The sequence below is a fragment of the Rhodococcus sp. NCIMB 12038 genome, from assembly GCF_002165735.1.
In the GTDB taxonomy this organism is placed as follows: Bacteria; Actinomycetota; Actinomycetes; order Mycobacteriales; family Mycobacteriaceae; genus Rhodococcus_F.
The window spans coordinates 115,343-171,475 of record NZ_NHML01000010.1 but is presented as its reverse complement, the minus strand read 5'-3'; the positions used below and the strand labels follow the sequence as shown (position 1 = coordinate 171,475).

54 protein-coding genes and 1 pseudogene (1 of these 55 running past the window's edge) are annotated in these 56,133 nt (G+C 66.0%); 31 read left to right on the top strand and 24 right to left on the bottom strand.

Annotated features, from left to right (window positions below):
• Positions 1 to 1,047, top strand: the 3' portion of a protein-coding gene (locus tag CA951_RS17175; protein WP_087557982.1) for a CdaR family transcriptional regulator. The gene continues 135 nt to the left of window position 1, outside the view; only the last 1,047 of its 1,182 coding nucleotides appear in the window; its start codon lies off the left edge, out of view; it ends in the stop codon at positions 1,045 to 1,047.
• A 28-nt stretch (positions 1,048 to 1,075) separates the two neighbouring features.
• On the opposite strand, the gene CA951_RS17170 is transcribed toward CA951_RS17175, so the two are convergent.
• Entirely contained in the window at positions 1,076 to 1,873 is a 798-nt protein-coding gene (locus CA951_RS17170) for a carbon-nitrogen hydrolase family protein (protein WP_087557981.1), read from the bottom strand.
• Positions 1,874 to 1,916: 43 nt separating this feature from the next.
• Between CA951_RS17170 and CA951_RS17165 the strand changes: the two genes are divergently transcribed.
• Positions 1,917 to 2,588 (top strand): GntR family transcriptional regulator, encoded by a 672-nt coding sequence (locus CA951_RS17165; RefSeq protein ID WP_087557980.1) that lies wholly within the window; start codon positions 1,917 to 1,919, stop codon positions 2,586 to 2,588.
• Here the strand turns inward: CA951_RS17165 and CA951_RS17160 are convergent.
• A complete protein-coding gene (locus CA951_RS17160) occupies positions 2,560 to 3,930 on the bottom strand; it encodes an MFS transporter (protein ID WP_087557979.1) in 1,371 nt (456 codons plus the stop codon). The two genes, CA951_RS17165 and CA951_RS17160, sit on opposite strands and share 29 nt — an antisense overlap.
• A gap of 201 nt (positions 3,931 to 4,131) precedes the next feature.
• Between CA951_RS17160 and CA951_RS17155 the strand changes: the two genes are divergently transcribed.
• Positions 4,132 to 4,821 carry a DUF2848 domain-containing protein gene (locus CA951_RS17155; RefSeq protein ID WP_087557978.1) on the top strand — a complete coding sequence of 230 codons (690 nt, stop codon included), beginning with the start codon at positions 4,132 to 4,134 and terminating at the stop codon, positions 4,819 to 4,821.
• Between the two features lie 80 nt (positions 4,822 to 4,901).
• Positions 4,902 to 6,206, top strand: a complete 1,305-nt coding sequence (locus CA951_RS17150; protein WP_087557977.1) for a glutamine synthetase family protein — start codon at positions 4,902 to 4,904, stop codon at positions 6,204 to 6,206.
• A gap of 8 nt (positions 6,207 to 6,214) precedes the next feature.
• On the opposite strand, the gene CA951_RS17145 is transcribed toward CA951_RS17150, so the two are convergent.
• From CA951_RS17145 to CA951_RS17130, 4 genes are all read right to left on the bottom strand, one after another.
• Entirely contained in the window at positions 6,215 to 7,645 is a 1,431-nt protein-coding gene (locus CA951_RS17145; protein WP_087557976.1) for an NAD(P)(+) transhydrogenase (Re/Si-specific) subunit beta, read from the bottom strand.
• Positions 7,645 to 7,968, bottom strand: coding sequence for an NAD(P) transhydrogenase subunit alpha (locus CA951_RS17140; RefSeq protein WP_087557975.1), 324 nt, complete (start codon positions 7,966 to 7,968; stop codon positions 7,645 to 7,647). The genes CA951_RS17145 and CA951_RS17140 overlap by 1 nt, the downstream gene beginning before the upstream one ends.
• Positions 7,968 to 9,086: a Re/Si-specific NAD(P)(+) transhydrogenase subunit alpha gene (locus CA951_RS17135; RefSeq protein WP_087557974.1), complete on the bottom strand. Its 1,119-nt coding sequence runs from the start codon at positions 9,084 to 9,086 to the stop codon at positions 7,968 to 7,970. The genes CA951_RS17140 and CA951_RS17135 overlap by 1 nt, the downstream gene beginning before the upstream one ends.
• A 68-nt stretch (positions 9,087 to 9,154) precedes the next feature.
• Complete coding sequence (locus CA951_RS17130; RefSeq protein ID WP_087557973.1) at positions 9,155 to 9,985, bottom strand: SDR family NAD(P)-dependent oxidoreductase; 831 nt, start codon at positions 9,983 to 9,985, stop codon at positions 9,155 to 9,157.
• A 377-nt stretch (positions 9,986 to 10,362) separates the two neighbouring features.
• Here CA951_RS17130 and CA951_RS17125 point away from each other — a divergent pair, with 377 nt between their 5' ends.
• Complete coding sequence (locus tag CA951_RS17125) at positions 10,363 to 11,514, top strand: ABC transporter substrate-binding protein (RefSeq protein ID WP_087557972.1); 1,152 nt, start codon at positions 10,363 to 10,365, stop codon at positions 11,512 to 11,514.
• 24 nt (positions 11,515 to 11,538) lie between these two features.
• On the top strand, positions 11,539 to 12,303 hold the full coding sequence (locus tag CA951_RS17120) for an SDR family NAD(P)-dependent oxidoreductase (protein WP_087557971.1): 765 nt from the start codon (positions 11,539 to 11,541) through the stop codon (positions 12,301 to 12,303).
• Between the two features lie 66 nt (positions 12,304 to 12,369).
• Here the strand turns inward: CA951_RS17120 and CA951_RS17115 are convergent, their stop codons facing one another.
• Both CA951_RS17115 and CA951_RS17110 read right to left on the bottom strand, forming a co-directional pair.
• Entirely contained in the window at positions 12,370 to 13,176 is an 807-nt protein-coding gene (locus tag CA951_RS17115) for a PDR/VanB family oxidoreductase (protein ID WP_256973900.1), read from the bottom strand.
• A 198-nt stretch (positions 13,177 to 13,374) separates the two neighbouring features.
• On the bottom strand, positions 13,375 to 13,542 hold the full coding sequence (locus CA951_RS17110) for a ferredoxin (RefSeq protein ID WP_256973899.1): 168 nt from the start codon (positions 13,540 to 13,542) through the stop codon (positions 13,375 to 13,377).
• Here CA951_RS17110 and CA951_RS44295 point away from each other — a divergent pair.
• Positions 13,465 to 13,638, top strand: coding sequence for a hypothetical protein (locus CA951_RS44295; protein WP_236581566.1), 174 nt, complete (start codon positions 13,465 to 13,467; stop codon positions 13,636 to 13,638). The two genes, CA951_RS17110 and CA951_RS44295, sit on opposite strands and share 78 nt — an antisense overlap.
• A 21-nt stretch (positions 13,639 to 13,659) precedes the next feature.
• On the opposite strand, the gene CA951_RS17105 is transcribed toward CA951_RS44295, so the two are convergent.
• Positions 13,660 to 14,508: a cytochrome P450 gene (locus CA951_RS17105; protein ID WP_218780502.1), complete on the bottom strand. Its 849-nt coding sequence runs from the start codon at positions 14,506 to 14,508 to the stop codon at positions 13,660 to 13,662.
• Between the two features lie 564 nt (positions 14,509 to 15,072).
• Positions 15,073 to 16,293 (bottom strand): fatty acid desaturase, encoded by a 1,221-nt coding sequence (locus CA951_RS17100; RefSeq protein ID WP_087557968.1) that lies wholly within the window; start codon positions 16,291 to 16,293, stop codon positions 15,073 to 15,075.
• A gap of 193 nt (positions 16,294 to 16,486) precedes the next feature.
• On the opposite strand from CA951_RS17100, the gene CA951_RS17095 reads away from it, so the two are divergent.
• The gene (locus CA951_RS17095) at positions 16,487 to 16,891 is read left to right on the top strand and encodes a hypothetical protein (protein WP_087557967.1); all 405 of its coding nucleotides are present in this window, start codon (positions 16,487 to 16,489) and stop codon (positions 16,889 to 16,891) included.
• Here the strand turns inward: CA951_RS17095 and CA951_RS44290 are convergent.
• Positions 16,834 to 17,541 (bottom strand): hypothetical protein, encoded by a 708-nt coding sequence (locus CA951_RS44290; protein ID WP_256973860.1) that lies wholly within the window; start codon positions 17,539 to 17,541, stop codon positions 16,834 to 16,836. The genes CA951_RS17095 and CA951_RS44290 overlap by 58 nt on opposite strands.
• Here CA951_RS44290 and CA951_RS17090 point away from each other — a divergent pair, their 5' ends adjacent.
• The 4 genes from CA951_RS17090 (at position 17,542) to CA951_RS17075 (ending at position 20,991) form a co-directional block, all read left to right on the top strand.
• Positions 17,542 to 19,236: a hypothetical protein gene (locus tag CA951_RS17090; RefSeq protein ID WP_256973859.1), complete on the top strand. Its 1,695-nt coding sequence runs from the start codon at positions 17,542 to 17,544 to the stop codon at positions 19,234 to 19,236.
• Positions 19,237 to 19,244: 8 nt separating this feature from the next.
• Entirely contained in the window at positions 19,245 to 19,994 is a 750-nt protein-coding gene (locus CA951_RS17085; RefSeq protein ID WP_306300850.1) for a hypothetical protein, read from the top strand.
• Positions 19,995 to 20,090: 96 nt separating this feature from the next.
• The gene (locus tag CA951_RS17080) at positions 20,091 to 20,570 is read left to right on the top strand and encodes a MaoC/PaaZ C-terminal domain-containing protein (protein WP_087557964.1); all 480 of its coding nucleotides are present in this window, start codon (positions 20,091 to 20,093) and stop codon (positions 20,568 to 20,570) included.
• Positions 20,571 to 20,667: 97 nt separating this feature from the next.
• Positions 20,668 to 20,991 carry a hypothetical protein gene (locus tag CA951_RS17075; protein ID WP_087558093.1) on the top strand — a complete coding sequence of 108 codons (324 nt, stop codon included), beginning with the start codon at positions 20,668 to 20,670 and terminating at the stop codon, positions 20,989 to 20,991.
• 221 nt (positions 20,992 to 21,212) lie between these two features.
• Here the strand turns inward: CA951_RS17075 and CA951_RS17070 are convergent, their stop codons facing one another.
• Positions 21,213 to 21,575, bottom strand: a complete 363-nt coding sequence (locus tag CA951_RS17070; protein ID WP_087557963.1) for a VOC family protein — start codon at positions 21,573 to 21,575, stop codon at positions 21,213 to 21,215.
• A gap of 120 nt (positions 21,576 to 21,695) precedes the next feature.
• On the opposite strand from CA951_RS17070, the gene CA951_RS17065 reads away from it, so the two are divergent.
• The 3 genes from CA951_RS17065 (at position 21,696) to CA951_RS17050 (ending at position 24,232) form a co-directional block, all read left to right on the top strand.
• The gene (locus CA951_RS17065) at positions 21,696 to 22,652 is read left to right on the top strand and encodes an ADP-ribosylglycohydrolase family protein (RefSeq protein WP_087557962.1); all 957 of its coding nucleotides are present in this window, start codon (positions 21,696 to 21,698) and stop codon (positions 22,650 to 22,652) included.
• Between the two features lie 356 nt (positions 22,653 to 23,008).
• Positions 23,009 to 23,710 carry an alpha/beta fold hydrolase gene (locus tag CA951_RS17055; RefSeq protein ID WP_087557960.1) on the top strand — a complete coding sequence of 234 codons (702 nt, stop codon included), beginning with the start codon at positions 23,009 to 23,011 and terminating at the stop codon, positions 23,708 to 23,710.
• A gap of 81 nt (positions 23,711 to 23,791) precedes the next feature.
• Positions 23,792 to 24,232, top strand: a complete 441-nt coding sequence (locus tag CA951_RS17050) for an SRPBCC family protein (protein ID WP_087557959.1) — start codon at positions 23,792 to 23,794, stop codon at positions 24,230 to 24,232.
• A gap of 44 nt (positions 24,233 to 24,276) precedes the next feature.
• Here CA951_RS17050 and CA951_RS17045 read toward each other — a convergent pair whose 3' ends face one another.
• Complete coding sequence (locus tag CA951_RS17045) at positions 24,277 to 25,947, bottom strand: plasmid pRiA4b ORF-3 family protein (protein WP_256973857.1); 1,671 nt, start codon at positions 25,945 to 25,947, stop codon at positions 24,277 to 24,279.
• Between the two features lie 195 nt (positions 25,948 to 26,142).
• Here CA951_RS17045 and nhaA point away from each other — a divergent pair, with 195 nt between their 5' ends.
• Positions 26,143 to 28,011 (top strand): Na+/H+ antiporter NhaA, encoded by a 1,869-nt coding sequence (gene nhaA / locus CA951_RS17040; protein WP_087558092.1) that lies wholly within the window; start codon positions 26,143 to 26,145, stop codon positions 28,009 to 28,011.
• Here nhaA and CA951_RS17035 read toward each other — a convergent pair whose 3' ends face one another.
• Complete coding sequence (locus CA951_RS17035) at positions 28,012 to 28,359, bottom strand: GNAT family N-acetyltransferase (protein WP_087558091.1); 348 nt, start codon at positions 28,357 to 28,359, stop codon at positions 28,012 to 28,014.
• 95 nt (positions 28,360 to 28,454) lie between these two features.
• Between CA951_RS17035 and CA951_RS17030 the strand changes: the two genes are divergently transcribed.
• A complete protein-coding gene (locus CA951_RS17030; protein WP_087558090.1) occupies positions 28,455 to 29,351 on the top strand; it encodes an LLM class flavin-dependent oxidoreductase in 897 nt (298 codons plus the stop codon).
• A gap of 41 nt (positions 29,352 to 29,392) precedes the next feature.
• Here the strand turns inward: CA951_RS17030 and CA951_RS17025 are convergent, their stop codons facing one another.
• On the bottom strand, positions 29,393 to 30,562 hold the full coding sequence (locus CA951_RS17025; protein ID WP_087557957.1) for a serine/threonine-protein kinase: 1,170 nt from the start codon (positions 30,560 to 30,562) through the stop codon (positions 29,393 to 29,395).
• 61 nt (positions 30,563 to 30,623) lie between these two features.
• Between CA951_RS17025 and CA951_RS17020 the strand changes: the two genes are divergently transcribed.
• The 4 genes from CA951_RS17020 to CA951_RS17005 all read left to right on the top strand — a co-directional run bounded on the left by CA951_RS17020 (position 30,624) and on the right by CA951_RS17005 (position 34,034).
• A complete protein-coding gene (locus CA951_RS17020; RefSeq protein WP_087557956.1) occupies positions 30,624 to 32,021 on the top strand; it encodes a plasmid pRiA4b ORF-3 family protein in 1,398 nt (465 codons plus the stop codon).
• A gap of 221 nt (positions 32,022 to 32,242) precedes the next feature.
• Positions 32,243 to 32,695, top strand: coding sequence for a hypothetical protein (locus tag CA951_RS17015; protein WP_087558089.1), 453 nt, complete (start codon positions 32,243 to 32,245; stop codon positions 32,693 to 32,695).
• Positions 32,696 to 32,732: 37 nt separating this feature from the next.
• The gene (locus CA951_RS17010; RefSeq protein WP_087557955.1) at positions 32,733 to 32,921 is read left to right on the top strand and encodes a hypothetical protein; all 189 of its coding nucleotides are present in this window, start codon (positions 32,733 to 32,735) and stop codon (positions 32,919 to 32,921) included.
• A gap of 69 nt (positions 32,922 to 32,990) precedes the next feature.
• A complete protein-coding gene (locus CA951_RS17005) occupies positions 32,991 to 34,034 on the top strand; it encodes a DNA polymerase IV (protein WP_087557954.1) in 1,044 nt (347 codons plus the stop codon).
• A gap of 39 nt (positions 34,035 to 34,073) precedes the next feature.
• On the opposite strand, the gene CA951_RS17000 is transcribed toward CA951_RS17005, so the two are convergent.
• On the bottom strand, positions 34,074 to 35,072 hold the full coding sequence (locus tag CA951_RS17000; RefSeq protein ID WP_087557953.1) for an MBL fold metallo-hydrolase: 999 nt from the start codon (positions 35,070 to 35,072) through the stop codon (positions 34,074 to 34,076).
• 232 nt (positions 35,073 to 35,304) lie between these two features.
• Between CA951_RS17000 and CA951_RS16995 the strand changes: the two genes are divergently transcribed.
• A complete protein-coding gene (locus CA951_RS16995) occupies positions 35,305 to 36,186 on the top strand; it encodes a glycine-rich protein (RefSeq protein ID WP_256973854.1) in 882 nt (293 codons plus the stop codon).
• 100 nt (positions 36,187 to 36,286) lie between these two features.
• Here the strand turns inward: CA951_RS16995 and CA951_RS16990 are convergent, their stop codons facing one another.
• Positions 36,287 to 36,799 (bottom strand): CarD family transcriptional regulator, encoded by a 513-nt coding sequence (locus CA951_RS16990; RefSeq protein ID WP_087557951.1) that lies wholly within the window; start codon positions 36,797 to 36,799, stop codon positions 36,287 to 36,289.
• A gap of 111 nt (positions 36,800 to 36,910) precedes the next feature.
• Here CA951_RS16990 and CA951_RS16985 point away from each other — a divergent pair, with 111 nt between their 5' ends.
• Complete coding sequence (locus CA951_RS16985; protein WP_087557950.1) at positions 36,911 to 37,546, top strand: TetR family transcriptional regulator; 636 nt, start codon at positions 36,911 to 36,913, stop codon at positions 37,544 to 37,546.
• A gap of 25 nt (positions 37,547 to 37,571) precedes the next feature.
• Here the strand turns inward: CA951_RS16985 and CA951_RS16980 are convergent, their stop codons facing one another.
• The gene (locus CA951_RS16980; protein WP_087557949.1) at positions 37,572 to 37,982 is read right to left on the bottom strand and encodes a secondary thiamine-phosphate synthase enzyme YjbQ; all 411 of its coding nucleotides are present in this window, start codon (positions 37,980 to 37,982) and stop codon (positions 37,572 to 37,574) included.
• Between the two features lie 102 nt (positions 37,983 to 38,084).
• Between CA951_RS16980 and CA951_RS42835 the strand changes: the two genes are divergently transcribed.
• Positions 38,085 to 38,267, top strand: a complete 183-nt coding sequence (locus tag CA951_RS42835; RefSeq protein WP_143543066.1) for a hypothetical protein — start codon at positions 38,085 to 38,087, stop codon at positions 38,265 to 38,267.
• 63 nt (positions 38,268 to 38,330) lie between these two features.
• Here CA951_RS42835 and CA951_RS16975 read toward each other — a convergent pair whose 3' ends face one another.
• Positions 38,331 to 38,537, bottom strand: a complete 207-nt coding sequence (locus tag CA951_RS16975) for a hypothetical protein (protein ID WP_143543065.1) — start codon at positions 38,535 to 38,537, stop codon at positions 38,331 to 38,333.
• A gap of 98 nt (positions 38,538 to 38,635) precedes the next feature.
• Positions 38,636 to 42,052 (bottom strand): Ig-like domain-containing protein, encoded by a 3,417-nt coding sequence (locus tag CA951_RS16970; protein WP_256973852.1) that lies wholly within the window; start codon positions 42,050 to 42,052, stop codon positions 38,636 to 38,638.
• On the opposite strand from CA951_RS16970, the gene CA951_RS44285 reads away from it, so the two are divergent.
• On the top strand, positions 42,051 to 42,647 hold the full coding sequence (locus CA951_RS44285) for a hypothetical protein (protein ID WP_256973851.1): 597 nt from the start codon (positions 42,051 to 42,053) through the stop codon (positions 42,645 to 42,647). The two genes, CA951_RS16970 and CA951_RS44285, sit on opposite strands and share 2 nt — an antisense overlap.
• Here CA951_RS44285 and CA951_RS16965 read toward each other — a convergent pair.
• From CA951_RS16965 to CA951_RS16955, 4 genes and pseudogenes are all read right to left on the bottom strand, one after another.
• Positions 42,626 to 45,175 carry a LuxR family transcriptional regulator gene (locus tag CA951_RS16965; RefSeq protein ID WP_256973850.1) on the bottom strand — a complete coding sequence of 850 codons (2,550 nt, stop codon included), beginning with the start codon at positions 45,173 to 45,175 and terminating at the stop codon, positions 42,626 to 42,628. The two genes, CA951_RS44285 and CA951_RS16965, sit on opposite strands and share 22 nt — an antisense overlap.
• Before the next feature lie 21 nt (positions 45,176 to 45,196).
• Entirely contained in the window at positions 45,197 to 45,355 is a 159-nt protein-coding gene (locus tag CA951_RS43465; RefSeq protein ID WP_179220217.1) for a hypothetical protein, read from the bottom strand.
• A 349-nt stretch (positions 45,356 to 45,704) separates the two neighbouring features.
• Positions 45,705 to 46,387 (bottom strand): annotated as a pseudogene (locus CA951_RS16960) (tellurium resistance protein).
• 110 nt (positions 46,388 to 46,497) lie between these two features.
• Entirely contained in the window at positions 46,498 to 46,917 is a 420-nt protein-coding gene (locus CA951_RS16955) for a CoA-binding protein (RefSeq protein ID WP_087557946.1), read from the bottom strand.
• A gap of 78 nt (positions 46,918 to 46,995) precedes the next feature.
• On the opposite strand from CA951_RS16955, the gene CA951_RS16950 reads away from it, so the two are divergent.
• The 6 genes from CA951_RS16950 to CA951_RS16925 all read left to right on the top strand — a co-directional run bounded on the left by CA951_RS16950 (position 46,996) and on the right by CA951_RS16925 (position 55,533).
• Positions 46,996 to 48,645 (top strand): NERD domain-containing protein, encoded by a 1,650-nt coding sequence (locus CA951_RS16950; RefSeq protein ID WP_087557945.1) that lies wholly within the window; start codon positions 46,996 to 46,998, stop codon positions 48,643 to 48,645.
• 804 nt (positions 48,646 to 49,449) lie between these two features.
• The gene (locus tag CA951_RS16945) at positions 49,450 to 49,914 is read left to right on the top strand and encodes a hypothetical protein (RefSeq protein WP_256973846.1); all 465 of its coding nucleotides are present in this window, start codon (positions 49,450 to 49,452) and stop codon (positions 49,912 to 49,914) included.
• A complete protein-coding gene (locus tag CA951_RS16940; protein ID WP_087557944.1) occupies positions 49,911 to 52,655 on the top strand; it encodes a hypothetical protein in 2,745 nt (914 codons plus the stop codon). Before CA951_RS16945 ends, CA951_RS16940 begins: the two co-directional genes overlap by 4 nt.
• Before the next feature lie 28 nt (positions 52,656 to 52,683).
• The gene (locus CA951_RS16935) at positions 52,684 to 53,694 is read left to right on the top strand and encodes a hypothetical protein (protein ID WP_087557943.1); all 1,011 of its coding nucleotides are present in this window, start codon (positions 52,684 to 52,686) and stop codon (positions 53,692 to 53,694) included.
• Entirely contained in the window at positions 53,691 to 54,860 is a 1,170-nt protein-coding gene (locus CA951_RS16930; protein WP_087557942.1) for a hypothetical protein, read from the top strand. The genes CA951_RS16935 and CA951_RS16930 overlap by 4 nt, the downstream gene beginning before the upstream one ends.
• Positions 54,861 to 54,969: 109 nt before the next feature.
• A complete protein-coding gene (locus tag CA951_RS16925) occupies positions 54,970 to 55,533 on the top strand; it encodes a hypothetical protein (protein WP_256973844.1) in 564 nt (187 codons plus the stop codon).
• The last annotated feature ends 600 nt before the right edge of the window (positions 55,534 to 56,133 follow it).

Sequence of the window (56,133 nt, the reverse complement as noted above, 5' to 3'; positions counted from 1 at the left end):
CTCACCCCGGAGCAGTTGTACGCGGCATGCGTCGACAACCTCACGGCGATGCTGGGCAACCTCGCGGGCAGTGCGCCGATCCGGCTGGAGGCGGCGCGTGCGGCCGGACAGTTGAAGGCCGAACAGGGGGTGCCGCTCGCGGCGCTGCTCCACGCGTTCCGGCTCGGTGGCCGTCTGATCTGGGACGAACTGATGAACCGCTCGGATGGCCGCGCCACCAACGCGCTGCTCGACATGGCCGCCCAGGTGTGGGCGCTGGTGGACGTCTACTCGGACAGTGCCGCGGAGGCTTACCGGGAGACCGCCGACCTGCGCGCCCGCGAGGACGCCGAGTCGCGGGGCCGGCTGATCCGCACCCTCTTCGGTGACCATGCCGCCAACCCGGCAGGCGCCGCCGACGCACTCCGCACGTTCCGGATTCCGGAGAACAGCACGTTCCTCGTGGTGTCCGTCGAGGCGGCGGCGTCCCCGTCCGCCGCGGACGTCGTCCAGTCGGACCTTCGCGGTGCGGGGGTCGACTCGGTGTGGGACTCGGAGGTCGACGGCCGGGTCGGGCTGCTGTGGGCCGCCACCACCGAGGTCCTCGATTCGGCGCTGGTCGTCCTCGGCCGCACCGGTCACGGACGGATCGGGGTCAGCTCGGCGTTCGGACGCCCGGGTGGGACGAGCCGGGCCGTGGAGCAGGCGCGGATCGCCCGCCGCTGCGCGGGTCACGGCGGGTGCACCGTCACCCGCTACGAGTCGGTGCCGGTGTCGCTGCTGCTGGTCAGTGTTCCCGACGCCGGGAAGCTCGCGTCGAACCAGATCCTCGGACCGGTGCTCGCCCTGCCCGCGGAGGAACAGGAAAGCCTCCTCGCCACCCTCGACGCCTGGTTCTCCTGCCGCGGCTCCACCACCGCGGCGGCCACCCAGTTGCACTACCACCGCAACACCGTCCTGTACCGGCTGCGCCGAATCCACACCCTCACGGGACGCGATTTCTCCGACCCCATCGACGCCGCCGAACTGTACGTCGGACTGCGGGCGCACCAGCTGCTCGGTTCGTAGAAGCCGCGCGGGCTGCGGCGCGCGGACATCAGAATTGCCGGTTGGCGAGGACCGGCAGTGTCTCGCGGACCTGCGTCACCAGGGTGGTGTCGATGTCGACCGTCAGTAGTCCGGGTCCGGAATCGAGTTGTCCGAGAACGACTCCCGTAGGGGAGCTGACGATGCTGTGACCGACTCCGAGCGGCGTGGTTCCCTGGACGTTCTCGCCGGACGCTGCGGGGTCTGCCTGGTCGCAGGCGGCGACGAAGGTGGTCGAGTCCAGTGCCCTTGCGCGGGCGAGCAGCGTCCACTGGTCGATCTTGCCTTGTCCTGCACCCCAGGACGCGGCGACAACGGTCAGCGCCGCGCCGCGGTCGGCGAGCGTCTGGAACAGGCCGGGGAATCGGATGTCGTAGCAGGTGGCGAAGCCGACGCCGACTCCGTCCACGGAGACCACGAGCGGGTCGGCGCCCGGTGCCACGGTGTCGGATTCGGCGAAGCCGAAGGCGTCGTAGAGGTGGATCTTGTCGTAGTGGGTGTCGACGCCGCCTCCGGTGACGAGCAGTGTGTTCCGCACCCGCCCATCGCCGGACGGTGTGAACATCCCGGCGACGACGGTGATTCCGGCCCGGGCGGCGCACCCGCGGACGGCGTCGGCCCACGGGCCGTCGAGCGGTTGCGCGACGCTCGCGAGCGGTCCGCCGAACCGCTGCATGGTTGCCTCCGGGAACACGACGAGCCGGGCGCCCGCGTCGACGGCCGCGGACACCTGCTTCTCCATGGATTCGAGGTTGGCCTCGGGGTCCATGGAACTGGTGATCTGGGCAAGGCTGAGGCGGAGCATCATATTATTTCTCCTAGCTGCGAGAACATTGGTGTATACATACTGTATGCAACAAATGGATGGGGTCGACGGTCCGACTGCCGAGTTGTCGGGTCGGGAGAAGGCGTACCTGTATGTGCGGGACCAGGTGCTGACGTCACCGGCGGCTACGGGTTCGTTCCTCAGCGAACAGGATCTCGCGACGAAGGTCGGGGTCTCCCGCACGCCGGTCCGCGAAGCCCTGCTGATGCTGCAGGCCGAGGGCCTCGTCGAGATGGTGCCCAAGCGGGGCGCGCACGTACCCGCGATGTCGGGCCGCCAGATCACCGAGTTGATGGAGCTGCGCGGCGTTCTCGAACGACATGCCGCGAGTCGGGCACTGACCTCCGGGCGAGTTCCCCTCGAATCGATGCGCGCCGCGCTCGCCGAGCAGGAAACCTTCGCGACCGGCGCGAGCGTCGACGCTGCTCGCGCGTTCATCGACTGGGACGGCCGTTTTCATCAGGTTCTCATCGATTCGGCAGGCAGTGAGCTGCTGTCCAACACCTATGCCGGACTGCGTGCGCGTCAGCTCCGAGTCGGTTTGACGGCCCTGTTCAGTGCCTCGGACCGTCAGCACAATGTGTGCGCCGAGCACCAGGCGATCATCGACGCACTCGAGGTCGGCGACGAAGGCCTGGTGCACGAGAAGATCAACAGTCATCTCGAGGTTACTCTGCAGATCCTGTTGCGCGCCTAGCATTCTCGGCCGACAGTAACGCGTAGTGCTCGTCTTCGGTGGGGTCGGGGTTGCGTCCGAGTGCGAGGCCGAGCAGGGTCAGCGCTCCGACGATCAGCACGTAGATCGCGATCGGCACCCAGCTGTCCGTCTTACTCAACAGGTACGTGAAGATCAGCGGTGCCATGGCGCCGCCGAACACCCCGGCGATGGTGTAGGCGAGCGAGCTGCCGGTCGAGCGCAACGGGACCGTGAACTGTTCGGTCACGAATGCCGCCTGCGGTCCATACATGAACGAATGGAATCCGAGTCCGACGACGACACCGAGGATGAGCAGCGGAAACGAGCTGCCGCCGATGACGACGAAGAACAGGGCGCTCCAGGCGACGCCGCCGACGGCGGCGATTGCGTAGACCAGGCGCCGGTTGATGCGATCCGATATTGTGCCGGCGAGGGGGATCAGGCCGAGTTGGAATGCCGAGCCGATCAGGATGGCCGCGAGAACTTCCCCGCGGTCGAAGCCGAGTTTCCTGGTGCCGTAGGTGATCGCGAAGACGGTGAACAGGGCGTAGATCACGTCCGGGGCGATGCGGGACAGGATGGCGGCGATCAGCGGCCTGGCCTGCGTCTTGAACACGTCGCTGATGGGCGCCTCGGCGCGCTCGCCGGATTCCTGCAGCGCCTTGAAGACGGGGGTGTCTTCGAGCTTCAGCCGAATCCAGAGGCCGAAGCCGACCAGGAGGGCGGACATCAGGAACGCGAGACGCCATCCCCAGGATTCGAACTGGGCCTCGGTCATCGAGATCGTGAGTAGGGCGAGCACGCCGTTGGCCATCAAGTTGCCTGCGGGAGGGCCGATCTGGGCCGCTGAGGACCAGAAGCCACGTTGGCGTGGGTTGCCGTACTCGCTCGACAGCAGCACTGCACCACCCCACTCGCCGCCGACGGCCACGCCCTGTGCGAATCGGAGTACGACGAGAATGGCGGGCGCCGCGACGCCGATGCGGTCGTAGCCGGGAAGCAACCCGATGGCGAATGTGGTCACGCCGATCAGGAGCAGGGTGATGACGAGCAGTTGCTTGCGTCCGATGACATCCCCGAGCCGTCCGAAGACGAAGCCGCCGATCGGTCTCGCCACGTAGCCGACCGCGTAGGTGGAGAACGCGAGCAGGGTTCCCGTCAGGGGATCACTGTCCGGGAAGAAGATCTGCGGGAAGATCAGTGCGGCCGCCGCCGAGTAGACCGCGAAGTCGTACCACTCCAGCGCGGTGCCGGTGAGGCTGGCGGCAAACGCTTTCGCCAGTCCCTTCTTGTCGACGGGTGCGGATCTGTCGGCATCGACGGAGGTGGACTCTCCGATCATGGCAACTCCTTGTGGGTTGAATTCTTGTCCCGCACGGCGCGGATGTCCCGTGTTCCAGGTCACCGTCGCCGTTGTACACAACATATACTTGCTGTATACAAGACGTATGCGCAACCCCTGAGGCGCAGAAAAAACGAGAAAGTAACAATCTGCCCTGATCGTCAGACTGAATCAGGGCCCGGAATACAGGAGTTTCCTCCCATGTCGCAGCTCACGTTCACCCTGCCGGACGGCACTGTCGAAAACGTCGCGGTCACCACCCTCCTCAACGCCGGTTATGCCGGACGGAACCAGGAGGAGGTCGCGTCCCATATCGCCGAGCTCGCAGAACTGGGCGTACCGGCACCGACCACGATCCCGGCGTTGTACCCCATCTCGCCCTACCTTGCCCAGCAGGCGACGACGGTGTCCGTTCAACACGGACGAACCTCGGGCGAAGCCGAGTGGGCGCTGGTCATCACGGACGACGACGTGCTGCTGACCGTCGCATGCGACCACACCGACCGCGACCTCGAGGTGCACAGCGTGGCGTGGAGCAAGAATGCGGCACCCGACGTTCTCGGGTCACGCGCGTGGCGGCTGTCCGAGATCGCCGACCGCCTCGACGACATCACCCTCTCGGCATGGGTCGGTCAGGGCGACGGCGAACCGTCCACCCTCATCCAGAGCGGAACGCTGGCCGATCTGCTCGCCCCGAAGTACTGGCTCGACGTCCTACGCGAGCGGGGCTTGCACAAGGCGGGCACCGTCCTCGTGTCGGGGACGATCTCGATGCGGCACGGTGTGGATCAATTCGCCGACGCATGGAAGGTCGAAATGCGGGACCCGTCCACCGGGGACGCGCTGACCTGCAGTTACCGCACGGTGCGGATGCCTGCGCCGATCGGCTGATCCGCGCCGACCTTCGGGAATCGGCACGCCGGGCTCGCCCGAGGACCGACAATATGGTGACTCGAGCAGGGGGCAGTGCCATGGAGTTCGTCGTAGGGAACGATTTCGGCCCCACCGACCGCATCGTCGGCTCGATCGTCGACATGGCCGGAATCTCCCGGGCGAAGGTGCTGCCCGCCTCGAGGTTGTCCACGTTCGTCGACGCCGGTGCGGGCGCCTCCCCGAGCTGGAGTGTGTTCTGCGTCGACGACCACCTCGCGTTCACGCCGTCGTTGTCCGTGGTGGGCGACCTGCGGCTGCGGATCGACGCCGGCGACGTGAGGAATCTGGGCGACGGCACGTACTGGGCGCCGGCGTGCCTCACCGAGCAGGACGGGACGCCGTCGCCTGCGTGCACCCGCGATGCGCTGCGGCGGGTGACGACGCGGCTGGCGGAGTCCGGGCTGAGCGCGCGCACCGGCCACGAGCTCGAGTTCACCCTGTTCGACGCGGCGACGGCCGAGGAATGGTCCGCGTACGGCCTGAATGCCGTTCTCGCACACGATGAATTCTTCGCACGACTGCTCGCCGCGGCGGCGACGGCCGAGCTGCCGATCGAACAGGTCCACGCCGAGGCCGGGCTCAACCAGTTCGAGGTGTCGCTCGCCCCCACCGACCCGGTCACGGCGGCCGATGACGCGGTGCTGGCCCGCGCACTGATCAGCCGGACCGCGCGGGCTCAGGGGCTGCGGGCGTCGTTCTCACCCATGCCCGTCGCGGGCGGTGCGGGAAACGGCGCCCACCAGCACGTGTCGTTCGCCGAGGGCGACCGGCCGATCCTGTCCGGAGGTCCGGGCCCGCACGGGCTGACGGCTGCCGGTGGCGCCGCGGTCGCCGGGATCCTGCGGGCGCTACCCGAGTTCACGGCGGTTCTTGCCGGGTCGGCGCTGTCGCATCTGCGGTTGCGTCCGGGGATGTGGTCGGGGGTGTCGCGCTGCTGGGGGCTGGAGAACCGCGAGGCCGCGGTCCGCCTGTGTACGGACACCGCCGGGAACCCGCACGGCGCGAACCTCGAGATCAAACCCGTCGACCCGTCCGCGAACCCGTACCTGGGCAGCGCCGCCATTCTCGGCGCCGCCCACGACGGCATCGCCGGCGCGTGTCCGCTCCCCGACGAGGTGTCGGTCGACCCGGCGGACCTCGCCGGCGCCCGCGCCGTCGACCTCCTCCCGACCCTGCCGTCCGACGTGCTGGGGGCATTCGAGTCCTCGGCGCTGGCGCGGGACCTGTTCGGTCCGCTGATCGTGGAAGCGCTGACCGCGGTCAAGCGCTACGAGCACACCGAATACCGGGACAAACCGGTCGACGAGGTCGCGCAACGCTTCCGGTACGCGTGGACGTCCTAGTTCGAGCGTTACAGCGCCTTGAGTTCCTCGGTGACCTCGGCGACCGACTTCTTGGCATCACCGAAGAGCATCGAGGTGCCCTCGGCGAAGAACAGCGGGTTCTCGATACCGGCGAAACCGGAGTTCATCGAACGCTTGAGCACGACGACGGACTTCGACTGGTCGACGTTGAGGATCGGCATCCCGTGAATCGGTGAACTCGGATCGTTGCGCGCCGCCGGGTTGGTGACGTCGTTCGCGCCGATCACCAGGGTGACATCGGTGCGAGCGAATTCGTCGTTGATGTCGTCCATTTCCTTCATCGCGTCGTAGGAGACATCCGCCTCGGCAAGAAGAACGTTCATGTGACCGGGCATCCGGCCGGCGACGGGGTGAATCGCGTATTTGACCTCGACGCCCCTCGTTTCGAGCAACTTCGCCATGTCCTTGACGGCGTGCTGGGCCTGCGCGACGGCCAATCCGTATCCGGGTACGACGATGACCTGGTTGGCGTAGGCCATCTGAATTGCGGCGTCAGCGGCCGACGTCGCCTTGGCCGTGCGCACGACGCCGTCCGATGCTGCCACCTCACCGCCGCCGCCACCGAAGCCACCGGCGACGATGGCCGGGATGGACCGGTTCATGGCCCTGGCCATCAGATTGGTCAGGATGGTGCCCGAAGCACCGACGATCATGCCGGCGACGATCATCGCCTGGTTGTTCAGTGCCAAACCTGCTGCAGCGGCTGACAACCCGGTCAGGGCATTGAGCAGTGAGATGACAACCGGCATGTCGGCGCCGCCGATCGGCAGGACGACCATCAGACCGAGGATGCCCGAGAGCACCAGAACCCCCACGATCCACAGCGAGCCGGTCGGGCCGACCGGCGAGATCGCCCGGATCCCGATGACCACCGAGAACGCGACCGCGGTGACGAGCAGCAGAGCATTGAGCGGCTGCTGGAGCTTACCGATTCCGATCGGACGACCGGGCAGGGTTTCCTGCAGCTTCAGGAACGCGATCACACTGCCCCAGAACGAGATCGAGCCGATCACCGCGGCGAAGAGCGATGCGACGACGATGTGGACTGTCGGCGATTCGCCGTGCTGGAATGCGGTGAACCCGTCCGAGTCCAGGAACTCCGCGTACGCGATCAACGCGACCGTGCCGCCGCCGACACCGTTGAACAGCGCGACCAACTGCGGCATTGCCGTCATCTTCGTGCGCAGCGCCGGCGGAACACCCAACGCGACACCGATCACGAGGCCGGAGGCGATCAGGATCCAGTTCCCCATCTGCGCGTCGCGAATGGAGATCAGCGTCGCGACGACCGCGACGACCATGCCGACCGCGGCGATCTGGTTCCCGCGCACCGCGGTCTTCGGGCCCGTCAGACCCATGAGACCGTAGATGAACATCGCGAACGCGACGATGTACAAACCATTGACCAGGTATTCCATTACCGGTCATCATCCTTCGACACAGACGCGGCGGCCGGCTTGGCCTTGAACATCGCCAACATGCGGTCAGTGACCACAAAGCCGCCGACCACGTTCACGGTTCCGAAGACGAGCGCGACGAACAAGATGATCTGCAACCCGAGCGACGGCTCGTGCACCTTGCCCAGGACCACCAATGCGCCCAGCACGACGATGCCGTGGATGGCATTCGTACCCGACATCAACGGAGTGTGCAGGGTGTTCGGAACCTTGGAGATCACAGCGAAACCGACGAACCCGGACAGCACCAGGATCGCGATGTTCGCCAGAAGCGATGTGTACATCAGGCGCCCTTCGCTTCACGGGTGACGCACGCGCCGGCCAGAACCTCGTCGGAGAAATCGGGCGCGAGAGCACCGTCTACGAGCATCAGTTCGATCAGCGCGGAAATGTTCTTCGCGTACAACTCCGACCCGTGCTCAGGCATCGACGCCGGCAAGTTCAACGGCGAGCAGATCGTCACGCCGTGCTTGACGACGGTCTGACCCGGCTCGGTGAGCTCACAGTTGCCACCGGTTTCACCCGCGAGATCGACGACGACACTGCCGGGCTTCATTCCTTCGACAGCGGACGCGGTCACCAGACGCGGGGCGGGACGACCCGGCACCAACGCCGTGGTGATCACGACGTCGAAGCCTTTGATCGCATCCTCGAGAGCACGTTGCTGCTTCGCGCGCTCGTCGTCGGTCAGCTCGCGGGCGTACCCACCCTCACCGGCCGCGTCGATTCCGAGGTCGAGCCACTGCGCGCCCACCGACCGCACCTGGTCCGCGACCTCGGGGCGCACGTCGTATCCGGTTGCGCGGCCACCGAGACGCTTCGCCGTCGCCAACGCCTGCAGGCCTGCAACACCGACACCGAGCACCAGCACCGTCGCAGGCTTCACCGTGCCCGCGGCCGTGGTGAGCATCGGAAAGAACCTGGTCGACTCCGACGCCGCCAACAAAACAGCCTTGTATCCGGTCACGTTCGCCTGCGACGACAGCGCATCCATCACCTGGGCGCGCGAAATACGTGGAATCGCCTCCATGGCGTATCCCTCGATTCCGGCAGCCTCGAGCTCGGCAATCCGATTGTCCGCACTGCGCGGATTCAAGAAGCCGATCAGCCTCGTCCCCGCGCTGATCCGGCTGATCTCCTCCGTCGACGGAGGGGCCACCTTCACCACCACGTCGGCAGTCCACGGATCGCCGATCTTCGCCCCGGCCGCGGTGTACAGGTCGTCGGGAATCAGCGCCCCCAGACCGGCCCCGGACTCGACTACCACGTCGACGCCCTTGCCGATCAGAGCGGACACAATTTTCGGCACCAGAGCCACCCGGCGCTCACCGTCACTCGATTCTCGAGGAACACCGACCAGACACCTCCGACTACTGCCGCTCGAAACTTGACTCGAGTTCACATCTACACCTCGAAATATCTGGAAGACGGGCTGGGAAAACCGGGTGAGCGGTTGTGCTGCTGTCGAGTTCACCCGCGCCGAGCGAACCCGAGCGGGTCTCGGGATGTCGCGCCGCCCTCGACCGGGATCAGGCTGCCGGTGATGTAGCCGGCCGCCGGTGACAGCAGGAATCCGATGGTGCCTGCCACCTCGTACGCCTGCCCCAAGCGCTCGAGCAGAGCCTGCTTGAAGATCGATTCTGCTGCGGTCCCGCCGATCCGGTCGAGCGTCTCGACCATGCGGGCGGTTAGGAAGAACCCCGGGGTGACGCCGTTGACTCGCACGCCGGCCGGACCGTATGCGGCCGCGAGTTGCTTGATCCACGTGTTCAGCGCCGCTTTTGCGGGACCGTAACCGGGAGCGGACGGGCTGGCGTACTGGGACCACGAGCTGGAGACGAAGACGATGGAACCACCGCCGCTACGGGCAATCAGCGGACACAGCGCTTGCCCGAGAAGGAACGCGTGCCGGGTATTGACACGGAAGTCGTCCTCCCAGTCCGCCAAGGTGAACTCCGTCAACGGCTTCGGAGTCGTCCTGCCGACGACGTCGACAAACCCGTGAATCTCCCCGACCTCGTCTTTGATGAATTTCACGAGTTCCGCGACGCCGGACTCGGACGTCACGTCGACGCAGAGCGAATGGCAGTTCAGGGTTCGGCTGATCGACTCCGCGCCCGCGGGGTCGACGTCGACGCAGACCAATTCGGCGCCCATGGAGGCCAACATGCGGCTTGTGTGTTCCCCGATGCCGCTGCCTGCCCCGAGTACGACGATCCGTTGTCCGTCCAACCGGAGAAGTCGGCCGTACTCGACATCGGCGGCGGCGACAGGCACATTGGATCTCAGTGCATGGTGCATTGTCAGTTCCTTTACGGATCAGTTCGGGGGAGCGGAGGAAACTGTGCGTGGACTGTCGGATTCATTGAGGACGGCGCGTGAAAAGTTGAGCTGGATGCCGTTGCAACACAGAATCTCTCATGGGGTGACAATCGCACCTCGGGGGTATGCGAGCAACCGAAAATGTCTATCGGGGTGATAGTTCCCGGGTATGTCGATCGACCTTGACACCTCGGTGCGCTGCTGGTCCACTGATGGCCAGCCGATTTGGGTGAGTGAACGTCCTGTGATATCGCGTGCGGGAACTTTTCTGGCTTGCACGATTCGGGATCGGCTGTCCACTTTCAGGCGAAACGATCGTTTTTGCCTGCCCTGATGTTGTGAGCTTAGGGAGAGCGATGAGCAAGGATCTCAACCGCGTCGAATCCGCCGGGCGAATTCGCGGCGCGGCGCCCGGGTCTGCAATCAGCCGGCGCAATGTGTTCAAGTTCGCCGGCGCTGGAGCGCTGGCCGTCGGTGTCGGTTCCCTACTCGCCGCATGCGGGGGAGGCGGCGGAGCAGCCGGCACGCAGGGACCGAAAGCCGCTGGTGCGCTCGCCAGGCCGACTCCGTTCGTCGTGGGATCGTCCTCCGGTGACAACTTCCTGATCGATGCGATCAATGTCGCCCAAAACCAGTTCTCCCTCTTCAACCTGGAAGTTCCGAAGCTCATCTACCCCCAGAGCGGCGTACAAGGTTTGCAGATGGTCAGTGCGGGCGCGATCGATGGCGCTGCGATGGACACGATGGGCGCGATGCTCGCCTTCGCCAAGAGCCAGACCGGCAAACGGCCGGTGATCGTCGGCATGCGCATGCCCGTCAACACCTACAACCTGATCGTGGGACCTGGTGACTGGCCCGGTGAGAACGCCACTTTCGCCGAAAAGATGGCCTCCCTGAAGGGGAAGACGATCGGTGTCACCGCGATCGGTGCAGGTACCGACAACATTTTGAATCTGGCGCTCGAGGCGGCAGGGATGAAGCGCGATGACATCACGGTCCTCGGGGTGGGGCAGCTGTCGGCCGCAATCGCCCAGATGAAGAACGACCGGCTCGACGCCTATGTGGGATTCACGTACGGCGCGGGTCTGTCCGTTGCCACGCAAGCCGGCGGCCGGATGCTGATCGATTTCAGTGCCGCCGGTACACCGCAGCTGCTGAGTGATCTGCAGGTGTGTCCCCTGGTCATGCGTGAAGACAAGGTCGACGCGAGTCAGGACACTGCCGACGCGTGGCTTGCTGCCCAGTGGGAGGCCAAGACGTGGATCACCGACAATCGTGCTGCTGCGGCACAACTTCTCAACGAGGGAACCTTCAACAACGAGGCACCGGACGACGCGGCCAAGACAATCGATTTCATGGTCGATCGTGTCTTCCCGAAGGTCAGCCCGAATTGGAAGGTCACTCGTAGCGGGATCGAGCATGCTGCCGAGGTCATGTATCGGCTGGGCATGCTCGAGAAGGGCACGGTGCACTACGAAGACATCGTCCCGCCATTCGCGCGCGTCTGATACAGATAGCAGAGGGATTCCCACATGATCAGTCAGATAGCAAATAAGAGTGACGCCTTCGACTTGACGAACAAGCTCGCGGTCGTCACCGGGGCAGGACGAGGGATCGGCCGTGCGTGCGCGCTCCACCTCGCCGGCGCGGGTGCCGACATCGTCCTGGCTTCGCGAACCGGAACGGAGCTGGACGCTGTCGCAAGTGAGGTGGAGGCGCTCGGCGCCAAGGCGCTGGTCGTACCGTGCGATGTCTCCGACTTCGACGCGTGCGATGCCGTGGTCCGTCAAGCGGTCGATGTGTTCGGTGACGTCGATGTTCTCGTCAACAGTGCCGGTGCGGGGGCTCCCTGCGCGGTGATCGACGCCGATCCCGCCGACTGGGCCCGTGTGGTCACACTGAACTTGACAGGCACGTTCAATATTGCGCGAGCTGTTCTCCCCTTCATGATCGAGGCGGGCGGTGGCCGGATCATCCTGATCGGGTCGGGTCACGGACATTCGACGACGGCCGGATTCTCGGCCTATGGTGCGTCCAAGGCGGGGGTCAGTCATCTCACGAAGACCTTGGCCGAAGAAGTCTGGGAGCACGGTATCGACGTGAACGAAGTGATTCCCGGGCCCGTAGCCACCCAGCTCACTCGCGGTCTTGTCGCAGTGGGTGAAGCCCCTGAAGGTTTGCCGAGTGAGCGTGTGAAGTTGCCGCACGAAGTCGCAGAACTGGTCGGGTGGCTGGCCCGGCAGCGCATCGGCGGTCCCACCGGACAGGTCTTCAGCCTGGCGCGAAGAGCGTTGTAGCTCGTCGTGACCTGGCCGGAAAACCAGAGCCCTTGCCCCTGTTGGGGGCAAGGGCTCTGTGGTCGGTCAGAGGTCGATGGCGAGACGCGTACTCATTGCACGCGAGACGCAGATCATCATCGTCTTGCCGGCCTCGCGTTCATGCTGGCTGAGAACGGAATCCCGATGGTCCGGGACGCCGTCGAGAACCGCGACCTCACACGATGCACACGTACCCTCCATGCATGACGAGAGGACCGGAACACCCGACTGCTCGACGGCCGCGAGAATGCTCTGACCGGGATTCACGGTAAGGGTCTTCCCGCTCTGCACCAGTTCGACTTCGAACGCAGTCTCGGCTGCGTGGTCGTCGATGGCCCGCGGGGAGAAGCGTTCCACACACAGAGAATCCGAAGGCCAGGTCGGCCGGCACCGATCCTCGACCGCGGAGAGAAGCGGTTCGGGTCCACAACAGTAGACCAAGGTCTCGGGATCGGGATCTGCCAGTGCTGAACCGAGATCGATGAACCCGACCTCATCCTGCGGGTAGAGATGGACGCCGGCGTGGTCGAATTCCAACAGTTGATCGACGAAGGCCATCGACTGGCGTGAGCGGCCACCGTAGTGAATCGCCCATCGGGCGCCCGATTTCGCCGCAGCGGAAATCATCGGCAGCATTGGTGTGATACCGATCCCGCCCGCAATGAAGAGGTAGTTACGTGACAGTCGGAGTGGGAACAGGTTGCGTGGCCCCCGTGCCGTCACGAGTGACTTCTCCTGCAGTTCATCGTGAATTCGCTGCGATCCGCCCCGGCCCGAGACGTCTCGGAGCACCGCGATTTTCCAACAGCCACGATCAGCGGGATCTCCGCACAGCGAATACTGGCGAACCATGGACTCCGACAGGACCAACTCGATGTGCGATCCGGGCTCCCACGCCGGAAGATATGATCCGTCTTCGTTTCGTAACTCGAGTTGGATGACTTCCTCGGTGAGGACCGTCCGTCGTTCGACCACGAGTCTCACCTCGGTTTCGTTGAACGAATTGCGCACTGTGAAACCTGCTTTCCGCGAATCGACCGGGCACCGTGATCAATCCGTGTGCACCACAATGGCTCCAGAGGGGCAGATGCGCTCCGATTCGATCACCCCCTCGTGCTCACCGGGGAGGACATTCTCCCGATGAACGAATACCAAACCGTCGTCGTCGTTCTGATCGAAGATGCCCGGCTCACGCCCGACGCAGAGTCCCGCCGCAATACACTTCGTGTTGTCTACCGACACCCGAATCACAACCGCTCCTTGCCATCGAACTTCCTCACGGGCTTCACCCGGCAGGTGAAGCCCGCATCATGAGTTGTCTGTTTGGTTCGCTCGTTACCAGGTCACCGGGAATTCGTGGACCCCGTAGAACGCTGAATCGTCCTTGAATCTGAGCTGTTCGATCGGCTGAGCCGACCGGAGACCGGGAATGACGTCGAACACGGCCTCGATCACAACTTCCAGTTCCATGCGCGCGAGAGCCTGTCCGAGGCACTGATGAACTCCGTACCCGAAGGCCATGTGCTGGCGGGCTTCCGGCCGGCCGACATCGAGTACTTCAGGATTGGGGAAGATGGACTCGTCCCAGTTCGCCGCGGACACCGCCGCAATGAAGCCGTCGCCCGCGGGAATCGTTCGACCGCCGACCTCGATGTCTTCGAGCGCCAGGCGCATCGCATTGCTGTGCGTGACCGACGTGATGCGGAGAAGTTCCTCGATGGCGTTGGTGACGGTGACCTCTCCGGAGGTGATTCGCGCCAGCTGGTCCGGATTCTCGAGGAGTGCCATCGTTCCCAGGGTGATCACGTTGGCGGTGGTTTCATGGCCGCCGAGAAGGAGGAGATTCGCGTCCATCAGCGCATCTTCGCGGGTCAGATCACCGTTGGTCACATGGTCCGCCAAGAAGGTCATGACGTCGTCGCGGGGGTCGACCGTGCGTGCGTCGAGCAGTCCGCCGAGGTAGTCGAGCAACCGGTCGGTCGCTGCCGTGATTTCGGTGGGGGTTGCTGTTCTCGAGATCCGTACGGCACTCTTCTCCTGGAAGAATTCGTGATCCTGATACGGGACGCCGAGTAGTTCGCACGCGACTGTCGACGGCACGACCAGGGAGAACTCGGTGAAGAAGTCGACAGGCGGAGTCTTGGCGACCAGGTTCTCCAAAAGTTCCCGTACCAACTTCGTCACAGTAGGTCGGAGTGCTTCGATCCGATGAACGGTGAAGAAGGGGATCAGTAGTCGGCGCCGTCGGCTGTGCTCTGGTCCATCCATCCGTTGCAGGGATTCGTCCTGCAATTTGGCTGCCTGATCGGACGCGGACAGGAAGGGAAAGTTGGGTCTTCTCGTCTGCGAACTGATCGAGGACGACCGTAGGATCGAACGGATGTCGTCGTAGCGCGTCAATAACCAGGCGGAACGGCCATCCCAAAGGCTCACCGGCGCAACCGGTTGGGTATCTCGCAGTTCGCGGTACTCGGTCGGCGCGGAGAACGGGCAAGTCCTGCGCATCGGAAAGTCGGGAGTAGGAACAGGTGACGCCATGGGTTACCTCCACAGATCAGGGGTTTGTGACGACGGTCTCACTGATCCTGGTGTCGGCGCCTGGCAGCGTCAAGGAACTTCTCCGGCCCAGCGGCTATCGCCGCGATAGCCGTTTCTTGCTTGCGTGGCGGCGGTGGGAACCGCTGCCGCCCAAATGATCCTGTTCGATAAGGTCCCGCGTAGCCCTTTCGGTCCGCGTGGACGTCGTGGTCAGTTGCGGATCATGGCCAGCGCCGTGCGCAGCCCGCGCCGTTTGCCGGTCGCAGGGTCGACTCCGAACACTTCCTTCATCCCACCCCGGATGCGGAAACGCAGTTCGGACGCCGTCTCCGGTGCGTCGTCGGCGGACGCCGACAGGAAGCGGTTGGGCAGGGCGAGCTTGAAGATGGTGCGCAGGGTGAGTCCGTACTGGTGGGGGAGGGAACCCGTCGTGTACGGGAGGTCGTACTTGTCGCACAGTGCCCGCATCTTCACGCCGATCTCGGCGTAGCGGTTGCTGGGGAGATCGGGGAACGCGTGGTGCTCGATCTGGTAGCAGAGGTTGCCGCTCATGAACGCGAGCACCGGGCCTGCGTGGAAGTTCGCCGAGCCCAGCATCTGGCGCAGATACCACTCGGCCTTGGTCTCCTGGTCGAACTCCTCCTTGGTGAACTTTTCGGCACCGTCCGGGAAGTGGCCGCAGAAAATGACACCGTAGGCCCACAGATTCCGGATCACGTTGGCGGTGATGTTCGCCGTCAGCGTGCTCTTCCATGCCGGGCCGGTCAGCGCGGGGAACACCACGTAGTCCTTGCCGACCTGCCGCGCGATCTTCCGTCCCACCTCCTTCGCGTTGCGGAGGGTTTCGGCGCGGTCGTAGTCGCCGCGCCGGATACTCTCCACGTCCAGGTGGTGCAGCGCGACACCCCACTCGAACAGCAACGCGAGCAGCACGTTGTAGAACGGCTGCGCCAGGTACACCGGTGACCACTTCTGGTCGCGGGTCATCCGCAGAATCCCGTAGCCGACGTCGCTGTCGAGTCCCACGATGTTGGTGAACTTGTGGTGCACGTAGTTGTGCGAGTGCTTCCACCCCGAGGACGGGCACGTGTTGTCCCACTCCCAGTTCGACGAGTGGATCTCGGGATCGTTCATCCAATCCCACTGGCCGTGAATGACATTGTGGCCGAGTTCCATGTTCTCGATGATCTTCGCCGCACCCATCAGGGCGGTACCCAGGAGCCACGCCGGTCTCTTCCGGCTGCCGAACAGGACGACCCTGCCCGCAATCGCCAGCGACCGCTGCAGCTTGATCGCCCGGTCGATGTACCGCGCGTCGCGGGCGCCGCGGGACTCCTCGATGTCGGCCCGGATCGCATCGAGTTCCGCGCCCAGCGCCTCCACGTCCGCCTCGGTGAGGTGGCTGTACTCCTTGATATCGGTGATGGCCATCTCGTCTCGATACCCGGTTCGTGCCATTCCCAATCCGCGTATCCGCCCAAACGATGCACAACCGTGTTGTGGTCATCCGTCCGTGTCGAGGTGTCCGCTATTCTCTCCACGGTCGCCGAGCGTCTCGGTGGCCGTGGTCCAGGGGTGGGCCTCGATGCAGAAAACAGGGGGAAAGTCGATGTCAGAGGGCGCTATGACGTGGCCGGACAGTGTCATCGGTTCACTGGACGGGACCGGTGTACCACGACCTCCGCTGGCGAGCGTCCCAGGATTGCCGCCGGTGCTCGGCGGACCGGAGGTCACGGTCGTCAAGGTCGACCCCGACATGCTCCGTGCGATGTCCGGTTCGCTCGGCGCCATCGCCCGTGAGGTCGAGGCGCTCGGCGGTCGGCGGAGCTTCGACGATGCGGGCCGGGCCGTCGAGGGGTCCGACACCGCCGCTGCGTGCCGGGACGCCGGCGACATCCTCGCGTCCGCGCTCGGAGTCGCAGCCAGTCGCATCGACGAGATGGCGTTCATCGCGGGCGACGGGGCCGAGAACTACGACGTCGTCGACACGACGTTCGCTTCGCAGCTGTCGGCGATGGGAGAGCTGTGATTCCGCGTAGGTCGCAACTGCACGTCTGGAACCCACGGGACCTGACGTTGGCGGGCGAGGAAATCGGTCGGACCGCCGAAGACACGCGAAGCCGGGCCGAGGACGTCTATCGGGTCGTTGCGGATCTGGGCCTCCACGACGACTGGCGCGGTCCGTCGCAGGCCGCCGCCGAGCAGCGGGCGAACACCGAGCGGACGGAATTCCGTCGGCTCGCAGACGATCTGGAAGATCTGTCGACTGCGCTGGTGGGAGGGGCCGATCGCCTCGGTCATGCGCGAGACTACGTCGCCACCGTCATCGACAAGGCGGCGACCGACGGATTCACCGTCTCCGACGACTGGCAGATCGTCAGTCAGCCGACGACGGTGAGTGACGCTGAAGCCGCCGAGCACGCCGACTTGATGGAGTACTGGCGCAGCCAGCTCGATGGTGCGCTGACGGAACTCGACAATGCCGATCGGGACATGGCGACGGCGATCCGGGACGCGCTCGGGGCCGTCGCGGCGAGCGCTCCAGCGTCGGCGGGCCTGTCGGGGCACGAGGGCACCTCGCTGGGCGAGCAGGTCGCGCGAGGCGGTGCCGACATTCCGCAGGACGTCCGTGACCGCGTTGCCCGGGAGATCGCGGCCGCGGGGCTGACCCCCGAGCAAGTGAAGACGCTGGCCGACGGCGGCAAGGTCACCGACGTTCCGCAGGGAACGATGGACTTCCTCCAGCAGTTCTACACGGCGGCCGGCAAGGACGGCTTCCTCGCGCTGTCCGAGCAGTACAGCGAGAACGGGCGCACGGAGGCCGCGAGTGCGCTGTCCAACGGGCTCGCCGTCGTGTCGAACTACAACGTCGGCAGTGCGGCCGGTGACGTCGGCGGCCGGAGCCACATCCCGGAAAGTCTTCGTGGGCTGTTCGAGGGACCGGTGACGTCGACCGGCAACCTCTCGAAGGGTGCGAACGACTCCCCGCAGCAGTCGATGGTCGTTAACAACGGCCACGACCTGGCGCGATTCACCAAGGCGTTCGGACTCGCAGACCCTGCTGTCCAGCAGGGCAGTGAGCTGAGCGAGAATCTCCTGTCCCGTGCCGGCGAGATCGCGTCGGCCACCAACGACAAGAGTCTGCTGATCGGAGACTCCTTCGACCACAACGTTCTGCGCCGCGACGGCGTCGACACACTCCTGCAAGACATGGTCGGGGTCGGTGGCCGCGACCATGCCGCCGTCCACAACATCCTGTCCGGTGAAGGCATGCCGACCGGTTACAACCGCGACGACGTCGTCATGCCTCTGCTCCAGCGCGATTGGGCCGAGGGCGGCGAACAGAACGTCGCCGGGATGTTCGACTGGATCGCCGACGACGCCAGGCCCTCCGATCCGTCGGACCCCGGAGAGCTCTACCGGTCGCAACAAGCAGGCGAATCGGCCTTCGGGCTGGCACAGATCCTCGCGGCCAAAGACGCCGAACTGCTCGACATCCCCGGGATGAAAGGCCAGGCCATCGGCGAGGTGAACCCCGAAATCACCAAGGCTCTTGGCACATCACTCGCACCCTACATCGGCAATATGGTGGGGGTGCCCGGAGACTTCGCAGGCACATACGGCTTCGCCAGCCCGACCGGCGGAGAGTTCGGGCTCGAAAATGCGCCCCGCCTGTTTTCGGTGATCGACTCCAACGCCGACGCGGCGGGCTACTTCAACGCACAGGCATTCGGAATGTCGGCTCAGCTCGAGCAAGCGTGGGCGTTGGAAGGTCGCACTCTGCAGATGCCGCACTACGAGTACGGTTCTTGGGCAGGCAGTATTCAAGGTGTGGTCGACAAGGGTTTCGATCTCGAATTCGCGGACCGCGCAGGGGACGAATCATCGAATAACACAGCCGGTTTCGAGAGCAAGGGTATCGCATACGACACGATCAGAACTGTGGTCAGCAAGGGTGTTGAATTCATCCCTGGTGCCGGGCCGATAATTTCGAGCGGAATCGATCTCGCTGATCCGGCTTTCAAGAGTGCGGTCATGGGTGCTGTGCCCGACGGGACAGTCCAGCCGAACACGCAGTTCGCAGAGGATTCGCTACTTGCAAAGCAGTACTATCAGATTGCACTCGGTCTTCAAGCGGCGAATGGCGGCTCGCTTGACCCCTATATCGGTCTCGAGGACTTTCGGGATGGTGTGAACGGCCCCCTGCTGCCGTATGACGAGATTGTCTCTGACCGTCCTAGTTTTACAACCCCGCTGCTTTCTTCGTGCTTGGCCGGATACATCACCGAAGCGGGCTTCACCGGAGTTGGTGAGTTTGTCGACGCAATGAACGCAGGACGTGAGCAAGTGCAGGGCATGGAGTTCGGGCGATGAGGGCTCAGTTGGCGACCGTCTGTGCTGCTGCAGTGGTCTTATCGGTTACTGCCTGTGGGACCGATGACGCGACAACGCCGATCGATCCCACAGTAAGCGTTGTCAAGGAATACAGCGTTCCCGAGAACGTCGACTACAACGTTCGATGGTCGGCGGATCCAGGAATCGACCTATTGAGCAGGCCTGCGGTGGCGGTCCGGGCGTATATGGAGTCGTATTATCTCGCGATTCATGGGCATGCACTGGCGGCAGGCTACCCAGGTTTCGCCGACGCGACGTCGCAGCAGCGCGACCGGGTCGACTTCGACTATTGGAACGGTTCGGACCTGGAACGACTCGTCGGTACACAGTTCGAGCACGTGCTGGCGCTGGCACCGACCGAGGACGGGTGGGCCGCCACGGTGTGTTCGGGCAACTACGCCGTAATGGCCGAGAAGGAGGGTCGATTCTTCAATCTGACGGGCCCGTCCCCGCAGGCCGAAACAGTGAGGATCGTGGCGCCTGAGCAGACGCTGTCGGTCGGTTCTGAGTCGCTTGCTGCGGAGGGCGCAGAGCGTGCTCCGTCAGCGGATGTATTCGCTGGTTGGAAGATCGCCGAGCACGAGCAGGCCGCGCGCGACCAGAACGCATATGCCGAGTGCGACTCGCGCATGCCCGATATCAGGGATGCGCGTCCGCAGAAGGCGAACCTCCCACACGACGCTCCGTATCCGACGCTTGCTCCGTATCCGGGCTGGCCGCGGTACGACGAGAACTGATGCGCCTTTCAGCGGCCGGCGGAAGGGCGCTGTCGCCGCAGTCGTCGCGCGGTCATATCCTCGACGGAGTCTCCGTGTTCGTGGAGGCGCGAGCGAATGATCGGACGGTTTGTGGTGGACAGCAAATGTGACGTCGTCTATGCGGACGACCTCGGGGTCGGCGAGAAGTTCGAGCTCGGCTCGTACACGGTGACCGAGGAGGAGGTACTCGAGTTCGCGGGGCAGTGGGATCCGCAGTCGTTCCACACCGACCGTGAATCCGCAGATGAGGGCTATTTCGGTGGGCTGATCGCGAGTGGTGTGCACACGATCGCGGTGTGCCAGCGGCTGTCGGCGACCACTCTCTACGCACGCTGGAGCGTCATCGCCGGGAGCCGGATGCGTGACGTCAACTTCCTGCGGCCGGTGCGGCCGGGGGACGTGCTGACCGGGAACCTGGTGATCGAGGACGTGAAGCGGGACGATCGTGGACGGGCGTTGGTGACCGTCGCGGCGGAGATTCTCAACGGGTCGGGCAAGCAGGTGCTGACGTCGGTGACCGAGATGTACGTGCGCTGCCGCCCCGAAACCGACTGATCGTCGAATTTTCTGGACGAAACACCCTCGTCGAGGATTGTTCTCCGGGTTTCTGGGTATCGAACCCTGGGAGGCCATGAAACCAACGGAGGCAATCATGAGAATGGGTAGGAGGATGGCCGCGGTTGCAGTGTTCGCGGCTTCGATCGGATTGGGAGCGTCCGGCGTCGCCTGGGGCGGCAGTCTCGACTCGGCGGTGCCGGTACGCAGGCCGGATGTTATTCAGCCGATGCCGCCCGGGTTCCCGCAGAACGGTCCGGTCGGATGCGACGACTGGGCGGAACCGTACGAGAACAACGTCCCGGCGTGGGGCACCGATCCGTACAACCAGTTCGACAACTGGTGCGACGGCCCCGACGACGGTCTTTCTGCGCAGCAGCCGCCGGTCAATGACGACCAAGGCCGGACGGTCAATCCCTGATTCGGCGGTGATCGTTCACACGAGGCAGTGAGCCGTCGTGTAGCTCGGTCGTGAAATTCTGGCTACAGCCGTACCGGTGCGCGCGTGCGGCGGCCCCGAGGACGGACCGCCGCGTCCGGTCACGTACAGCGGTGACGAGAGCGGGGGCGGCTCGCCGAACGAGCCGTAACCGATCGACCCGAATCAGCACGCCCGGGAATCTCCGTTCCGGGCGCGCTGATTCAGCTGCCGGAGGGTGGCTCGTGCAGACCGAAGGCGGACCCCTGGTCGTCGTGGCACAGCTTGAATCGCCCGAATTTCGCCGCCGACTCCGGATCCTCGCCGAGATCCACCGCGTCGATGGTGCCGCCGAGTGCCAGCACGTGCTCGACCGCGGCGTCGAGGTCCGGCACCCGGAAGAAGACGTAGGGGCCGGCGCCCTCGTCGCCGCCGTGGATCCCGCCCGGCACGTTCGGGGTGGTGATCGAATAGCCCGATCCGCCGGGTCCGGATTCGAATTCCCAGCCGAACAACGCCGAGTAGAACTTTCGGCCCTGCTCCGTGTTGGCCACACCCAGTTCGAAGAACGACAGTTCGCCCGACATGAGCACTCCTCCGTCGACAGTGTTTACGTGACGCTACGCCGACCTGCCGACACGTAGAAGCCTTGCGCGTTAGATCGATAGTGCTCTAACCTTGGAGCGAATTCGATTCAAGGGGGATTTGTGGAGTTGACCGAACGTCAGACCGACCGGGCCGCAGGCGTATTGATCGCCACCGCTGCGGGTGACGCCCTCGGCGCGGGATACGAGTTCACCGTCCCGGCTGCCGATGCGGTGATCGACATGGTCGGGGGCGGCATGTTCGACTGGGCGCCGGGGGAGTGGACCGACGACACGTCGATGGCCGTCGCCATCGCGGAGGTGGCAGCGTCCGGAATGGACATCGGCCGGGGTGACGGACTGGATGCCGTTGCTGCACAGTTCGTTCGGTGGATCGATTCCAACCCGCCCGACGTCGGCAATCAGACGCGCGCCGTGCTGTCGGCCCGCGACGGCTCGGCCGCGGCCATGCAGCGGCGGGCACGCAGCATCACCGGGAGGAAGGGTGGCAACGGTTCGCTGATGCGGACCGCCCCGGTCGCGCTGGCATATCTCGACGACGCCGACGCGTGCGCCGAGGCCGCGTACCAGATCGGCGCCCTCACCCACGACGATCAGCGCGCCGGAGAGGCGTGCCGGATGTGGTCACATGCGATCCGGCACGCGGTGCTGTTCGGGACGTTCGACGGGGTGCGGGGATACCTGCAGGTGGCGCCGGCCGAGGTCGGCGAGTACTGGGGACCGCTGCTCGACCAGGCCGAACGCAGAACACCCGCCGACTTCCCGAAGAACGGCTGGGTGGTTCACGCCCTGCAAACGGCGTGGTGGGCGATCAGCGGTGCCGACGGATCGGGGCCGCATCACCTTCGGCTGGCCCTCGAGCGGGCCGTCCGGGCGGGCAACGACACCGACACCACCGCGGCGATCGCGGGTGGGTTGCTCGGTGCCCGGTGGGGTGCGTCGGCGGTCCCGGACCGGTGGCGCCGGATCCTGCACGGCTGGCCGGGATACTCCGCGGACGACCTCGAGCGGCTGGCGATGGCTGCCGTGCGGAAGGGTGAACCGGCCGACCGGCGCTGAGCATGAACGCGATTCGTACGTGAGCGGCACGGTGTGCCGGGGAGCGCGGCGCCACTCACGTACGGGAGAACTGGGTCAGGCCGCCAACTCGTCGGCGATCTCGATATCGATTTCCTGTTCGGTCATTCCGCCGAAGAGATGGTTGGTAAACATGTCAGCTCGGTTCTCGTCGTGTGTGGTTGTTCCCGGCACGATCGGAGCGACTTGTCCGATCTATGGTGTGTATCGCCGCCGGCGGCGCTGCCGTTTCACATCCCACAGGTGAGTGGCAAAGTGTCCTCGGACGCGCATTCCCGCTCACGTAGCGCTTAGGCTCATCTCGACCGATCGTGTCCCGGAACAGGAGATGAGTCGAGATGCCCGCAACCTTCGTTCTGCTGCCCGGCGCCGGCTCCGACTCGTGGTACTGGCACCGCGTCGCACCGATCCTGGAGGGGAGCGGGCACTCGGTGATCGCCGTCGACCTCCCGTACGGGGACGACGACGCGGGCCAGTACGAGTTCGCCGACGTCGTCGTCGATGCGGTCGAGGACGTCGAGGGGGCGATCGTGCTGGTCGCGCAGTCCATGTCCGCGTTCACCGCGGCGATCGTCTGTCAGCGCGGCGAGGTCGACGTCGACCTGCTGGTGCTGGTCGCACCGATGCTGCCCGCGCCGGGGGAAGCACCCGGGCGGTGGTGGGAGACCACCGGTCAACCGGAGGCGAAGCGGGCGTTCGACCTATCGGAGGGCCGCGACCCGGACGCACCCGACGACCTGCGGGCGCTGTTCTTCCACGACGTGCCCGACGAGGTCACCGAGGAGGCGTTCAGCCACGACGAGCCGGTCATGTCGGACACCCCGTTCGGGACGGTGTGGCAGGCGGAGGCGTGGCCGTTCGTGAAGACGCGGGTCGTCGCAGGTAGCCGTGATCGGCTGTTCCCGCTCGACTTCATGCAGCGGATCGTCCGGGAGCGGCTGGGCATCGTGCCGGAGGTCATCGACGCGGGCCATCTCGCGGCACTCGCGCGCCCGGGCGAACTTGCTGCCATGCTGGAGCGCTACGCGTCCGAACTGTAGGCCAGGTGAGTGGCAAAGCGTGCTGGAGGACGCGATGCCGCTCACGTGGGCACACCGGGAAACGAGAAGGAGAAACACTAGATGGCGTTGTCGGTATCAGGCGAGTTCGAGATCGAGGCGAGCCCCGAACAGGTCATGGCCGCGCTGGTGGACGTCGAACGCATCCCCGAGTGGTCGGCAGTGCACAAGAAGGTGGTCGTCGAATCCCGGTTCGACGACGGACGCCCCCGCGCCGTGCGGATGACGCTCGCCGTTCTCGGCGTCTCGGACACTCAGCTCGCCGAGCACAAGTGGATCGGCGACGAGCACATGTCGTGGACGCTCCTCGAGAGCGAGAAGCAGAAATGCCAGGAAGGGGAGTACCGACTGATCCCCACCCCGCGCGGGACGTCGGTTCAGCTCACGATGGCGGTCGAGCCGAAGGTGTGGGTGCCGAAGTCCGTGCTGCGTCAGGGGCAGAAGCAGGCCGTGCGCCTGATCCGAAAGGGGTTCACCCAGTTCGTTCTCGAGAACTACGTCTGAGTTGGTGTCCGCGCATCACGCGCGGACACCAATTCAGACGCTCTCTACGCGAACAACGTCTCGAAGGCCTCGTTGACTCGGTCGCGATCGAACGATGTCGGATCGAGTTGCTGACCGGGGCGAAGGCCGAGCCATTCCCGGATCTCGGCGTGTTCCTCGTGATGCGGGTCTGCGCTGGCCTCGATCTTGTTCGCCCAGCCCCACGGTCCGCCGGAATCTTCAAAGGGCGCCATGTTGCGGCCATCGAGGCAGAGCGCGGCAGGGGAGTCGGGGGCGGGGTCGTCGACCGACTCGACCTCGATGTGATGGATCCAGTCGTCACCGAAGTCGTACAGGTAGGTGAGACGGTCGCCGACCGAGCTGAGCAACAAACCGACCGCGACCTCCTCCTCCGGGACGGCAGTACCCACGACGTCGCGGTGCGCGATGTCTTCGGCGGGGATGAATACTTTGCCGCCCGAGTACGCGGGTCCGACGGAGAACTCGTGGAGATGAGAGTCTTCCCACCCGAACGCGGACTGGATGATGTCATGGAGAGCGGCGAGCGGAAGTGCGGCATCGAGCCGAATGCGACGCCAGACAGGAATGTGTGTGCCTTCCAGTGAGATCCGCAAGGTGATGTCTGAATCCAACGCTTCGGACTCGGCGTACTCGATTTCTGAACTCACGAGTTGGACGGCACGAAGGACGGCAGGCCGGAGCGCGGCAGGAACCCGGTATGCGTCATCCATGGTCAGCCACTGCTGTTCCACCAGCGTGTCCAACCGGTCGTGGACGAACGCGTCCATGAACGATTGCTCGTCGTCGAACCGCTCGCCGTCCGAGGCGGCGACAGACGGCTCAGATGTCATCCCGGCCAAGATCACCTGAGTGACGACCATATTGGTCAGATGGTTGGGGTCGAGTGGATCACGTTGCGCCGATACGAGTTGCCTGCGGACGTATTCGGTGACAGCTGCACGGATCAGCGGCAGCGCGGGGGTCGTGCGGTCGGTGATCAGCTCCGCGTTCGGTCCGGGGACCGCCCGCGTGGAGTTGACGGTGATGAGACCGATCTCTTCCGCGGTTTCCCAATACTCCAACATTTCGGGTACGTCGCGCATCGAGCGGATCTTCCGCGCACGCGGAAATCCCTCCGAGTCGACGGCGAGATCGATACCCAGTGCCTGAGCGAGATCGGGAAGCGAGACAGGTTTGGGCACCTTGGTGGAGGTGACGGGCACACCCGCGCCGACCCACTCGACGAGTGCGGCGAGGGTCGTGATCACCGGGAGCGAGACGAGTGCGCGAACTTCGTCTTCTTCATTCACGGCGGGAAGCGCGATGTCTTCCGGAAGGAGGATGGGTGATTGCGGCTCGAGGAACTGTACGAGGTCCTCGATGCAATGGATGAGGTTCTCCTCGGTCCCGGTCCACAGACGGTTTTCGTCGAGATAGTTGAGGAAAGTCAGTGCCGAGGCGACGATCGCCATTGCGACGTCCTCCACGTCCTCGGAAGGCTCTGCGGCCACTTCATCGGCGACATCGAGCAGGACATGAGCGTCCGCGGGGAGCCAGCCGGTGGCGCGGAAACCGCGGCGGCCGCGTGCGAGATTTGTGAGTGTCGACTCGACGAGGTGCGGGAAGAGATCCGCGTCCACGGGGAAATCGCGCGTGCGTAGCCACTGAACGAAGTCGTCGATGAGCGCCGGGTCGACGGCGGGAGTGGGAAACATCGGCACAACAGTGGAGCGGTTCCTTCGTTGGCGTGCCTGCTGTTTTGCCGCACGTTTCTGGCCCGGATTCTTACCCCGCTTCGATCCCATGGCGGGATGATATCGCGGCCGGATCCGAGTTTGATCGGACGGCCGGGCGGCGCGAGCCGAGCGGCGTTAGGCTGACCAGCGGCCGAGAATGTGAGTGAGGACCAGATGACGGTCGAGCAGAGCAGCCCCACCACACTTCGACGACTGTCGGCGCGGTTGGCCCTGATTCGCGACGACACCGACGACGACAAGTTGTCGGCCGGCTTCCTCCTCGTCGCCACGATCCTCGCGTTGGTGTGGGCCAACATCGGTGATTCGTACGAGTCGTTCTGGCACACCCCGGTGACCATTCAGATCGGCGACTACAGCATCGGCCTCGACCTGAAGCACTGGGTCAACGACGGGTTGATGACGCTGTTCTTCTTCGTCGTCGGGCTGGAGGTGAAACGTGAGCTGACGATCGGCGAGCTCACCGACCGCGCCCGCGCCGCCGTGCCGCTGCTCGCCGCGATCGCGGGGCTCGCCTTGCCCGCGGTTCTGTTCCTGCTCCTCAACCCCACCGGGGACGAGGCCAGTGCGTGGGGCGTCGTCGTCTCCACCGACACCGCGTTCGTGCTCGGCGCACTCGCCCTCGTCGGACCCCGGTGCCCCGCCCGGCTGCGCGTGTTCATCCTGACCCTGGCCGTCGCCGACGACATCGGCGCCCTCGCCATCATCGCCTTCTTCTACACCGACAACCTGCGGCTCGGACCGCTGCTCCTCGGGTGCGTCGGGCTGCTGCTGATCGTCCAGTTGCGCAAGCTCGAGGTGTGGCGCGGCGTCGCCTACTTCGTCGTCGCGGCGGGCACCTGGGTCGCGTTCTACGAGTCCGGCGTCCACCCGACCCTGGTCGGCGTGCTGATCGCGCTGATCCTGCCGGTGTATCCGCCGCGGCGCAGCGAGGTGGAGCGGGCAGGTGAGCTCACGCGGGCGTTCCGGCAGTCACCGAATTCCGACTACGCCCGCGCCGCCCAGCTCGGGGTGCTGCGTGCAGTGTCCGTCAACGAGCGGCTCCTGCGCTTCTACCAGCCCTACACCGCGTTCCTCGTCGTCCCGATCTTCGCGCTCGCCAACGCCGGCGTGGTCATCACGGGACAGACGCTCGCGGACGCGGCCCGGTCTCCGCTGGCGTGGGGCATCGTGCTCGGCCTGGTGGTCGGCAAACTCGTCGGCATCACCGTCGCCACCGCGCTGTTCTCGAAGCTGCGGCCAGGAAGCCTGCCACCCGGGCTGAGTCTGTCGCAGATCGCCGGTGGCAGCGCGCTGGCCGGCATCGGTTTCACGATCTCGCTGTTCATCGTCGACCTGGCCATCGACTCGCCCGAACTCGCCAACGACGCCCGGGTCGGCGTCCTGACGGCGGCCGTCATCGCCACCGTCCTCGGGTGGGCCCTGTTCCGGATCTCGGACTGGGTGCACCCGCAGACGGAGGTCGTCGGACTCACCCTGCTCCGGCCCGTCGATCCCCGCCGCGATCACGTGCGCGGGCCGGTGGATGCGCCGCTCACCCTCGTCGAGTACGGCGACTTCGAATGCCCGTTCTGCAGCAAGGCCACCGGCAGCATCCGGGACGTGCGAGCGCAGTTCGGGGACGAACTCCGCTACGTCTTCCGGCATCTCCCGCTCGACGCCGTCCATCCGCACGCCCGGTTCGCCGCCCAGGCGAGCGAGGCGGCGGCCGCCCAGGGGCGATTCTGGGAGATGCACGACCACCTGTTCGCCAACAGCGACGCCCTCGCCGAGGACGAGATCTTCGGTTACGCCGCCGAGTTGGGGCTCGACATGGACCGGTTCGAGGAAGACATCCGCAAAGGCACGTACAGCCACCGCATCGACGACGACGAGCTCGACGCCGAGTCGAGCGATTTCCGGGGGACCCCCACGTTCTACCTCGGTGCGACGGGCACCGACCTCACCCGGCACACCGGACCGTACGACGCCGCGACCCTCATCCGGCAGCTCGAAGAGGCTCGCGGCGCCGACGGCGCACCCTGATCAGCGCTGCCGGTGCCGCACCGCCTCGATCGCGTCCGGGGTGACGGCGTCGACGTCGTCGGCGAAGTCGTCGTGCTTCTCGAGGTAGCGGGCGACGAACGGGCAGATCGGCACGATCCGCTTGCCACCGCCGACGGTCTCCGTCAGCGCGCGGCGGATCAGCGTGCTGGCCAGGCCGCGGCCCGCGAACTGCTCGCCGATCTCGGTGTGGAAGAAGATCCGCTGATTCTCGCGGTCCAGGTACTCGGTGAACCCGGCCAGCTCGTCGTCGACACGGATTTCGAAGCGGTGATGTTCGGGCGCATCCCGGACGTCGGGTGTGGGAGCGTCTTTCGTGTCGTCTGTCATGAACCCACTATGCCGCGCGACGAACCGGGTGTTCCCGGCGGCCACGGTGTTGGATGATCGAGGGGGAGTTCAGCGATCCGAGAAGGGACGCGCCCATGACCGACTACGGCAGGACCCCGCAGTTCGGGGTGTTCGTCACCCCCACGATGGAGTTGCTGAACAACACGTTCGAACTCGCCGCGCTCGCCGACGACACCGGACTCGACCTGATCGGCGTCCAGGATCACCCGTACCAGGCGAAATTCCTCGACTGCTGGTCGCTGATGGGCATGCTGCTGGCGCGGACCGAACGGGTGCGGGTGTTTCCCGACGTCGCGTGCCTGCCGCTTCGCCCGCCTGCGGTGATGGCGAAGGCCGCGGCCAGCCTCGACGTGATGTCGGGGGGCCGGTTCGAACTGGCGTTGGGTGCGGGCGCGTTCTGGGAGGCGATCGGGGCGATGGGTGGTGACGTCCGCACGCCCGGGCAGGCCGCGACCGCGTTGGAGGAGGCCGTTCAGGTCATCCGCCTTATGTGGTCGGGTGAGCGGGCCGTCCGATCGGAGGGCACCCACTACCGCCTCGACGGCGTGCATCCCGGGCCGGTCCCGGTGCATCCGATGGGGATCTGGCTCGGCGTCGGCGGCCCACGGATGCTGCGTGCGCTGGGACGCTCCGCCGACGGGTGGGTGCCGTCGAGTTCCTACTTCCCGCCGGAGGTCCTGCCGGGCATGCACGCGAAGATCGACGCGGGCGCGGCGGACGCCGGCCGCGATCCGGGTTCGATCGTCCGCGTCTACAACGTGTTCGGCCGGGTCAGCGACACTCGATCGGACACGCTGTTCCACGGCACCACCGAGCAGTGGGTCAGCCAACTGACGGACCTCGTGGTGGAGACCGGCATGGACACATTCGTGTTCGGCACCGACGGCGACGACCTCGACCAGATCAGGAAGTTTGCAACCGGCGTCGCACCCGCGGTCCGGGCTGCGGTGGAGGCCCGCCGCGGCTCCTGACGGGTGCGCGCGCCCGACTCGACGACCGCAGCCCGATCAGGTCAGTTGCCGTCCTTGTCTTTGTCCTTGGTCTTGCCGTTCCCATTCCCGTTGTTGCCGTTGTTGTTTCCCGGACCCGTCTTCGGGGCGTTGGTCGGCGGGGCCGGTGCGACGGGTTTGACGTCGACGGTGCTGCTCGGGGGAGGCACGGGCACCGGCGGCGGAGCGACGGCGGTGGTGGTGCTTGTGCCGGGACCGACGGTGCCGTCCTGATTCTGCGACGCGATGGCCAGCGCCGCCACGGCAGCGGCCACCAGCAGTGCGACGACGGCGGCGATGATCACGCCGGTCCGCCGTGATCGCCGAGGCTGGGGTGCCGGCGGGGGAACGGATGTGGTGTGTGTGAATGCCCTCGTCGGGGGACCGGGCGTTCCGAGGACTGCGGCCCGCATCGACTGGGTGTCGGCGGGCCGCTGCCGTGGATCGCGGGACATCGCCCGTTCGATCGTGTGCACGAGGTTCGGGTCGGCGTCCGGACGCACCGCGTGGAGGGGTCGGGCCGCCCCGTCGGTGATGGCCCGGGCGAGCGACAGGATGTTGTCGCCGGTGAACGGACGGTGCCCGGCGAGGGCCTCGTAGCCGACGACGCCGACAGCGTAGAGGTCGTCGGCGGTGGTGGCGGGTGTGCCGAGGATGCGATCCGGACTGAGATAGGCCACGGTGCCCAGCACCTGTCCCGTCGCGGTGTGGTCGGACGCCGCGCTCTTCGCGATGCCGAAGTCGGCGACCTTCACCGTGCCCGTCTCGGTGAACAGGACGTTTCCCGGTTTGATGTCGCGGTGCAGGATCCCGGCTCCGTGAGCGGCGCCGACGGCGGCGAGCACGTCGGCGATTATCGACCGCACCCGCGCGTCGGGTAGGGGTCCGGCGGCGATCTCGTCGGCGAGGGTCCGCCCGGGCAGGCGTTCCATCACGATGTACGCCACTCCGGCGTCCTCACCGCAGTCGTGGACCGCGACCACGTTCGGGTGGTTCAACGTGGCGGCCAGCCGGGCCTCGGCCTCGAACCGCCGGCGGGTGTCGGGGACGGACGCGAGTTCGGGACGCAGCACCTTGACCGCGACCGGGCGCTCGAGGCGCAGGTCCCACCCGTCGTGGACGTCGGCCATCCCGCCTCGGCCCAGCACTCCCCGCAGCTGGTACCGACCTGCGAGAAGTGCGGACACAGACATGCGTTCACGCTATCGTCACCACTTGTGCCGGACACTCCTGCCTCCCGCCTACCATGACGCCATGACCGCTTCGGGTAAACGCCGACACCTGTCCGTCGTACCTGACGTGCCGGTGATCGTCCGGCCGTCCGAACGGCGGGGTCGCCGCCGCGTCGCGGGCTACCACCTGCGCATCGAACTCGACGACGTGTCGCCGCCGATCTGGCGCCAGTTCGTGGTGCCGTCGAACCTGCGGCTGCACGAACTGCACCCGATCGTGCAGACGATCATGGGCTGGCAGGACAGCCACCTGCATTCGTGGGTCGGCGGTGAGCCGCCCGCGTCGGAGCGTTACGACATGCGCGAGAGCATCGACGAGGGTTTCGCCGACGAGGACGACGAGTTGTGCGAAGACGCTGTGCGGCTCGATCAGGTTCTGGCCGAACCGGGGGAGCAGCTGTCGTATCTGTACGACTTCGGCGACGGCTGGGAGCACACGATCGTGCTCGAACGGATCGACGCCGACGACTCGGAGCCGAGCGTCGCCTGCCTCGCCGGCGCCCGCGCGTGCCCGCCCGAGGATTGCGGCGGACCGGGCGGATACGACGACCTGCTGAAGGTCCTGGCGACGCCGTCGCACCCCGGTCATCACGACGCCGGGGCGTGGGTCGGGCCGGGCTTCGCACCCGAATCGTTCGGCGTCGACACCGTGAACCGTGGCCTGCGGCTCGAAGCCGTCATTCGTGACCACCCGCCGGTGTCGGATTCGAAGTTCGCCGCACTGCTGCGCCGGATCCCCCATCAAGCTGCCCCGCAAGTCTTTTCGCTTCTCGAGCGTGCCCACCTCACCGACCGGCTGGGCGACATCCACGAGACGCAGGAAGCGGCGACGTTCCACCTGCGGTGGTTCCTGAACCGCATCGGTCCCGACGGCATCACTCTGACCCAGGCGGGCTACCTGCCACCGGCCGTGGTGGCGGAGATGCGACAGGAACTACCGGGCTTCGACGACTGGCCCGCCAGCAGCAACCGCGAGTCGGATCAGCGGCCGGTCCACCTGCTCCGGGAATACGCCAAGACCCTCGGACTGGTGCGCAAGTACAAGGGCAAACTGATTCGCACCAATCTCGGCTCCGCGACGGCGAGCGATGCGCGTCGGCTGTGGAGACACCTTCTCGAGCGGCTGCCACTGGCGGACGAGCCCATCGAGCGGGAGGCCGGATACCTCGTGCTCCTCACCCTCGCGGCCGGCACCACGTCGGACGAACGCCGGGACGTGATCGCCGAAGGACTCGCCGCCCTCGGCTGGCGGACGAGCGACGGGACCATCGTCGGCCGAGAGGAGCTCTTCTGGATCGCCCGCCCCACGATCTCGTTCCTCGAACTCACCGGCGCAATGGTCGAGGGCTGGGTCCAGCGCGACCAGCCGATGGACCCAGTCTGGGGTCGCCACTTCGCTCAGATGGTGCTGTCGATGTAGGTGGGCGATCGGCACGCGTGAGCCGAACATGCAGCGGGACATCCGCATTCGACTCCCTCGATGGTCACAGCTGCTCTCGCGGTGAGTCGGTTGCGTGAACGACACGAATCGGCGTTGAACGATTTCGCGCCACACGTGTCGGAACCATCTGCTTTGATACGACGCAGGGGGAGGCTCCCGAAGATCCCCGGTTCGGTCGCGAGTAAGGGAAGGTGATGACGATGGTCGATTCCACCGAGTTGCCCGAGGTTTCGTGGGCGGGGATGGTCGAGTGGTTGACAGGCTCGCTGGTCGATCAACCGGTCGCGCTCATCGTCGAGATCGGCCCGAACAGTTACGTCAGTGAAGACGACGACCAAGAAGTCGTCTGCGCGCAGATTCAGGTGCTGGCCGACGGTGTGTTGATGCTTCGTCGATCACGCGTCGAACTCGGGCACCTGCTACTTGCCGACTATTCCACCGAGAACCTGCCACTCGACATCTGGCAGTTCGACGACCACTTCGAAGACTGTACCGACGGCTATCTCTTCAGCCGCGACGTAAACCTGATCGCGAACACGTGCGTGGCGTGGTTCCGGGACAATTGGGGCACCCGTTCCACCAGTGAACTCGGATGCTCGTATCGGTTCCCCGACGAATTGCTTCCGCCGACCGACGGCACCGATGTATTCTGAAACCTTCGCTTCGCGCGGAGTCACCATCGGAGGCGGCATGCCTACCCACCACCCCTCACGTACTTACCGCGGTTGCGCGCTCTGCTCTCCGCGCAAGCGGCGCGGCGTCGGTGTCGCAGCCCGCGAGACCATCCCGACGCTTCGCAAGCTCGGCAAGTCACGCAGACTCAACCGCCGCGACCTCGGCGATCACGCCGACGACCTGTGGGAACGCAACGAACGGTGACCGTGGCCCGGTCCGGGAACTCCGCAGATTCCGGGGTTCCTGGACGGATGGGTCGGGCACACTGGTCTCATGAGTACTCCGCCGCGTCGCCGGTGGGTGCTGCATGTCGATCTCGACCAGTTCATCGCCGCAGTCGAGGTGCTGCGCCACCCTGAGCTGCGGGGACGTCCGGTCGTCGTAGGCGGTCGTGGGGATCCCACGGAGCGTGCGGTGGTGTCGACGGCGTCGTACGAGGCGCGGGAATTCGGTGTGGGGTCCGGGATGCCGATGCGGATCGCGGCCCGGAAGATTCCCGACGCCGTGTTCCTGCCCGTCGATGCCGACGCATACATGGAGGTGTCGGGTGTCGTGATGGACACCCTGCGGAAGCTGGATGTCGTCGTCGAGGTGATGGGCTGGGACGAGGCGTTTCTCGGTGCCGAGACCGATGATCCGGAGGCCTTCGCGCGAACCATTCACGACGCCGTCCTCGAAGCGACCGGGCTGCACTGCTCGGTCGGCATCGGCGACAACAAGTTACGTGCCAAGATCGCGACGGACTTCGGCAAACCGCAGGGCATCTACCGGCTCACCGAGGAGAACTGGTTCGCCGTCATGGGGGAGCGCCCTACCGACGCGCTGTGGGGGATCGGCAGGAAGACCTCGAAAAAGCTTGCCGCGCTCGGCATCAACACCGTGCAGGAACTGGCCGACGCCTCGGATCAGGAATTGGCTGCGACCCTCGGTCCGAACATGGGTCCGTGGTACGCCAGGATCGGACGAGGAATCGACCTCTCCCCGGTGTCCGCGGAACCGTGGGTCGCGCGGTCGCACAGCCGGGAGACGACGTTTCAGCAGAACCTCGCCGGGCGGGAGGCCTTCACCGAGGAGATCCGACGCCTCGCCGCCCGGGTCCGGGAGGACATCCTCGCGGAGAACCGCAAGGCGGTGCGAGTGGCGTTGAAGGTGCGCTACGCCCCGTTCGACACCCACACGACAAGCAAGCCACTGCCCGAGCCGACGTTCGATCCGGACGTGATCGCCGACGCGGCAGCAGCATTGGTCGATCGGCTCGACCACGAGCGGGAAGTCCGGCTCCTCGGCGTGCGGTTGGAGATGACACCACCCACGTGAGTGGCAAAGCGTGCCCGAGGACGCTTTGCCGCTCACGTGTCAGCGGCGGGCGAAGACTGCGGGTTCGCTGTCGGGAACCTGGGCGACGAGGTTGCGGGCGACGAGGTGCCGAAGGTGAGCCGCGGCCTCGGACAGCGCCATGCCCTTGCCCATGGGGGAGATGTCGGCCCACGGCTTGTACCACTTCATCCGCTCGGCGACTTGCCACACGGTGATCTGGTCGTCGCCGAAAGCCTTGTGTAGGTGGTCGAGTCGCTCTTCGTGGTGTTCGATCAGTTCGCCGGCACGGCCCGCGACGTCGTCGATGGGGATGCCGTGCGCGCCGAGACCCCGGGTGATGTTCATGGTTTGGACGCGGCGCAGCGAGTTCATGAACTCAGCGAGGGCGTCGCGTTCCTCGAGCGGATAGACGAAGTTGCCGACGTGCGGTGTCGTCTTCTGCAGGACGTGGTCGCCGGTGAACATCACGTCGGCGTCTTCCAGGTAGAAGCAGATGTGGCCGGGGGTGTGGCCCGGGGTGTAGACGGCGCGCAGGCCGCGACCGGTGAGCGCGATGAGTTCGTCGTCGACGAGGACACGGTCGGGGGCCGAATCGGGACCGGTCGGCGGTTTCCCTGCTGCGGACTTCTCGAACGCCTCGAGGTCCGCCGGGGCGGCGCCGGCCCGCGTCATATTGGCCTTCTGGTACTCCAGCCACTCCGGGCCGTGCCCGGTCGACATGTGCTCGAACATTTCGTGGTCGGATTCGTGCATCGCGATCCACGCGCCGGACGCCTCCCGCACACGCCCGCACAGACCCGTGTGGTCCGGGTGGAAGTGGGTGAGGACGACGCCCTCCACATCTTTGACTGAGTGCCCGATGGCCTCGAGCCCAGAGGTGAGGCCGGCCCAGGCGTTGTCGTCGTCCCAGCCGGCGTCGACGAGGATCAGCCCGCCGGGGGATTCCATCGCGTATACGAGTGTGTGACCAAGGGGATTGTCGGTGATCGGGACCGGAATCTGGAAGATCCCATCACCGATGGGCGCAGCGTCGCTCATGTGCATACCTCGTTGCCTAGGTGAACAAATTAGTTCTACTTACCTTCATACTGACCTTTCGACGCGGATTGCGATACCGCGGGTCCCGATTAGCGGTACGGCACAGGCTGTGAACTGGGGTTTTCGGCGAAGTTGTCGGCTCGGAGATCGGAAGACCCGCTGGAAGCGGGACGCTGTGGAATGCTCCACTCGGACCAGCTTTCACATGCTCGCGTTGCGACAGGAGACTGCTTTGACCACAAACCTCGTTCGATCACGCCGCCGGTGGTACACGACCGGAATGTGTGGACTCGCCGTAGTCGGCGCCTCGGGGATGATCGCGCCCAGCGTGGCGGTTGCCGCGCCGGCCGCCCTGCCTGCCGGCTGCGTGCAGGGCGCCGGAACCCAGGTGACCTGCACATTCACCTCTACCGGCAGTGCGCAGTCGTTCACGGTTCCCGAAGGCATTACCAGCTTGGCGGTGACGGCAACGGGCGGACGTGGTGGAAACGGTGGTCAGATCCTCGGCGGCGCCGCGGCAGTCGCAACCGGGCGGTTGACCGTCGCCGCAGGTGACGCGCTGTACATCCAGGTCGGCGGGAACGGCGATGACGACACCGGGCTGGCCGGATACAACGGCGGCGGAGCCGGTGGCGCCGGTGCCGGTGGTGGAGGCGGGGCCTCCGACGTTCGCACCGGTTCGGGCGAGCTAGCGGATCGCCAGATCGTCGCGGCAGGCGGCGGCGGTGCGGGCGACACCTACATCGGTGGCGTAGGGAACCTGACCCCGACCGGCCCCGACGGCCAAGCGGGCGGCGGCGGAGGGGGCGGCGGCGGTGCGACCGGCGCCACTGGTGGTGTCGGAGGCAACGGGGGCAGCGACCCCCATGGTTCGCCGGGTGAAGCGGGCGTCGGTGGCGCCGCTGCAGGTGCGAGCGGTGGCGGTGGCGGCGGCTGGTTCGGTGGCGGAGGCGGCGCCGTTAACTACGGTGGCGGCGGTGGCGGCGGTGGCTCGTCCTACGCACCCGGCGGGACCTTCGCCGCCGCTGCGGCAGACGTGGCACCCACTGTGATCATCACCTACGGGCAGGATTCAGGAACCGGGTCACTCGGGAACCTGTTCGGCAGCAGCTGATCTCGACTCCTGTATTGGAGACGTGGTAGATCGCAGCTGACTCAACGACATCGGCGGCAGCCCGGAACTCTCGTCCCGGCTGCCGCCGATTCTCGTGTCGTCAGACTGCAGCGACCGCCGCGGTGGAGTCGGCGGATTCGTAGATAGCTTCGATGCGGCGCCGAGTCTCGTCCGGGTCGGACTTCATTGCCAGGACGAGTTCGGAAATGACGAGCTGCATCGCATGCTCGAGCTGCCGCTTCTCGCCGGCCGACAGGGGCTTTTCCTGTGAACGGGTCATCAGATCGCGGATGACTTCGCTCACCGTGAAGATTCCGCCCACGGTCAGCTTTTCCTGATTGGCCTTGAACCGACGAGACCAGTTGGACGGGTCGTCGACCGTCGGCCCGCGCAAGATGTCGAAGACTCGACCGACTTCATCGTTGTTGATCGCGTTCCGAACGCCGATGGCCTCGGCTTTCGCGACCGGGATCTCGATGGACAGCCCGTTCTGAGCGACTTCGAATTGCACGTAATCAGTGGGTAGATCCTTGAACATCCGGGTCGTGAGCTTTGTGACCGTCACGGACCCATGGTGCGGGTACAGGAAAATATCACCGATATTGAGATTCATTGATTACCTACCCTTCGCGTACATTATGACACACGCTGCCATGTTGACAACGGATGCCTGGGTGTGAACGATCGACCCGTGGGGTTCTCCTACCGATAACAAAGGCCGTTGATGACCAGACTCGAAGTGTTCCCCGTGCCGTCTGACCTGCCCGTTGGCCCGTTGGGGCTACGGGAGCGGCGACGTGAACAGACGAACGTGGAGATCAGTGAGACCGCCCTCACACTGTTTGAGCGCAAGAGTGTCGAGGCCACAACCGTCGGGGAGATCGCGCAAGCAGCGGGCGTGTCTCAGCGCACGTTCTTCCGATACTTCGCCACCAAGGAAGAGGCCGCGCTCCGGGACCACTGGGCCTTCGAGGCGGTCGTGGCATCACGGCTCGACCAACTCGACTCGGCCCTCTCCCCGAGGCTCGCATTGGAGACGTCCTTCGCGGACGCATTGGTCATGTACGCGGACAGTTCGTCGACGCCCTGCCGGCGATTGCTGCGGGTGAACAGGCTCATCAAGAAGGAACCGGCTCTGCGTGCTGTGCTGGCGCGTGAGAGTGTGCGACGGACCTCGGTCCTGGTCGACGTAGTGTCGACGAGATTCGACTGCTCCGACCTGCAGATTCGACTGGCAGTCGATGTGTCGGTCGCCGTCCTCCGTGCGGCGTTGGAGACGTGGGTGGATCGATCCTCCACCGACGAGACAGCGAGCCTCCCCGAGATCTATTCCTCGGCAAGGGGACTCGCGCGCGCGTGATCGGACGTGTCCCGCCGGCTCTGACTCAACCCGCGAGGAAGCTGAATCGGACGTGCCGCACCGGGTTGTCGACATTGGTGTCGACGAGGCACACGGACTGCCAGGTGCCCGTCGCGAGCGCGCCGTCGAAGACGGGCACGGACGCGTAGGGCGGAAGGAATGCCGGCAGCACGTGGTCGCGGCCGTGTCCGTGGCTGCCGTGGCGGTGCCGCCACCGGTCGTCGCGGGGAAGCAGTTCATCGATCGCACGCAGCAGGTCGTCGTCGCTCCCGGCTCCGGTCTCGATGACGACAAGTCCTGCCGTGGCGTGCGGCACCCAGACATGCAGCAGGCCATCGCCGGCGCCGGCCGACGCGAGGAACTTCTCGATCTCACGGGTCAGGTCGTGCACCATCGGCTCAGCGCCGGTGCGCACCTCGATCTCGGTACTGAACATGGTTCCGACGTTAGCGCGCGGGTGCGTGACATTCGAGCGAAACGTCTGCGGCGTCCGCAGACGTCACGGCGGTGTCAGTCGCTGGTCTGCGCCGGTGGCTGCATGGCTACCCGACTGCTGCATCCGCTATGTGACCTAGTGCAGGCCAAAGCCTCCCACCGCGCCGACCCGATCGGCGAGCCGGTTCGCTCCTTCCGCTGCCTGTCCGACCATCCGGCGACCTTGACCCGCAACGACATCCGCCACGCCCCCGACCTGCCCACCATTCCCCTCGCCGCCGCGTAGCCACAACGAAACAAGCCACGGTGACATCGAACGTAACGGTTCCCGGACCTCCCACGTTCGTGCTCACGTTGCAGGTGACCGGCGGGTGGCGTTCCACCCAACAGCCGAACGGTTCCGCATTCGGTCGTGAGTGCGGGGCCGTGCGGCCTTGTCGCGTTGGTGGGCGGCCTCTCGTTCCGCAACCGCGTAGAAGTCCATCGAGCCGTCACCGAGGAGGCCGAGAACCACGACCGCGGCCAGCACGGCCGCGGCGATGCTGAGCACCGTCATGCCGATCACCCACTTTCGGGTCGGGATGGTTTCGTGACTTCGTGTTTCACGAATTGGTCTGTAGTGCAACGGGGTCAACGATTGCGCGGCCGCGGCGGTCAGGATGACATCGCTACTGACGCGGCGCCCGGTGCGCCGGTGACTGCATACACGGCGCCGTCGGCGTAGTCGGTGACGTACAGCGTTCCGCCGGTGTCCGGATCGACGAGCAGGAATCGGTAGGGGCCGTACTGCCCGGAGGTCGAGCCGTCCGGGTCGGTCACGAAGGTCCCGAGGACGGCGTATGTCGAGGCGTCGACCACCGAGACGGTCCGGCCGTCCGCGCCGGAGACGTAGAGCAGATCGCCGTCCGCGCTGATCGCCACGTCTTGCGCTCCCTCGGGCAGCCGGACGGTCGCGAGCGGGGTCCCGTAGGTGGTAGTGGACGGGTCGACGTCGATCACCGCGACGACCTCGTATCCGCCTGTCACGCGCCAGAGTCGTCCGCTGCTGTCGGTGATGAACTGTCCGTTGGAGTAGCCGCCGCTGGCGAGCTCCACCGTGGTGACGTGGTAGGTGGCATAGGCTCGGGTGCCGTCCGCGTTGACAGCGACACTGCTGGTGACATCGGTGAACTCGCTGCTCGGGCGGGTGAGGTCCCACACAGGCCCGACCCTCAGGGTGCTGATCGCCGTCATGGATTCGGTGTCGATCACGGTAACGGACGCGCCGCTCGTGCCGTACAGGCGACGGCCGTCCTCGCTGATGGCCAGATCGGTGAAGTATCCGAGGGGCTGGGAGGTGATCACGTCGTTCGTTGCGGGGTCGATGACCGACACGGTGCCGTCCTCACCGCTGGCGTAGAGGCGCGTCCCGTCGGGGCTGACGGCCAACTCCTGCGCCAGGGAATAGCCCTGGTAGTCGGGGGAGGTGGGCAGCCAGATCGTGTCGACGACGGTGTCGGTGGTCGTGTCGATCACCGAGATGGTGCCGGCCCATGGGCTGTTGACGTACACCCGGTCGATCGTCGGGGCGGCCGCGATGTTCGACGACGCCCAGTCGACCGCGATCGGCGCCCCGACGACCGTGTTGGTGTCGCGGTCGACGACCTGCACGAAGCCGTCCTCGCTCACGACGTACAGCCGGTCGCCGACGAGAACCGCGCCGGTCGGGCTGCCTCCCGCCGGGATCGATGTCGAGTCGACGTCGAACACGCCCGCGGCAGGCGCCGGCGTGATCGGGACGGTGACGTTGACGTTGGTCACGTACTGGGCGTCTCTGACGGTGATGGTGAAACTGGCGGCGTCCGGTCCCTCCGACTGTCGGGCGAGGTCTCGGGCTGCGGCGGTCGGGGTGAAGACGAACGCCCCGTCCCCGGTGGCGACGACGGAACCGGACGGTGGTGCGGTGTAGGTGAAGGTCACGGGGTCGCCGTCGGGGTCGGGCGGGAGCGTGATCGCAACCGCGCCGTCGGACGTGCTGGGAGCGCCGACCGTCGATGCCGCGGATGGCGCGGAGTTGACCTGAGTGAGAGACACGGCCCGCACCCGCCCGTCGACGGCGTCGGTGACCAGCCACCGAGTGCCGTCGGCGCTCATGGCGATGCTGTGCGCGCCGGCCTCGGGGGACAAGTCGTCGATACCGACATTCGACACCACCTTGGTGGTCGCGGTGTCGATCACCCACAACCGATCCGAGTCGGTCACGACGTACGCAGCGCTGCCGTCGTAGCTGACACGCACGGCGGTCGGCCGCGACCCGACGGCGACGGTGCCGACGACCTTGTTGGTGGCGGTGTCGATGACCGAGACGGTGTTGCTGCCGCGGTTGGTCACGTACACACGGGTGCCGGTGGGGTTGACGGCGACGGCGTTGGGTGTGGTGCCGACCCCGACGGTGGCGACGACCTTGTTGGTGGCGGTGTCGATCACCGACACGGTGCCGCTGCTGCTGTTGGTCACGTACGCACGGGTGCCGGTGGGGTTGACGGCGACGGCGTTGGGTGTGGTGCCGGTCGTGACGGTGGCGACGACCTTGTTGGTGGCGGTGTCGATCACCGACACGGTGCCGCTGCTGCTGTTGGTCACGTACGCACGGGTGCCGGTGGGGTTGACGGCGACGGCGTTGGGTGTGGTGCCGGTCGTGACGGTGGCGACGACTTTGTTCGTGACGGTGTCGATCACCGACACGTTGCCGCTGCCGCTGTTGGTGACGTACACCCGCGTGCCGGCCGGGTTGGCCGCGACGCCCGTCGGCGAGGTGCCGACGGTCACCGAGCCGACGACGGCGTTGTTTGCGTCGAGCACGGAGACGCTCTTCGAACCCTGGTTTGCCACATAGGTTTTGGTGCCGGCGAACACCGCACCGGACGGATTGGACCCGACGGTGGTGGACTGCACGACCTTCATCTGTGCCGCAGACACCGGCACCTGCACCGGCACGTCCACCCGGTTGCCGGACTGGACGTCTGTGACGGTGACGGTGAACGAGTCGTAATTGGCACTCGGGTCCAGCGCGGCCGGGTTCAGCGCGTCCGCAGAGGCCGCCTGGCGCGCTGCCTGGGTGGGGGTGTAGATGAAGCCGCCGGTCGCGTCGACGGTGACCGTTCCGCCGCTCGGCGGTCCGGTGACCGTGTAACGAAGTTGGTTTCCGGACGCATTGATCGAGCCGCGCACCACACCGGTGCTGCGCTCGGGCACACCGACGATCGGCCCGGCAGTGGATGCAGAGTTCGTGACGGTGGAGGCGGTGCTCGCGACGGCGAACGATTCGATCGGCTCGCTGGTCGTGACGGGTGCGGCAGCCAGCGATTGGCTCGCGTCGGTGGTGAATACCTTCTCCTGTCGACGGCACCATGCCGCGGCCAGCGCCCAGAACGTCGGCGACTCGATCGGTACCTGTGGGTCATTCGACAGGAACGGACGTAGCCCGAGGGCTCCGAGCACCTTCGACACGACGCTGGATGCGACGTCCACCGCCGGGGCGGGGAGAGACGGTCCCAATGCCAGCGTCCCGACCTGCGGTGCATCGGAAGGGGTGTCGGATACCCCACGCGTCAGCGCTGTCGTCGCGTCGATCGCAGTGATCGCAGTGATCGCGGGAGCCGTCGCCGGTACTGCTTCCAGGACTGCTGCCGGCGCCTCCGGGACGAGTTCGCGCACTGCCGGGGTCTCCGCCGCGGCGAGGTCGAGAGCCGTGCCGGATCCGTCCATCACCGGGGTGGTCGACAGGTTCGACACATTGTCGCCGCCGGCAGGTGCGCGGTCGTCACCCTGTGAGGAGGTCGAGGACGCGGCCGAATCCGATCGCTCGGTGACTGCTCCTTCCGGAGGCCGGTCAGGCGGCGCGCTCGCGACACCGGACTCGTCGATCGTGGCTGGTGCCGTGGCGGCAGAACTCGATCCGACCTGTGCGGACCCGTCTGCAGTCGCGGCCGAATCCGGCATACCACCGCCGTTCGCCGTCGACGAGACGTCGGGTGTCGTAGGGTCGGGCGCCGTGGCGGTGTCGGGGGTCGTCGCGTCGGACCCGTTCATGTCGTCGCTCGTGGTGGACGTGGATTCGGTGCCCGCGGTGGATCGGGTATCGGTGCCGGAGGTGGAGGTCGATTCCGAATCTGTGCCGGATGTGGATTGCGAGTCCGTGGTCGAGTCGCCGATCGTCGACGATCCGGATCTGCCGCTCGACGAGTCCGAGTCGGTAACCGATGCGCCGGATGATGTCCTATCCGATGAAGTCCCATCGGTGGATCGGTCCGTGGAACCCCGGTCGGACGATGTCTGGTCGGACGAGTCGGAACTAGACGACGCGGACGAGTCGCCGACGGACGGTGCTGCCACCGCCATTCCTGCCGGCACGACCGCAAGCCCTATGCCCACTGCCACCGCCAGCTCGCCGAAGTGCTTGAGGTGCTTGTCGTTATTCATGGGTTACTCCTCCATGAGGACGCCTCGAACTGCAGTCCGGACACACCATCCGGGCGCTGGGCTGGCTTATCGCCTCGAAGCGCTTCTCGAGTTGCATGGGACAGCAATGATCGTCACGCTCAGTCGCGGATCTGAACCGCGTAGTCGACTACGCGATTTTCCGGTTACTGCGGCGACGCACGATCAGCGCAGTCTGGCGTGGTAGCGGTGGCCTTCGACTGTGCGGATGGAGACTCCGAGGCGTTCGGCGATCTCTTTGTTGGTGAAGCCCTGGGAGACGAGGGCGACGATTTCGCGCTGCCGCCTCGTGAGTGGGGTGGTTTCGCGAGCTTTGCGCAGTGCGGGAGTGTTGAGTCCGCGGTGGGTGCCTGCCAGCATCCTGGCACGTTCGATGGCTGTCAGTGCGGAACCGTGATGCTGCTGTTCGCGGAAGAGAGTTCCGGCTTGGGCGGAGGCATCGGTCGCTGCGACGATGTCACCGATTTCTTCGTACCGCCGTGAGGCTTCGGTGAGTTTTTCGCCGTTGACGCTGGTCAGACCGTTGGCATGCAGCGCAACGGCGTGGACGCGTGGCCCGTCGACGAGCGCGGTGAGCTCGTTCACCCGGTGCGCTGTGGTGCGATCGCCGAATTGCGATGCGGCTTGCAGACACAGGAGTTCTTGGCCGAAGTGGCCGCGTTCGGCCGCGATCGCGGCCGCCGTCCGGGCGAGGCGGATTGCATCGGCGATCATCTCCTGGGCGGCCGCAGCCCATGCTTTGGCGAGGGTGCACGCTGATCGGAGGAAGCCGTAAGGATTAAGCGTGTCGAGATCGCGCACCAGCTCCGCTGCGCGTTTCCCGTCCCCGCGATGCGATAACGCGAGAATCAGGTAAACCCGGCAGCTGACGACAGCTGACCTGTCGTACGTGGTGGTACGGAATTCGCGATCCGCCCTGTTCAGAACCTCGAGCGCAGCGCTCAGACGACCTTGGGACAGGTCAACGTAGCTGTGGAGCAATGAGACAAACAATCCTATGGTTCCGGGAGTGCTCGCGGCATACTCGACAAACTGGGTCATGACTTGTTGCGCGGCCTGAAGGTACCCCGCGATGAACATTGCTTCGATGTGGAAGTAGACGATCCCGTACTCCAGCGCGGAAGCATCACTCGATGTTGCGACCAAAGCGGAGGCCCGCTTGGTCAACGGAGAAACCTTGACGGCATTTCCCGAGTAACCGTGGGCAATGACCAGGGCGCATGAGGTGAGCACGAATGCCATATCGCTCGGCGCAGCCTGAAAGACCACGTTTCCTGCGGCGATCGCGCGGTCAGGTCGGCCTTGCACCGACTCGAGGAGTGCTTCGAACGCGGCTAGCTCGGATGATTTGTGGTTATAGGGCGCTACCATGGCGACTGAGAGTTCTTGCCTCGCCCGTTCGGGATCGCCGAGGCTCCAGCAGAGGGTGCCGACTCGCATAACGGACAGTCGCCGTTGCTCCTCGATCGTTAGCGCGTTCTGATCGAGCGCCTCGAGCAGGGTGAATGCATCCTGTGCCCGACCGACGTGATTGAGCACCCAGTAGTGCAGCATCGCGCCTTGAAAGCCGCTGTCAGATATATGTCCGGCGTCCGCGAAACGAAGGGCGAGGGGAGCATCGTGGAGCCGTAGTGCGGTGGCGGTGGCGGCGAGGTAAAGCCCAAGGTCGGGCGGCAGGTCGGATTCGAGCGTCAGCAATGCCCGTCGCAACAAAGCTGCGGGTGTTGGATCAGCGCGGGTAGAAAGAGCGGTTGCGAGACGGCCGCGCAGGCGGCGCAGTTGTAGGAGGTTGCCAGTGCTGCGACGGACTTCACCGTAGAGGGGGTGGCTGAGGCGGACGGCGATATCGCCGTTGTCGCTGGTCATGTCGATGAGACCGCGGGAATGCACTTCCTTGACCGCATGCGGGCTGGTGAGGATTTCCAACACCGTGCCGTCAATGGGTTCGCCAATCGCGAGGTAGTCGAGGACTTCCGCCGTGTCATCGGTCAGCGAACCAAGCTGGCCGGTAATCAGTTTGGCGAGGGTGGGTGAGACGACGGGTTCACCAATCAACCGCCAGGTGCCGACGTCGCTCACGAGCCGTCCGGCGTCCCGTTCCTGGCGAACGAGATGCCGCAGGAACAGCACGTTGCCGCGGGTCAGGTTCCACAGTTCGGCCGCCGTTGCGGGGGCGACGGGCCCAGCGAGCGCTTGCGAAAGCAAGCGTTCAGTGTCGTTCTCGCGCAAGGGGTCTAAATCGAGCCGGTTGAGAAACCCGTCTTTCCAGAGGGTGGTGATGGTATCGGGGGCCGGTTCTGTGCCGCGCAGGGTGAGCACGACCCTGGCAAGGCCGCGCTGCACGAGTTGTTGGATGACGACGACGGACAGGTCGTCGAGCAGGTGAACGTCGTCGACGGCCACGACTACGGGCTTGTCGCCGGCAGTGAGCGCTTTGATGACGGTATGGATGACCATCATCGGGTCGGCCTGCGAGGTCGGTGCCCATTGAGCAAACGCTCCCAACGGAAGAGTTCGGGCCGAGGCGGTAGCGGTGACCCACCGGACGGCGTGCCGTTTGGCAAGTACGGCGACAGCGGCACTCGCCAACCGGCTCTTGCCAACACCGACACCGCCTGCTACAAGAACCCCAGAGCCATCACCTGAGCCTTCGATAGTCGCCCAGATGCGCCGCAGTTCCTCATCTCTGCCAATAAGCGGCCAGACATCGTCCACGGTCCAATCTTAACTACTGTGTTAGTAGGCGCGGGAAATCATCGATCCCTGACGCCTTGCGTCTTCCAGCTCGATGATCCGACCCGTCTGAGCTTCTTCGGACGGCCGGCGCACCAGCACCCGCGCGCCCGTGCTCAGTACACCGGGTTCGGGTCTCGGTTTGTGCTTCTTCTCGCGCATCAGCCCGTACCTTCTGCTTGGCAACGCGCGCCGACCACAGCCGAGTCCATCCGCGGTCCGCGCGCACCGACCAGACACGACCGGATCACTTCTTGGGCGGTGCAGGGAATTTCGTCGCCAGCCGCGGCGACCCCCGCCTGGCTCGCTTCGAAACCTGGCTCGACCAACGACTCACCACACTGCAGCCGACACCAGAAATCCACACTCCCATTGAGCAATTCGCCCGCGGCTACACCCCCGACGCCATGAACATCCACGCCGCCCGCGCGACAATCCCAGTGGGCAGCTACCCCGCGACCCTTATCCAATCCGACCGACCGAGGCGCCGCGTCCGCCGCCGCGGGCTCCGCTACTTGCGCCCGGCCGCCCACTTCATGCCCCAGCTGTAGGCCTTGTCAAGATCGGCCTGGCTGCCTTCGACGTACTTCACTTCGCGCGTCACGGTGATGCCCTGCCCGGTGTTCTGCAGTATCGCGATGGCGCAGATGCGAGCGGAGCTGTTCCCCGAGTCCAGGCGCACCTCCACCTCGGGGCCGCTGGTGGGGTAGAGGGTGACGACGCCGTCCACGGCTGCCCAGTTGGGTGCGCCGTCGTAGATCATCGCGAAGATGAGGATGCGCTTGAACATTTCCGGTCGGTCGAGGTTGATCTGCATATTCTCGCCGCCGGTCGCGGTGCCGGTCCGGTCGTCGGCGTCGAGCTTGATGAACGGCGGGGACTGCAGCGAACCGAAAGTGTTGCCGAGCGCTTGGACGACACCCTTCGATCCGTCGGCCAGTTCGTAGAGACAGCCGAGGTCCAGGTCGATGCCATTATTCCGGCGGCCGCAAGTTTCGCGAAGAAGCCGGCCTTCTTCGGCTGCGGCGTTGCGCCCGTCGACCAGTTGAGATTGACCCGCATCGCACCCTGTCGCTCACCCGACTTAGTGAGGCTGACCGAGGGCGCGGCCTTCGACAGTGTGACTTTGCTGAGGCTCACTCCGCCCTGCGGTGCGGTAGGGGTGGACGGGCGGCGGGTGTAGTCGATGGCCACAGGTGAGAACCTTCCGATTGGCTGAGCGGATCGTTTCAGACCGTTGTCCGATTTGCACGATTTCGGTCCAGGGTAGCCGTAGTCGGGGCCCCCACTCCGCTCGGCCACGGTCACGCTGAATCGCGCGCGCTCCACTCGATCGCGGGGCAGGTGTCCATCACCATGGCGACGCCCTTCGCGGTCGTGCGCTGGAACGCGGCCTCGTCGATGACTCCCAACTGGAACCAGACGCCTTTCGCGCCCACTTCGACGGCCTGGTCCGCGAACTCTCCGGCGGCCTCGGACTGACGGAAGACATCGACGACATCGATGGGGAACGGGACGTCCGCGAGAGTGGCGTACCCCTGCTCGCCGAGCACGGTCGGCGCGGTGGGATGGATGGGGACGATTCGTTTTCCCCGGCGCTGCAGCAACTCCGCGATGCGGTACGCCGTTCGGTCGGGATTGCCGGAGAGCCCGACGATCGCCCACGTCTCCCAGTCGTCGAGCATCGACGAGACGGCACCGGAGTCCTGCCACGAAGTGTTCACACCGCAAAACTACTACTCACCGCGGACTTCGGCCGGGATCGCTGAGCTGAACTGAACCGTCCGTGCGAAAGTATCCGCATGGTGATCCGCATCCCCGAGAATCCGCGCCTGGTGAATGGTTCCGAGGAATCGGTGTGGAATGCGCTGTTGGGTCAGCTCGGTGATGGTGACCTGGTGGTGGCAAACCAGCGGGTCACCGACCGACTCAAGGACCACGAGATCGACTTCGTGGTGGCGCTCGAGGGGTACGGGATCGTCTGCCTGGAGGTGAAGGGCGGGCAGATCTGGCACGACGGCACCGATTGGTACCAGGAGCAGCGAAAAGGGCCGACGATCATCCACCCGGTTCGGCAAGCACGCGATGCGCTGTATGCCCTGCGCAGCTATGTGGAAGCCGACCCGCGCTGGAGTCACGGGCGGTTGCGTTGGGACCACGTGGTGGTCTTCCCCAACACGGAACTCGCCGACGACTTCGGACTGCCGGAATGCCCACGCTGGAAGGTGATTGATCGGGCCGACCTGGGTGACGTCGTGTCGCGACTGCAGAAGGTGCTGTCCGGTCAGCAGTTGGACCGCCCGGCTCTGCCCGAAGACGGGATCGATCAGCTCACTACGGTCCTCTCCGGACGTGGACTGCCGCAACGCGACGTGGTTGCGAGGGCGATCGCGAACGAAGACGCGGCCGATGCACTCACCGCCCAGCAGTCGGTGATACTCGACGCGATCCGGCTGTTGCACCGGGTCGAGGTGCGGGGTGGCGCCGGAAGCGGCAAGACGTTCCTCGCGGTCGAGAAGGCGCGGCGGTTGGCGAAGCAGGGGCAGCGGGTGGCGCTCATCTGCTACTCGCACGGGTTGGCGTCGTATCGCGAGCGGTTGACCGCCACCTGGTCCTACAAGGAGCGTCCAGCGTACGTGGGCGAGTTCCACGCACTCGGTCAACGGTGGGGAGCGCCCGAGGGCCCGGACAAGAGCATCCGCAACACCGACACCGTGCAGTTCTGGGAACACGATCTACCGCGCCACATGGCGGAGTTGGCGTCGGAATTGCCGTTGCGCGACCGGTTCGACGCGGTGGTCGTGGACGAGGCGCAGGATTTCGCCGACGACTGGTGGGGTCCGCTGCTGGCAGCGCTGCGCGACGACGAAGCAGGCGCAATCTACGTATTCAGTGATGAGGGGCAGCGAGTATTCGACAGGCAGGGCGTTCCGCCGATTCAATTGGTCCCGTTGGTGCTCGATCACAATCTGAGAAACACCCGCCAGATCGCGGACTCGTTCACACCTCTGGTCGGGCAGCGGATGCGCCTGCTCGGTGGGGAAGGCCCCGAGGTGCTTTTCGTGCCCTGCGCGGCGGAGGACGCGCTGACGGTTGCCGACGACCAGATCGATTCGTTGATGGACGAGGGGTGGCGTCCGGAGGATCTGGCATTGCTTGCCACGGGCAGCCGTCACCCGGAGCAGGTGAGCCGGCAGACGGAGGGCAACGCGGCGTACTGGGACAGCTTCTGGGATACCGAGCAGGTGTTCTACGGTCACGTCCTGGGATTCAAAGGACTCGAACGGCGTGCTGTCGTGCTGGCGCTCAATGAGAAGGTGGTGCAGGAGCGTTCGCGGGAGCGGCTGTATGTCGGCTTGTCGCGGGCGAGGGATCAGCTCGTCGTGTGCGGCAATCCGGACTTCATCCGCGAGGTCGGGGGAGCGGAGTTGGCAAAACGAATGGGGGTCTGACGGGACCGCATCATGGAGCCCCAACGACGCTCGCACTTCGAGCGGATGCTCTGGGCCATTGCCCTTCGTCCTTGATTGCGCTGGGCGCGTTATCCCGCAGGGCGAATCCCAACCCCCTCCCGGAGCCCACGGCAACTTCCTACATCCGAACTAGGGTGCCCCGATCCCGTAGTGAACTCGCCGGACGTCCAGTTCTCATAATGCACTGACACCAGCGCGGGCTAGGGCCGAAAGTCCCTATTTCGCACAGCCGTGTCGGTCGAACGGTGTATTGACCCGGTTTCGGTGGGGCGCAATTTATTAGCTGCATCACCACGGCGGTCGCGGGTATGTGTGACGGCAGGTTTGTCTGGTATTAGTTTCAACTAACGTGCTCTGAGGCGGGCGGCTGGCCGAGGAGTGGGGGTGTTGTCATCCGCTTGAATGAATCTCGGCCCCTCCGACGCGTTGATCGGGAAACGTGTCGGAGGCGGGGTGTAATTTCGGCAGCATAGTTCGACGTTTAAAGAATTGAGGGGGACGGGCGCGCGTGGTCGACGCCGCCGATTCTGATGTGGCCGCGGTGCCGTCTGCTGGGCGACGCCGACGTCCGCGGTATCTGTGACTCACTGTGCCGCTTACTGTTTCATCATCGCTCGTGTAACGCTCGTCGCAATGTCGCGATGGAATGTTCGATCACCACACCTGGTTCCCCGTGCGACTGCGCCCTATCGCGAGAGAAATTTGTGCCTCGATGACCAATCCCTTCGACTTCAGCGATTACGAGACCTCTCGGGATCGTCCGTCCACCGACGCATCCTCGTCGTGACCGTCCCCGTCGCCTACACGGCGGGTGAACGGATCGTCGGAATCCCGGCCACCGTCGAGTACCCGGGCCTGCTGCGCATCGAGTACCGGCTGGAGACGAAGCGGTCGCCGACCGGGAACGCCGCCACCGCCGTCATCCGGCTCGCATCCGAACTGGAGTTGCCGACGGCACCGCCGTTCGTCGTCGTGTTCAACGCCGGGCGGCTGCCGCTCAGCGCCCGCGACGGCGAGCCGCTCGAGGTCCGCGGCGACGGCCAGACCACGGCCGGGGCCCGCAGTTTCCACCCGCGCGGTCTGCGCAAGGAATTCGGGCAGCCCTGGACGGCCGACGTGTCCGGCAGGGTCGGATTCCTGCGCGTCTTCGCCGACGTGCGGCCGGAGACCAACCGGACTCTCGCGCTGATCGATCCGCCGGTCGATCAGCTGCGCCTGCTCGACGTTCCGCCCGGACCGGTGGAATGAGCGCACCGCAGCAGACACCCGGACCGCCGCGGTTCGGTCAACTCACCTACACGTCGTTCGACGCCCCCGACCGGGGCCGCGTGGGCGGCGGCTGGCAGGTCAAGGACGTCAGCGACGGCGTCAGCGCCGCCGAGCAGGAATTCATGCGCGCCGGTGTGGCGACCCGATTCGACTCCCCGCAGGCACTGCCGCAGTTCCCGACACCGGCCGACATCGCGGCGCGACCGCGGCGCCTGGTGTACGTGCCGACGGAGACCGGCGGCTGCTACTGGCACACGGTGCCCGCCGGCGCCGACGCGTCCGGGCGGCCCGGCAATGTCTTCGCGCACGTCGTCCTCGACCGCGCGCCGGACACTGCCGTCCGCCCGATCGAACGGTGGGGTTCGCCCGACTGGCTCGCCCCGTACGGCGCGGACGCGGTCGCGGCCGCCGAACTCCCCGGCAGCGCACCGACGCCGACCGGAATAATCGATCGCGCAGCCATTCTGGACTTCCTGCTCGATCCCGGAACGTGGCGCGTGGGGGTGCTGGGTCTGCTGCTGGATGCGGTGGACCAGGCGATGCACGGTGGCCCCGGTGTCGTGCTGGGGTGCGCCGACGCGGATCATGCCGCACTGTGGATCGGCGCGGTCTCCCATTTCATGTCGCCCGGTGCGGCGCAGACATTCGGGTGGTCGACCTTCGACCGCAGCTCGACCGTCGTCGACACCCTGTCCCGGGGAGTGCACCTGGCCTGCGTGCCGGCCCGCGACGCCGTGGACGCGCTGGACGGCTGCGTCGTCCTCGGTGAGACCGACACCCCCGACCTCGGCGAATGGGGTGGGGAACCGCATCGGACCGCGACGGGGCAGCTGGTGCCGGTCACGGCGTGGTCGGTGCTCGCGCAGACCGTGCTCGTCGATCCCGGCAGCGCCCGACGCGCGCTCGACCGCCAGGACACCCTGGCCACCGCCGTGGGGGACCGCGACCTCGCCAATGCCTGGCCGGTCGCGATGGCCGTGCTCGCGAATCCCGAACTGCACGACGCCCTGCCCGAGGCCACCGCCGTGGTGCTCGCGCAGTCGCCGGACACGCTGACCGCATTCCCCGACGAGCTGGCGGTCGTCGCGCACGTGGTGGACGAACACCTGCCCGGAACGACGAGTGAGGCGTGGCGCGTGGTCTCCGACTGGCAGCAGGACGGCCGGCCGGCACCGGTGGTGTGGGACGTGGCCGGACGGGTTCTCACGTATCGGGCCCTCGCCGACCGTGATTGGATCCGAGCCACCGGCCCCGCCGAGTTCGCCCTGTTCGCCATGTGGCCCCCGTCGGAGGATCTCGAGCGGGCCGCCGAGAAGGCCCTGTCGGCGCTCGTGACCAGCCAAGCGGCCGATGCCACTGGTACCGCGCACGATGCGGTGAAGACACTCGACCTGCTGCTGCACGCACACCTCGTCGGCGACTCCGGCCGCGACCTCGCCGCCGAGCTGCTCGACCGCGTCGTCGTCCCGGTCCTGTGCGATCACGAGGCGGGCCCCGCACTGGTCGCCGGGCTCCGCGCCGTCGGAACCGACACCTGCCGTCTGCTGCAGTCGGCGGTGGTCGGGCACCCCGATTTCGCCGGCCGCCCGCTCGGCGCCCGGCTGGCGCCTGACGTTCTGCGCTGGCTCGTCGACGAGGTCCGGGTACCGACCGCCGAGGAACTGACCGCGGCGCCGTCACGCTGCGCCGAACCGCTGTGTGCCATCGTCGCCGACGCGGTGTTCTCGGTGGTCAAGAGCGGCACCGCGGTTCACAGGAAGGCGTGGGAAGGCTATGCGTCGCTTGCCCTCTGGCGGTCGCTGTACGAAGGAAGCGCGGGTGGCTGGGCGCCCAGCGATGTCGATGCGCTCGTCGACGCGTACGCCTGGACGGTCGCGCAGTGGTGCGAACTCGTCGGCGCGTTCCCCGATCACGTCGCACCCCGGTTCCTGTTGCCGGTTCTCGTGCTCGAGCCGTGGGGACCGGAGGTGGAGATGATCGTCAAGCACATCGACGCGAACCGCAGCGCTGCCTCGACGGTCTCCGGCGCCGCGCACCCCGTCGACGCGCTGGCGGTGTCGTGGGCGCTCATCCGGGCGCAGGATCAGTGGGACCGGATCGACGATCCGCGGCTCCGGCGCGCGCTGGACCGGCACGGCTGGCCGGTGCTGAAGGACTACGGCGACGCCTGCCCGGCGCAGCTACCGCAGGATCTCCTCGTCCGCCTGGCCGTGGTCGCGGTCGCCGGGTTCCAGTTCTTCCCGCCGCACAACGGCACCTACATGCCGACGATGCCCGCGAGTCACGTCGACGCGTTGGCGCGTGCGGTGGATCAGGACTCGGATTTCGCGGTCACCGCGCTGGTCGATCTGGTGCGGAGCGGTGCCCTCAATGAGCACTGGGTGATCCGGTCGGCGGTGCTCAGCTCGCCGGCGGCCCCGCACATCGAATCGGTGCTGAACCGCGACGACCTGCTGTGCCGACTCCAGGTCGGGCCGGTGCAGGCGCGACGGTCGCTGCTCGAGCAGGTCGCGTCGATCGTCATGGGGGACGGTGACTACCGCGGTCCCGTCGGCACCTTCGAGGTGTCGGCCTCGCTGCGCGCCGAGATGCGCGAACGCCACGACGTCGCCGATCGATTCCGCGCCGGGGACGCGTATGCGCGGTTCGCGTCGAGTTGGCTCGAGGACATCGAATCAGGATTCGTGCTGCTCGCTCACGAACGGTCGGGTCGGCGATGAGCGGGACGACAGTACGCATGCGCAACGCATGCAGGGGAAAGGGATCGAACTGATGTCGGGATATGTGCTGAACGGTGCGGGCCGCGTCGAACTGCCCAATCGGCCGCTCGCGGTCACCGTCGACGCGGTCACCACGGCCGTCGCGGTGCGCGCCACGCTGCTCGACGGCAGGCCCGCCGAACCGGCGCTGTATCCGCGGGTCGGCCTGCTGATCCTGCCGCGGGTCGACACCGAGATCGTGGTCGTGGCCCGGCCGGACGGCGAGACGGCGGCGTTCCCGGACGGGACGGTGCTGCAGGTGACGATCGGCGTCGACAGCAGTCGCGACCTCGACTCCGAGCGCGCCGAGCTGACCCCCGTCGACGTGTCGGGGCTGCACCAGGTGGAGTTGGCGACGATCGCCCCCGCGGGGTCGAGGCTCGCGATCACCGCCCGCCGCACCGCCGTCGACGTGTCCCTCACCGACGTGGGTTCCCGTGCCCGGTCGGCGGCGCGCAGCGCCCTCGCGCTCGACCGGCTGCCCGAACCGCGCCGCTTCGACGTGGAGGCCGACGTCGACACCACCATGTCGATGCTGTCTCGCATCGACGACGGCAGCGTCCGCACGGTGATCGACATGCTCTCCGGGGTCGCGGCAGTGGTGGGCACCCGCGAAGAGCTGGCCGTCCGGCTGATCGGCCACACGGTGACGACCCTGCCCGGCGCCGAACTGCGAGACGTCGCGAATCAGGTTCAGGCCGAGCTCGACTCGGCTGCCCTCGGGATGGGTTTCCGTTCGGCGGCCGTCGACCGGAGTGAGCGTGACACCCGCACCCTGGCGTTCACGGTGACCGATGCCGTGCCCGCCGACTGGGACCGTGCATGCACCGACACCGTGATCCGCCACCTCGTGCTCGTCGGAGACACGGCCGAGAGTGGGCCCGGTGTCACCGCGGTGCCGTCCAGTGCAGCGCCCGAGCTGTCGAGTCTGTCTGTAGTGGTGACCTCGCTTCTGGCCGATGTGTCGGCGAGCTTGTTTTCGGAAGGCGTACGACGATGACGAAGTGCCCGCGGTGTTTCACGGCCCTGACCGGTGACCGGTTTGCGTGGATGGCTGTTGCCCCGACGGACGTCGAGGTCGACGACGTCGCCACCAAATACCACGGCAGCCAGGTGCGGTCGGGGAAGATCTTCGAACTCCAGCGCCCGGCCGACGCCGCCGACGACTGGGTCCCCGACGACGACTACGCGACGGGCAAGGCCGGCGGGCCGGCCGTGGAGGTGTGCCCGCAGTGCCACTTCCGGCTGCCCGCCGGGTGGCGTGACGGTCGCGCAGCGTGCATCGCAATGGCCGGTGCGCGTGCCACCGGAAAGACCGTGTATATCGCGGCTTTGGTGAAGACGCTGCAGTTGCTGGGGGAGCGGCTGAACCGGGTGGTGGAACCCGCCACCGGCGAGACCGAGGTGAACTTCCGCGAGCACTACGAGCGGCCGCTGTTCGAGGAACGCGGCATCCTCGAGTCGACGCCGGCCTCACACACCGGCAACCCGTATCAGCGAGAGCCGCTGATCTTCAGCCTCGGCCCGGGCCTGCGGGACGACACCCGGCAGTACCTCGTGATCCGGGATGTGGCGGGGGAGGACCTGGAGAACCCCGGCAACGTGGATGAAACGCACATGCAGTTCTTCGCGCAGGCCGACGGTGTGGTGTTCATGTTCGATCCGCTGAAGGTCGAATCGGTGCGGCAGCAGCTGCACGACCTGGTGCCCGCGCAGGAGCGCGTCGGCGGCGACCCGCGGTCGGTGCTGCGGACCGTGCTGTCGATCATCGGGACCGGGACCCCGAATCTCGCGGTCGTGCTGTCGAAGTTCGATGCGCTGCAAGCCCTCGAGCGCGTGGAGGGCAGCGACTGGAGCGAGATCATGTCTCAGCGGGGCGCGGCCTTCCTGCGCGATCCGAGCCTCCAGCGCGCGCCGTACCACGAGACGGACGGGCAGCTGCTGCACGAAGAGGTACGCAGCCTGCTCGACAAGCTCGAAGCACGGTCGATGGTGATGTCGGTGGACCAGCCGCCCGTCGGCAACGCCCTGCCGAGCCGGTTCTTCGCCGTCTCGGCACTGGGCGAATCACCCGTCGGAGATCGCCTCCACGACAGCGGGATCTCACCCTTCCGATGCCTCGACCCCGTGCGCTGGATCCTCACGCAGCGGGGGGTGTGGGTGTAGTGGTGGTCTCCGATACCGGCGAGGAGGCCCTTGTCGTGCGTCCTGCATCAGAAAGAATGTCGTGCAGGTGTTTTGAAACCATCAATCGCTCTGTCAGGGTGAGGTGCACATGTCCGACACAGTAGAAACACCTGGGACTTGGAAGGTTGCAGACGGCTCTCACGTGCCATTCGATGAGGCGAAGGCGGCGTGGGCCATTGCGGCGTACGACGCGCTCGTGGAGGTCGCCGGTCATTACCACCGGTTCATCACGTATAAGGAATTGGCTGAGCTCGTCCAGAACAGGACCGGTGTTCGTTCCCGTTCACAAATGCGAAATTGGATCGGTGCTGTCCTCGGCAAGGTCGTCGACAGATGCCATCAGGAGGAGTTGCCGTCGCTGACGGCCCTTTGCGTCCGCCAAGATCAGACTGTCGGCGAGGGATATCGATACGTTCTGCAGGTGGCGGGTGTTGAAATTCCTGACGATCTCGATCAGCACGCCGCACAGGCGCGGTTGGATTGCTATAGGTATTTCGGGGCAACAATCCCCGAGGGTGGGGGCGTCGCAGCACTTCCACCGGATGTCATGGCAGCTCGAAAGAAGGCTAGAAGCAAGATTGAGGCACCAGTTGCTCTATGCGCGCAGTGCTTCGTGCAGTTACCAAGCAGCGGAATATGTGACAACCACTGAGCGCGATTACTGAGCGACTCGGATGTCCGGTGCGGTGGTTTCCGAGGGCAGTTGATCGCACAGGTGTGATCGCCCACGTGCGCGAGATAGGCGGCAGTGGAGGTATAGCCGTCCAACTGTCTGACGCCAATCTCTACAGTCATCCCATTCGTGTGTCGGCGTGTAAGCCGGTGGTCATCGCCGTCCGCGCGCGTCCTCGTGGTCGACCAAGATGGGACCGCCGCCCACCCACCGTGCTCCGCACTCTGGGCAGTTCACGTACCAGTCTTCGTATCCATTGACGAACTCGCGCTCGCCCTTTTTACCAACTCCTGGGCACATCGCCATCTCGTATCTCCTATTGTGAGTGCAAGACCTGTGTGAACGGCAAGGTATCGCAACGGTATGACAAGGCCTGCGTCAGCCGGGGGAGTGTTGGCTTTTCGGTCGGCTTTCGGAGCGTCGATACAATCGGGCTGACGATTGACACCAAATCGGTCATTCCACGCCTTCACTGTGGATCAGCTCTGACCGCTTCCCGCTCCACGTGACGACAAGTTCATCTCGCGCACGGCTCGCTCGCCCCACGACAGCGGGATCTCACCCTTCCGATGCCTCGAC

Excerpts from the sequence above, each read along its gene's own strand:
- CA951_RS17170 (WP_087557981.1), bottom strand. The coding sequence starts at position 1,873 with ATGATGCTCCGCCTCAGCCTTGCCCAGATCACCAGTTCCATGGACCCC.
- CA951_RS17165 (WP_087557980.1), top strand. The coding sequence starts at position 1,917 with ATGCAACAAATGGATGGGGTCGACGGTCCGACTGCCGAGTTGTCGGGT.
- CA951_RS17160 (WP_087557979.1), bottom strand. The coding sequence starts at position 3,930 with ATGATCGGAGAGTCCACCTCCGTCGATGCCGACAGATCCGCACCCGTC.
- CA951_RS17155 (WP_087557978.1), top strand. The coding sequence starts at position 4,132 with ATGTCGCAGCTCACGTTCACCCTGCCGGACGGCACTGTCGAAAACGTC.
- CA951_RS17150 (WP_087557977.1), top strand. The coding sequence starts at position 4,902 with ATGGAGTTCGTCGTAGGGAACGATTTCGGCCCCACCGACCGCATCGTC.
- CA951_RS17145 (WP_087557976.1), bottom strand. The coding sequence starts at position 7,645 with ATGGAATACCTGGTCAATGGTTTGTACATCGTCGCGTTCGCGATGTTC.
- CA951_RS17140 (WP_087557975.1), bottom strand. The coding sequence starts at position 7,968 with ATGTACACATCGCTTCTGGCGAACATCGCGATCCTGGTGCTGTCCGGG.
- CA951_RS17130 (WP_087557973.1), bottom strand. The coding sequence starts at position 9,985 with ATGCACCATGCACTGAGATCCAATGTGCCTGTCGCCGCCGCCGATGTC.
- CA951_RS17125 (WP_087557972.1), top strand. The coding sequence starts at position 10,363 with ATGAGCAAGGATCTCAACCGCGTCGAATCCGCCGGGCGAATTCGCGGC.
- CA951_RS17120 (WP_087557971.1), top strand. The coding sequence starts at position 11,539 with ATGATCAGTCAGATAGCAAATAAGAGTGACGCCTTCGACTTGACGAAC.
- CA951_RS17115 (WP_256973900.1), bottom strand. The coding sequence starts at position 13,176 with ATGGTTCGCCAGTATTCGCTGTGCGGAGATCCCGCTGATCGTGGCTGT.
- CA951_RS44295 (WP_236581566.1), top strand. The coding sequence starts at position 13,465 with ATGAACGAATACCAAACCGTCGTCGTCGTTCTGATCGAAGATGCCCGG.
- CA951_RS17100 (WP_087557968.1), bottom strand. The coding sequence starts at position 16,293 with ATGGCCATCACCGATATCAAGGAGTACAGCCACCTCACCGAGGCGGAC.
- CA951_RS17095 (WP_087557967.1), top strand. The coding sequence starts at position 16,487 with ATGACGTGGCCGGACAGTGTCATCGGTTCACTGGACGGGACCGGTGTA.
- CA951_RS17080 (WP_087557964.1), top strand. The coding sequence starts at position 20,091 with ATGATCGGACGGTTTGTGGTGGACAGCAAATGTGACGTCGTCTATGCG.
- CA951_RS17075 (WP_087558093.1), top strand. The coding sequence starts at position 20,668 with ATGAGAATGGGTAGGAGGATGGCCGCGGTTGCAGTGTTCGCGGCTTCG.
- CA951_RS17070 (WP_087557963.1), bottom strand. The coding sequence starts at position 21,575 with ATGTCGGGCGAACTGTCGTTCTTCGAACTGGGTGTGGCCAACACGGAG.
- CA951_RS17055 (WP_087557960.1), top strand. The coding sequence starts at position 23,009 with ATGCCCGCAACCTTCGTTCTGCTGCCCGGCGCCGGCTCCGACTCGTGG.
- CA951_RS17050 (WP_087557959.1), top strand. The coding sequence starts at position 23,792 with ATGGCGTTGTCGGTATCAGGCGAGTTCGAGATCGAGGCGAGCCCCGAA.
- CA951_RS17045 (WP_256973857.1), bottom strand. The coding sequence starts at position 25,947 with ATGTTTCCCACTCCCGCCGTCGACCCGGCGCTCATCGACGACTTCGTT.
- nhaA (WP_087558092.1), top strand. The coding sequence starts at position 26,143 with ATGACGGTCGAGCAGAGCAGCCCCACCACACTTCGACGACTGTCGGCG.
- CA951_RS17035 (WP_087558091.1), bottom strand. The coding sequence starts at position 28,359 with ATGACAGACGACACGAAAGACGCTCCCACACCCGACGTCCGGGATGCG.
- CA951_RS17030 (WP_087558090.1), top strand. The coding sequence starts at position 28,455 with ATGACCGACTACGGCAGGACCCCGCAGTTCGGGGTGTTCGTCACCCCC.
- CA951_RS17025 (WP_087557957.1), bottom strand. The coding sequence starts at position 30,562 with ATGTCTGTGTCCGCACTTCTCGCAGGTCGGTACCAGCTGCGGGGAGTG.
- CA951_RS17020 (WP_087557956.1), top strand. The coding sequence starts at position 30,624 with ATGACCGCTTCGGGTAAACGCCGACACCTGTCCGTCGTACCTGACGTG.
- CA951_RS17015 (WP_087558089.1), top strand. The coding sequence starts at position 32,243 with ATGGTCGATTCCACCGAGTTGCCCGAGGTTTCGTGGGCGGGGATGGTC.
- CA951_RS17010 (WP_087557955.1), top strand. The coding sequence starts at position 32,733 with ATGCCTACCCACCACCCCTCACGTACTTACCGCGGTTGCGCGCTCTGC.
- CA951_RS17005 (WP_087557954.1), top strand. The coding sequence starts at position 32,991 with ATGAGTACTCCGCCGCGTCGCCGGTGGGTGCTGCATGTCGATCTCGAC.
- CA951_RS17000 (WP_087557953.1), bottom strand. The coding sequence starts at position 35,072 with ATGAGCGACGCTGCGCCCATCGGTGATGGGATCTTCCAGATTCCGGTC.
- CA951_RS16990 (WP_087557951.1), bottom strand. The coding sequence starts at position 36,799 with ATGAATCTCAATATCGGTGATATTTTCCTGTACCCGCACCATGGGTCC.
- CA951_RS16985 (WP_087557950.1), top strand. The coding sequence starts at position 36,911 with ATGACCAGACTCGAAGTGTTCCCCGTGCCGTCTGACCTGCCCGTTGGC.
- CA951_RS16980 (WP_087557949.1), bottom strand. The coding sequence starts at position 37,982 with ATGTTCAGTACCGAGATCGAGGTGCGCACCGGCGCTGAGCCGATGGTG.
- CA951_RS42835 (WP_143543066.1), top strand. The coding sequence starts at position 38,085 with ATGGCTACCCGACTGCTGCATCCGCTATGTGACCTAGTGCAGGCCAAA.
- CA951_RS16975 (WP_143543065.1), bottom strand. The coding sequence starts at position 38,537 with ATGACGGTGCTCAGCATCGCCGCGGCCGTGCTGGCCGCGGTCGTGGTT.
- CA951_RS44285 (WP_256973851.1), top strand. The coding sequence starts at position 42,051 with ATGTCGTCGCTCGTGGTGGACGTGGATTCGGTGCCCGCGGTGGATCGG.
- CA951_RS16970 (WP_256973852.1), bottom strand. The coding sequence starts at position 42,052 with ATGAACGGGTCCGACGCGACGACCCCCGACACCGCCACGGCGCCCGAC.
- CA951_RS43465 (WP_179220217.1), bottom strand. The coding sequence starts at position 45,355 with ATGCGCGAGAAGAAGCACAAACCGAGACCCGAACCCGGTGTACTGAGC.
- CA951_RS16950 (WP_087557945.1), top strand. The coding sequence starts at position 46,996 with ATGGTGATCCGCATCCCCGAGAATCCGCGCCTGGTGAATGGTTCCGAG.
- CA951_RS16940 (WP_087557944.1), top strand. The coding sequence starts at position 49,911 with ATGAGCGCACCGCAGCAGACACCCGGACCGCCGCGGTTCGGTCAACTC.
- CA951_RS16935 (WP_087557943.1), top strand. The coding sequence starts at position 52,684 with ATGCAGGGGAAAGGGATCGAACTGATGTCGGGATATGTGCTGAACGGT.
- CA951_RS16930 (WP_087557942.1), top strand. The coding sequence starts at position 53,691 with ATGACGAAGTGCCCGCGGTGTTTCACGGCCCTGACCGGTGACCGGTTT.
- CA951_RS16925 (WP_256973844.1), top strand. The coding sequence starts at position 54,970 with ATGTCCGACACAGTAGAAACACCTGGGACTTGGAAGGTTGCAGACGGC.